The organism is Enterococcus larvae (assembly GCF_017830045.1).
Classification (GTDB): domain Bacteria; phylum Bacillota; class Bacilli; order Lactobacillales; family Enterococcaceae; genus Enterococcus_L; species Enterococcus_L larvae.
The window spans coordinates 57,672-110,124 of sequence record NZ_JAEDXU010000013.1; the positions used below are offsets into that span (position 1 = coordinate 57,672).

At 40.9% G+C, this 52,453-nt stretch carries 53 protein-coding genes, 1 pseudogene and 1 other annotated feature (1 of these 55 running past the window's edge); of the genes and pseudogenes, 42 read left to right on the top strand and 12 right to left on the bottom strand.

The window, feature by feature from the left end; translation table 11 throughout:
• The 17 genes from I6N96_RS17960 to dinB all read left to right on the top strand — a co-directional run.
• On the top strand, positions 1-2,627 hold the 3' portion of the coding sequence (locus tag I6N96_RS17960) for a pectate lyase-like adhesive domain-containing protein (protein ID WP_209558950.1). It extends 805 nt beyond the left edge of the window; 2,627 of the gene's 3,432 nt are visible here — the last part of the coding sequence; its start codon lies beyond the left edge, outside the window; its stop codon occupies positions 2,625-2,627.
• A 19-nt stretch (positions 2,628-2,646) separates the two neighbouring features.
• Complete coding sequence (locus I6N96_RS17965; RefSeq protein WP_209558468.1) at positions 2,647-3,015, top strand: LPXTG cell wall anchor domain-containing protein; 369 nt, start codon at positions 2,647-2,649, stop codon at positions 3,013-3,015.
• Positions 3,015-3,809, top strand: a complete 795-nt coding sequence (locus tag I6N96_RS17970) for a WxL domain-containing protein (protein WP_209558951.1) — start codon at positions 3,015-3,017, stop codon at positions 3,807-3,809. The genes I6N96_RS17965 and I6N96_RS17970 overlap by 1 nt, the downstream gene beginning before the upstream one ends.
• A gap of 35 nt (positions 3,810-3,844) precedes the next feature.
• Positions 3,845-4,651 carry a WxL domain-containing protein gene (locus I6N96_RS17975; RefSeq protein WP_209558952.1) on the top strand — a complete coding sequence of 269 codons (807 nt, stop codon included), beginning with the start codon at positions 3,845-3,847 and terminating at the stop codon, positions 4,649-4,651.
• Positions 4,652-4,750: 99 nt separating this feature from the next.
• Positions 4,751-5,839 carry a WxLIP family cell surface protein gene (locus tag I6N96_RS17980; RefSeq protein ID WP_209558953.1) on the top strand — a complete coding sequence of 363 codons (1,089 nt, stop codon included), beginning with the start codon at positions 4,751-4,753 and terminating at the stop codon, positions 5,837-5,839.
• Positions 5,840-5,876: 37 nt separating this feature from the next.
• Positions 5,877-6,542 carry a hypothetical protein gene (locus I6N96_RS17985; RefSeq protein ID WP_209558954.1) on the top strand — a complete coding sequence of 222 codons (666 nt, stop codon included), beginning with the start codon at positions 5,877-5,879 and terminating at the stop codon, positions 6,540-6,542.
• Positions 6,543-6,582: 40 nt separating this feature from the next.
• Positions 6,583-7,404, top strand: a complete 822-nt coding sequence (gene lepB, locus I6N96_RS17990) for a signal peptidase I (protein ID WP_245187042.1) — start codon at positions 6,583-6,585, stop codon at positions 7,402-7,404.
• Positions 7,405-7,942: 538 nt separating this feature from the next.
• The gene (gene recR, locus I6N96_RS17995) at positions 7,943-8,539 is read left to right on the top strand and encodes a recombination mediator RecR (RefSeq protein WP_209558955.1); all 597 of its coding nucleotides are present in this window, start codon (positions 7,943-7,945) and stop codon (positions 8,537-8,539) included.
• Between the two features lie 98 nt (positions 8,540-8,637).
• Entirely contained in the window at positions 8,638-9,282 is a 645-nt protein-coding gene (gene tmk, locus I6N96_RS18000; RefSeq protein WP_209558956.1) for a dTMP kinase, read from the top strand.
• A 14-nt stretch (positions 9,283-9,296) separates the two neighbouring features.
• Entirely contained in the window at positions 9,297-9,626 is a 330-nt protein-coding gene (locus tag I6N96_RS18005) for a cyclic-di-AMP receptor (RefSeq protein ID WP_086348936.1), read from the top strand.
• A 2-nt stretch (positions 9,627-9,628) separates the two neighbouring features.
• Positions 9,629-10,591, top strand: a complete 963-nt coding sequence (gene holB / locus I6N96_RS18010) for a DNA polymerase III subunit delta' (protein ID WP_209559007.1) — start codon at positions 9,629-9,631, stop codon at positions 10,589-10,591.
• A 2-nt stretch (positions 10,592-10,593) separates the two neighbouring features.
• On the top strand, positions 10,594-11,421 hold the full coding sequence (locus I6N96_RS18015) for a PSP1 domain-containing protein (RefSeq protein WP_209558957.1): 828 nt from the start codon (positions 10,594-10,596) through the stop codon (positions 11,419-11,421).
• Position 11,422: 1 nt separating this feature from the next.
• The gene (locus I6N96_RS18020) at positions 11,423-11,770 is read left to right on the top strand and encodes a DNA replication initiation control protein YabA (RefSeq protein WP_209558958.1); all 348 of its coding nucleotides are present in this window, start codon (positions 11,423-11,425) and stop codon (positions 11,768-11,770) included.
• Positions 11,771-11,929: 159 nt separating this feature from the next.
• A complete protein-coding gene (gene rsmI, locus I6N96_RS18025) occupies positions 11,930-12,790 on the top strand; it encodes a 16S rRNA (cytidine(1402)-2'-O)-methyltransferase (RefSeq protein ID WP_209558959.1) in 861 nt (286 codons plus the stop codon).
• A 367-nt stretch (positions 12,791-13,157) separates the two neighbouring features.
• Entirely contained in the window at positions 13,158-14,375 is a 1,218-nt protein-coding gene (locus I6N96_RS18030; RefSeq protein ID WP_209558960.1) for an ammonium transporter, read from the top strand.
• Between the two features lie 142 nt (positions 14,376-14,517).
• Entirely contained in the window at positions 14,518-14,859 is a 342-nt protein-coding gene (locus I6N96_RS18035; protein WP_209558961.1) for a P-II family nitrogen regulator, read from the top strand.
• 423 nt (positions 14,860-15,282) lie between these two features.
• The gene (gene dinB, locus I6N96_RS18040; protein ID WP_209558962.1) at positions 15,283-16,422 is read left to right on the top strand and encodes a DNA polymerase IV; all 1,140 of its coding nucleotides are present in this window, start codon (positions 15,283-15,285) and stop codon (positions 16,420-16,422) included.
• 320 nt (positions 16,423-16,742) lie between these two features.
• Here the strand turns inward: dinB and I6N96_RS18045 are convergent, their stop codons facing one another.
• From I6N96_RS18045 to nrdD, 5 genes are all read right to left on the bottom strand, one after another.
• The gene (locus I6N96_RS18045; protein ID WP_209558963.1) at positions 16,743-17,474 is read right to left on the bottom strand and encodes an ABC transporter permease; all 732 of its coding nucleotides are present in this window, start codon (positions 17,472-17,474) and stop codon (positions 16,743-16,745) included.
• Positions 17,425-18,399 (bottom strand): ABC transporter ATP-binding protein, encoded by a 975-nt coding sequence (locus tag I6N96_RS18050; protein WP_209558964.1) that lies wholly within the window; start codon positions 18,397-18,399, stop codon positions 17,425-17,427. Before I6N96_RS18050 ends, I6N96_RS18045 begins: the two co-directional genes overlap by 50 nt.
• A 90-nt stretch (positions 18,400-18,489) precedes the next feature.
• Positions 18,490-19,110, bottom strand: coding sequence for a PadR family transcriptional regulator (locus tag I6N96_RS18055; RefSeq protein ID WP_209558965.1), 621 nt, complete (start codon positions 19,108-19,110; stop codon positions 18,490-18,492).
• 97 nt (positions 19,111-19,207) lie between these two features.
• The gene (gene nrdG, locus I6N96_RS18060) at positions 19,208-19,810 is read right to left on the bottom strand and encodes an anaerobic ribonucleoside-triphosphate reductase activating protein (protein ID WP_209558966.1); all 603 of its coding nucleotides are present in this window, start codon (positions 19,808-19,810) and stop codon (positions 19,208-19,210) included.
• Positions 19,811-20,138: 328 nt separating this feature from the next.
• Entirely contained in the window at positions 20,139-22,331 is a 2,193-nt protein-coding gene (nrdD, locus tag I6N96_RS18065) for an anaerobic ribonucleoside-triphosphate reductase (protein ID WP_209558967.1), read from the bottom strand.
• Between the two features lie 459 nt (positions 22,332-22,790).
• Here nrdD and I6N96_RS18070 point away from each other — a divergent pair, with 459 nt between their 5' ends.
• The 7 genes from I6N96_RS18070 to I6N96_RS18100 all read left to right on the top strand — a co-directional run bounded on the left by I6N96_RS18070 (position 22,791) and on the right by I6N96_RS18100 (position 30,327).
• Complete coding sequence (locus I6N96_RS18070) at positions 22,791-23,558, top strand: ABC transporter ATP-binding protein (protein WP_209558968.1); 768 nt, start codon at positions 22,791-22,793, stop codon at positions 23,556-23,558.
• The gene (locus tag I6N96_RS18075; protein WP_245187044.1) at positions 23,548-25,593 is read left to right on the top strand and encodes an ABC transporter permease; all 2,046 of its coding nucleotides are present in this window, start codon (positions 23,548-23,550) and stop codon (positions 25,591-25,593) included. The genes I6N96_RS18070 and I6N96_RS18075 overlap by 11 nt, the downstream gene beginning before the upstream one ends.
• 226 nt (positions 25,594-25,819) lie before the next feature.
• A complete protein-coding gene (locus tag I6N96_RS18080) occupies positions 25,820-26,902 on the top strand; it encodes a M42 family metallopeptidase (protein WP_209558970.1) in 1,083 nt (360 codons plus the stop codon).
• 24 nt (positions 26,903-26,926) lie between these two features.
• Complete coding sequence (locus I6N96_RS18085; RefSeq protein WP_209558971.1) at positions 26,927-27,715, top strand: DUF975 family protein; 789 nt, start codon at positions 26,927-26,929, stop codon at positions 27,713-27,715.
• A gap of 93 nt (positions 27,716-27,808) precedes the next feature.
• On the top strand, positions 27,809-28,549 hold the full coding sequence (locus I6N96_RS18090) for an MBL fold metallo-hydrolase (RefSeq protein WP_209558972.1): 741 nt from the start codon (positions 27,809-27,811) through the stop codon (positions 28,547-28,549).
• Positions 28,550-28,588: 39 nt separating this feature from the next.
• A complete protein-coding gene (lplA, locus tag I6N96_RS18095) occupies positions 28,589-29,593 on the top strand; it encodes a lipoate--protein ligase (protein ID WP_209558973.1) in 1,005 nt (334 codons plus the stop codon).
• Between the two features lie 50 nt (positions 29,594-29,643).
• Positions 29,644-30,327, top strand: coding sequence for an O-methyltransferase (locus I6N96_RS18100; RefSeq protein WP_209558974.1), 684 nt, complete (start codon positions 29,644-29,646; stop codon positions 30,325-30,327).
• Positions 30,328-30,395: 68 nt separating this feature from the next.
• Here I6N96_RS18100 and I6N96_RS18105 read toward each other — a convergent pair whose 3' ends face one another.
• The 3 genes from I6N96_RS18105 to I6N96_RS18115 form a co-directional block, all read right to left on the bottom strand.
• Positions 30,396-31,481: a hypothetical protein gene (locus I6N96_RS18105; RefSeq protein WP_209558975.1), complete on the bottom strand. Its 1,086-nt coding sequence runs from the start codon at positions 31,479-31,481 to the stop codon at positions 30,396-30,398.
• 408 nt (positions 31,482-31,889) lie between these two features.
• The gene (locus I6N96_RS18110; protein WP_209558976.1) at positions 31,890-32,423 is read right to left on the bottom strand and encodes a 3'-5' exonuclease; all 534 of its coding nucleotides are present in this window, start codon (positions 32,421-32,423) and stop codon (positions 31,890-31,892) included.
• A 133-nt stretch (positions 32,424-32,556) separates the two neighbouring features.
• Positions 32,557-33,315 (bottom strand): exodeoxyribonuclease III, encoded by a 759-nt coding sequence (locus I6N96_RS18115; RefSeq protein ID WP_209558977.1) that lies wholly within the window; start codon positions 33,313-33,315, stop codon positions 32,557-32,559.
• 445 nt (positions 33,316-33,760) lie between these two features.
• Here I6N96_RS18115 and I6N96_RS18120 point away from each other — a divergent pair, with 445 nt between their 5' ends.
• Both I6N96_RS18120 and murB read left to right on the top strand, forming a co-directional pair.
• Positions 33,761-34,675, top strand: coding sequence for a Gfo/Idh/MocA family protein (locus I6N96_RS18120; protein WP_209558978.1), 915 nt, complete (start codon positions 33,761-33,763; stop codon positions 34,673-34,675).
• 69 nt (positions 34,676-34,744) lie between these two features.
• Positions 34,745-35,647, top strand: coding sequence for a UDP-N-acetylmuramate dehydrogenase (gene murB, locus I6N96_RS18125; protein ID WP_209558979.1), 903 nt, complete (start codon positions 34,745-34,747; stop codon positions 35,645-35,647).
• Between the two features lie 100 nt (positions 35,648-35,747).
• Here murB and cbpA read toward each other — a convergent pair whose 3' ends face one another.
• Positions 35,748-36,389 carry a cyclic di-AMP binding protein CbpA gene (gene cbpA / locus I6N96_RS18130; protein WP_209558980.1) on the bottom strand — a complete coding sequence of 214 codons (642 nt, stop codon included), beginning with the start codon at positions 36,387-36,389 and terminating at the stop codon, positions 35,748-35,750.
• Positions 36,390-36,578: 189 nt separating this feature from the next.
• Here cbpA and rpmG point away from each other — a divergent pair, with 189 nt between their 5' ends.
• The 10 genes and pseudogenes from rpmG (at position 36,579) to I6N96_RS18180 (ending at position 45,635) form a co-directional block, all read left to right on the top strand.
• A complete protein-coding gene (gene rpmG, locus I6N96_RS18135) occupies positions 36,579-36,731 on the top strand; it encodes a 50S ribosomal protein L33 (RefSeq protein ID WP_086348962.1) in 153 nt (50 codons plus the stop codon).
• Positions 36,732-36,748: 17 nt separating this feature from the next.
• A complete protein-coding gene (gene secE / locus I6N96_RS18140) occupies positions 36,749-36,919 on the top strand; it encodes a preprotein translocase subunit SecE (protein ID WP_209558981.1) in 171 nt (56 codons plus the stop codon).
• 135 nt (positions 36,920-37,054) lie between these two features.
• On the top strand, positions 37,055-37,597 hold the full coding sequence (nusG, locus tag I6N96_RS18145; RefSeq protein ID WP_209558982.1) for a transcription termination/antitermination protein NusG: 543 nt from the start codon (positions 37,055-37,057) through the stop codon (positions 37,595-37,597).
• 222 nt (positions 37,598-37,819) lie between these two features.
• Positions 37,820-37,987 carry a hypothetical protein gene (locus I6N96_RS18150; protein WP_209558983.1) on the top strand — a complete coding sequence of 56 codons (168 nt, stop codon included), beginning with the start codon at positions 37,820-37,822 and terminating at the stop codon, positions 37,985-37,987.
• 593 nt (positions 37,988-38,580) lie between these two features.
• Positions 38,581-39,417, top strand: a complete 837-nt coding sequence (locus I6N96_RS18155; protein ID WP_209558984.1) for an ABC transporter permease — start codon at positions 38,581-38,583, stop codon at positions 39,415-39,417.
• A complete protein-coding gene (locus tag I6N96_RS18160; RefSeq protein WP_209558985.1) occupies positions 39,410-40,189 on the top strand; it encodes an ABC transporter permease in 780 nt (259 codons plus the stop codon). Before I6N96_RS18155 ends, I6N96_RS18160 begins: the two co-directional genes overlap by 8 nt.
• Before the next feature lie 89 nt (positions 40,190-40,278).
• Positions 40,279-41,319, top strand: coding sequence for an ABC transporter ATP-binding protein (locus I6N96_RS18165; protein WP_209558986.1), 1,041 nt, complete (start codon positions 40,279-40,281; stop codon positions 41,317-41,319).
• Positions 41,320-41,345: 26 nt separating this feature from the next.
• Complete coding sequence (locus I6N96_RS18170) at positions 41,346-42,407, top strand: ABC transporter substrate-binding protein (protein ID WP_209558987.1); 1,062 nt, start codon at positions 41,346-41,348, stop codon at positions 42,405-42,407.
• Positions 42,408-42,603: 196 nt separating this feature from the next.
• Positions 42,604-44,368: pseudogene (locus I6N96_RS18175) on the top strand (adenine deaminase C-terminal domain-containing protein).
• Positions 44,325-45,635, top strand: coding sequence for an amidohydrolase (locus tag I6N96_RS18180; protein ID WP_209558989.1), 1,311 nt, complete (start codon positions 44,325-44,327; stop codon positions 45,633-45,635). Before I6N96_RS18175 ends, I6N96_RS18180 begins: the two are co-directional and overlap by 44 nt.
• A 132-nt stretch (positions 45,636-45,767) precedes the next feature.
• Here the strand turns inward: I6N96_RS18180 and sdaAA are convergent, their stop codons facing one another.
• Together sdaAA and sdaAB are read right to left on the bottom strand one after the other, a co-directional pair.
• The gene (gene sdaAA, locus I6N96_RS18185) at positions 45,768-46,640 is read right to left on the bottom strand and encodes an L-serine ammonia-lyase, iron-sulfur-dependent, subunit alpha (protein WP_209558990.1); all 873 of its coding nucleotides are present in this window, start codon (positions 46,638-46,640) and stop codon (positions 45,768-45,770) included.
• Between the two features lie 29 nt (positions 46,641-46,669).
• Positions 46,670-47,338 (bottom strand): L-serine ammonia-lyase, iron-sulfur-dependent subunit beta, encoded by a 669-nt coding sequence (gene sdaAB / locus I6N96_RS18190; RefSeq protein ID WP_209558991.1) that lies wholly within the window; start codon positions 47,336-47,338, stop codon positions 46,670-46,672.
• 323 nt (positions 47,339-47,661) lie between these two features.
• Here sdaAB and I6N96_RS18195 point away from each other — a divergent pair, with 323 nt between their 5' ends.
• The 6 genes from I6N96_RS18195 (at position 47,662) to rplL (ending at position 51,688) form a co-directional block, all read left to right on the top strand.
• Positions 47,662-48,078: an RrF2 family transcriptional regulator gene (locus I6N96_RS18195; RefSeq protein ID WP_209558992.1), complete on the top strand. Its 417-nt coding sequence runs from the start codon at positions 47,662-47,664 to the stop codon at positions 48,076-48,078.
• A gap of 79 nt (positions 48,079-48,157) precedes the next feature.
• Positions 48,158-48,970: an SDR family oxidoreductase gene (locus I6N96_RS18200; protein WP_209558993.1), complete on the top strand. Its 813-nt coding sequence runs from the start codon at positions 48,158-48,160 to the stop codon at positions 48,968-48,970.
• Between the two features lie 171 nt (positions 48,971-49,141).
• Positions 49,142-49,564 (top strand): 50S ribosomal protein L11, encoded by a 423-nt coding sequence (rplK, locus tag I6N96_RS18205; protein WP_202063143.1) that lies wholly within the window; start codon positions 49,142-49,144, stop codon positions 49,562-49,564.
• Between the two features lie 109 nt (positions 49,565-49,673).
• Positions 49,674-50,363, top strand: coding sequence for a 50S ribosomal protein L1 (rplA, locus tag I6N96_RS18210; RefSeq protein WP_209558994.1), 690 nt, complete (start codon positions 49,674-49,676; stop codon positions 50,361-50,363).
• Between the two features lie 214 nt (positions 50,364-50,577).
• Positions 50,578-50,708: a sequence feature (ribosomal protein L10 leader region), on the top strand.
• Positions 50,709-50,750: 42 nt separating this feature from the next.
• Positions 50,751-51,251: a 50S ribosomal protein L10 gene (rplJ, locus tag I6N96_RS18215; RefSeq protein WP_209558995.1), complete on the top strand. Its 501-nt coding sequence runs from the start codon at positions 50,751-50,753 to the stop codon at positions 51,249-51,251.
• A 68-nt stretch (positions 51,252-51,319) separates the two neighbouring features.
• Positions 51,320-51,688 carry a 50S ribosomal protein L7/L12 gene (gene rplL / locus I6N96_RS18220; protein ID WP_209558996.1) on the top strand — a complete coding sequence of 123 codons (369 nt, stop codon included), beginning with the start codon at positions 51,320-51,322 and terminating at the stop codon, positions 51,686-51,688.
• Between the two features lie 18 nt (positions 51,689-51,706).
• On the opposite strand, the gene I6N96_RS18225 is transcribed toward rplL, so the two are convergent.
• Positions 51,707-52,453, bottom strand: a 747-nt coding sequence (locus tag I6N96_RS18225; RefSeq protein ID WP_209558997.1) for a transposase, incomplete at its 5' end; no start/stop codon positions are given.

The following is a 52,453-nucleotide window of genomic DNA, read 5'->3' on the forward strand; positions in this document are numbered from 1 at the left end:
ATATCTATACACCTTACGATGCTAGCCAAACAAATAATAACCAACGTGTGGGCGGACGTTTGATAAATGCAGAATTATCAGAAATCAGCGTCTGGGGTTACAACACGGTTGTGACTGGTGCAGAAAACTTCTATACAGGCGGTATGACTTTTGAACCAAATTCGTTCTATAAAGGAACGAATGCAGAATATGATTATTCAGTAATTTGGTTTATGGATCTTCCTACTGCAGCTCAGGCTGTTGATGCGACTGGAACAAGAACATTTGATGTTGGTGAAGGAAGCTTTGTCTACCTGAACTACACTGCAAATGGAACTAACTATCCTGCTGTTTATGAAAACTGGGATTCAATGACTATCGGGAAAAATGCTACCTACAATGCAAATATGCCGGGAAGTGCCGTTTATTTCAATAAGGATTATGCGACATTTACCGCTGAAGAAGGCTCGACTGTCAACTTGCTTTCTCGTAGGGGGAGTCAACCGACAGTTCGTTTCCAGGCGGTCAATTCAACGAGTGGAGGTCAGAGTAATCCGACAAACACGAAGTTTGAAATGAAGCCGAAATCCAATTTGTTTGTTGTTGGATCTAACAGCGGTGGCGTGATTTCGTATGGAACCTTAGGGACTCGAGCTACAGGTGTACAATTTATTTTAGATAATCCTAATACATTTGATATTAGGAACACATTTAATAGTACAACAACGACCAATGCATTTCTTGCAGACGGTACAAACAATAGAGGATCACACAGTTTCATCATTAAGGATTCAGACATCTCAATTTGGAATAACAGCACGAACATAGACGGTTCTCCTACATATGATTATCAGAATGTAGAGAACTTTACTGTGACTAATGCTTCATCAAATGGTGGTGTGACAAGTACAGATGCAGATCTTGCGAGTCAATTTATCCGACCAAATTTCAAACGGATTTCTGGGATGAATAGTGATCCAGAGTTGATTTGGACACCCGTGACAGATGCTGATTATTCTCAGAGATCACAAATCTTACTGGGGTATACAGCTGTCGGGGGAAGCGATCCATTCGATCCGAATGGGGATGCTTATGTCAAACCAGTCTATGCAGATGCGGTACGTAAAGCGTATGTTGATTACACAGATACATTAGGTAATACGTATACTGGTGTGAGTGGAGCTGATAATTACGTTCACTGGTTAAAGGCTGATCATGCAACAGCTGGATTCCAAATTGCCGGTCAGGACATGAAGGGAACACCGTACAAGGCTTCTCTTGTTGGTGGGGTGTTGACACCTTATCGATCGGGAGTTGAAACGCCAACGACTGTTCTTGATGTGACTCCGCCGGAACCAGCAACGCTAACTGGCGGCAGATTGACGAATGCAACGAAACAGCTTAAGGCAGAAAATCTTGAGCCGAATGCAAAAGTCCTTCTTTCTATTGACGGTGCTGCTGCAATAGCTGCTGGTACTGTAGAGGCTGATGGAACATGGACGTATAACCTATCTGGCTATTTGGCTACAGGGCAAACTGTGACTATTTATCTTCAAGATAGTGCTGCAAGAATTGATGCTGAAATCGCTGCGCAATTGATGGTACCAACATTGCCAACAACACACACAGTAGATGGAAATATCAATCCATATCCAAACAGCGTTACGTATAGTGATGCAACATTCCAACCAGCTATACGATATACAGTGGAAGATGTAATACCAGTTCCTACTTTGAGAAAAGGCGTGACATCAAGTGCAGGCGATAGTGTTTCTGTTGGTGATACAGTGACTTACAGCTTGACAGCTACGAATACAAAAGCCGGTTCAGAAAACTGGGGAAATGTTGTATTGGAAGATACACTGCCAGATGGACTGGACTTTGACGAAGCGAATCATGGTATCACAATCACCTTGTACAATGCATCGGAAACACCGGGAACTGATCCTGGTACACCAATCACTGTTGATGCTGACAGCTTTGAATACAATGAAAGTACTCGTCTGTTGACAATCAATGTGGGAAATATTCCAGCATTGAATAAAGTCGTTGCGACTTTTGACATGAAGGCAGTCAGCGCTTCAGAAGATGACATCTTAAATAAAGCATTCGCTAAAGGGGATTCTCCTCAGGAAGCAACCTTTGTTGAGGGCGGAACTGTTGTTGGTCCATTCATTTCTCTGGAAGCAGAATCCAATGAAATTGGTCTGCCAGGTGGAGAATTATATGGTGGATTGACCTTTGTTTCAGCACCAACAACGATTGACTTTGGGGTTCAGGCAGTTAAAACGTCTGTTCAACGAATCAATCAACCAACCTCTATGACCGGTGATCTAGCCGTTCAGGACACACGGAGAACTCGCAGTCAGTGGAAGCTGATGGCGAAGATAACCAGTGACCTGAGTAACGGAACAGACACTGTCACAGATGCATTGATCTATGTGTACAACGGAAACGATGTGGTCTTAGATTCCAGTTCACAAGAAGTGGCTAAAAATACCAATTCTGATACTGAAGTATACAAAATCAATGACAGCTGGTCAGAGAGCGGTGACGGCTTGAAGCTGGAAACCAAAATCGGTGCCGTACAATCGATTGGTGACTATGTAGGCGTTATTACATGGGAACTAGTGGATGCACCACTTTAACAGAGAGGACGTATAACGAATGAAAAAGAAACACTTCTTACACTATCTTGTACTGCTCTCTGTTGGGGTATTTCTGACTGGTGTTCCAATGTCCTCTTGGGCAATGGAAGGCGGTCAGGTGGGGCAGCAAGGAGTGATCGAGTTCTATGTAGACAGTACAGAACCTTCTGAGAGCTCAACAACCGAACCTCCAGTCGCTTCTTCGACAGAAGAACCGCCAACAAGTACGACAACTTCCTCATCGGCTGTAGTTCAAAAGCCGGCAGGAAAGTATCCCAGTACTGGTGAAGTCGTTCAACGCTCGTTGATGTTGAGCGGAGCGGCAGTGATTGCTCTTGTCTTGTTGTTCTTCGTGATGAAAAAACGAAAAGAAAAGAGGGAGTCATAATGAAAAAAGCCTTTAGGCTGTTATGTACAGCCGGACTTCTGACTGCTTTTCTATCTGGGACACAGGCATTTGCAGAGGCAGACAAGCTGGATTCTAACGGAAACATTACGTTTGAACGAAGCTTGCAGCCGCCAATCATTGTTGATCCGGAGAATCCTGAAACGCCGGTCGATCCGGGAGAAACCCCATCAACCGATGGCTATCTCCGCTTGGACTTTGTGCCAAGGCTGGATTTCGGCAGAAACAGGGTATCTGATAAGGATCAGGCGTATGAAGTCAATGCGCAGCTGTTTCACAGCGACACCAATGCACGTGGGAATTATGTGCAGGTAACAGACAGTCGCGCCACAGGCGCAGGTTGGACGTTACAGGTTCGTCAGGAAACGAATTTTACTTCTGTAGAGAATTCTGAAGACATCTTGAAGGGTGCATTCTTATCTTTTGATAAAGCATGGGCAAATTCCATCATGGATCAAAAGTACGCACCCAGCTTTCAACAGGATGTGATCGAATTAGATAAGATCGGGATGACGTATGATGTGGCCACTGCGAAGCAGGGCACAGGCTACGGCACTTGGCTGATCGCCTTCGGTGCTTCAGAAGAAAATACTGCTGGTTTAGCGTCAACTCTGACACCGTTGGTGGATGAGAGCGGCAATGCCGTGATGGATGCGACCTTCAACAAGCAGGTATACAAGAACAGTGCCATCACCTTTTTCGTACCCGGTTCGGTGGAAAAGAAACCAGTACACTATCAAACGGTGCTAACTTGGATCATTGCCGAGTTACCATAAATAAAACACACACACAATACTAGGAGGAAACACACATGAAATTGAAAACATTATGTTCAGCAGCATTAGTAGCAACAGTATTATTCGGATCGGCATCAGCAGCATTCGCTGAAGACGGCGACGCAACAAAATTAACAAGTAACGGAACAATCACTTACGAAGAGGACAACACACCAAATCCTCCAGTCGATCCAGAAAATCCAGAAGAGCCAGTAGACCCAACTGAACCAGTTGTACCTAACCCAGATGGCGGACCATTGGCTGTTGATGCGGTAACAAACTTGAGCTTCATGACTCAAAAAGCAGTAACAACTGACCAAACATACTTTGCAAAACAAATCGAAGTATTCAAAGAAGGCGTTTCTGATGGTACTCGTGGTAACTACGTACAAGTAACTGACAAACGTTTGGCTTCACCAACTAACCCTCGTACTGGTTGGACACTGAAAGCTAAAATGTCACAACAATTCCAAGCATCAGCTACTGACCAATTAGGTGGAGCTACATTGACTTTCACAAATCCTTACATTGCTGGAGCTGGAGCTGACGCTCAAAAACCAGTATTAGGCGCATCTGCAAGTAACTTCACTTTAGATGAATCTGGAAATGAAGTTGAAGTAATGAGCGCAGCTGACGGAACAACAGGTTTCGGTACTTGGACAATTGAATTTGGTTCAAGCGCAGGCGTAAACGGAGCAGACGATACTACAGGTATTCCAAATGCAACAGACGCTAACCTTATCGAAAACGGATCTATTTCACTATTCGTACCAGGTAGCACTGTGAAAACTGCATCTACTTACACTGGTAAAGTATTGTGGACAATCGAGGCTGGTATCTAATTTATTAGATAAACAGTAACGAAATAAATAAGTAATAGACTGGGCACTAGTTCTGTCAATCGAATTAGTGCCCTGTTTTTTTGAGAGGAAGGACAGCTTATGAAGAAGCACATCAAACAGTGGCTGCTTTTACTGGCAGTATTAAGCATTAGTTTTATTTTCAGTATCCCTACATATGCAGAAGAAGGAGAAACGGCAACTTCTCAAGCAGCAGAAGAAGCCAGCGGCTTTACATATCAAGTACAGTTTCCAGAGAATCAACGAAGTGAGAGTGGTTATTTTGACCTGAGAATGGCGCCAGGGCAGCAGCAGACAGTCGAGATCCTATTGAAGAATCACGGAAAAGAAGAATTGACGGTGAATGTGGGCTTGAACGGTGCTCGGACCAACCCCAACGGGGTCATTGAATACGGCCCAACGAAGTTGGAAGCCGATGCCTCAATGAAATATGAATTTACCGATATCGTCAAAGGACCGGAATCGGTGACATTGGCTCCGGGAGAAGAGAAGAGCTTGCCCTTGGAAATCACGATGCCGGAAGCTTCTTTTGACGGCATGATTTTAGGCGGTATCCAACTTCAGCGCCAATCAAACGATGAAGAGAATGAAGCGGATCAAGGCATGATGATCATTAATGAATATGCCTATGTGGTAGCGATGGTCCTAAATGAAACAGATACAGAAATCGCACCGGATCTGTCCTTTATCAAGGCGTATGCCAGTCAACCGAACTACCGAAACTCGATTGTTATCGACTTGGGTAATATCGTTGCAGCACCAATCAAAGGAATGACCGTGGAAGCGCAAATCATGGGCGAAACCAGCGATACTGTGCTGTATGACGCGAAGAAGCTGAACATGAACATGGCGCCGAATACAGTATTGAATTTCCCTGTTAGTATGGGGAGTGATGCCATGAAGGCGGGGAAATACCGTGCGCACGTGGTAGCGACATTAGGCGACCAAAAATGGGAATGGACCGAATCCTTTGAAATCACCAAAGAACAAGCAGACAAGTTCAATAGAGAAGCCGTCGGCTTGGTGCAGGAACAAGGCCTCGACTGGCAGCTGATTGCCATGATCGTCGGTGGTGTGGTTGCCGCGGTGGTGGTGATCTTCCTGATCATTCACTTTGTGGGTAAAAATAAGAAAAAGAACAGTAAGAAAAATAGAAAAAAGAAAAAGTAACCGAAGCAGACTGGTTTGGTGAGAAAGGAGGAGCAAAATGACAACGTTGGATTTGATTGCAGTAATTGCGTTAGCATCAGCGATCCTTTTTCTCCTATTCACGGTTCTTTTGGTCGTGCTGCGTGTGCGGCTGGGCAGACAGCTGACAAAGCTGAAGCGTGTTCGAACAAAGAATAAGAAGAAGCGAAAACGACTGATGCGCCAGCGGCGAGGGGTAGAAAAAAAACGTCGGAAATACCTGATATGGGCCCTCTTGTTATTCGTTTTGGCGGGTGCAGGAGCGGGGACTTCAGCGTATACCATCTACTATCAGTCGACAAATCTGAACCAGAAGGATCAGGAGCTGATGGTGAAAGGCTATTACTATCTTGGTGATATTGAAGATCAGTTGGCCTTAGCGGAAAGCGGCGAAGGCGGTGAAGAGCTTGGGAACGATTTTGCGACACTGGCTTCCCGATTGGGCACCTTTGCGGTTGCCCGTGCTGATTACCGTCTAGGTAGTGACTACCAGCAGCTGTTGAACCGTTATTATTCATCCTTGAAGGATTTGGGAATCAACTTGGCTTCGAGAAATTCAGGATTTTATACAAATGCGGAAGAGCTGGCCGATTTTAAGGAAGATTTGGCGAAGGTACGAAGCAACCAGAAAGAGGTATTCAAGACTTTTTCTGTCAATGAAGCATCATTGAAGGAGCAGAAATAGGCCTTCATGATAACCGAGCGAAGGAGGGAGTGAGGACTGCATGACCCAAGCGCAAGCTGAGAAGAAACGACGAAAGAAACCGAACACGTCAGGGAAGCAGAAGGATCGAACTCCAAAGGAACCTATCAAGGATGGCCAATCAAAGCCGTTAAGTAAGACAAAGAAAAGAAAAAACAATGTCCCGCAGGATAGACAAAGACTGCTTAATAAGGGAAAGAAAAAAACGTCATCACAGGCTGGAAAAAGAAAAGGTGCTCCTTTGGAGCAGAAAAGAAAACGACCGAATCAAAAGAAGCGAAGAAAGAAACGATCGAAGAAGCAAATGATTCAACGTTTATTGATTGAAATAGCTGTAGCTATTGTCGCTACAGGTGCTCTGATTTGGCTGGTCTCCCTGTTTCTTTTTTCCGCGGTAAAAGTTGATGGGTATGGGATGTTGCCGACATTAGGCGCAAATGACACAGTTTTTGTATCCAAGCAGCGCACGATTCGACGGTTTGATCTGGTGGCGATCCAGACACCAAATGGAAAAGGTGTTTCTGTTCGCCGAGTCATCGGTCTGCCGGGTGAGAATATCAGCTACAAGCAGGATCGACTTTATGTGAACAATGAAGAAAAGGAAGAGCGGTTTATCGCGGATGCGATAGCACAGGCAGATGCTTCCAACAGCTATTATACGGATGATTTCAGTTTGTATAAGCTGACCAAGGAACATCAGATTCCATCAGGACAATACCTTGTTCTGGGGGATAACCGTCCGTATTCCAGTGACAGTCGTTATTATGGATTGATTGACAAAGAAGACATCATCGGTGTTGTGACCATGAGAATCTTTCCTCTCCATCAAATGACAAAATTCTAGCATACGACAGCTAGGTAATAACATAGAAAAGTACAGTGTGACTTCAAGTGAGGTCATACTGTGCTTATTTTGTTTCCAAAATTGATTATTCGAGTTTTAGATCGAAAGTATTCAAACGTAGAGCAGATAGTTTAAGGCATAGATTCTGATTTTGATGAACTTGGATAGAAGATATGAAATGCCTATTTGCTTTATGTTCACAGCCGGATTAAACTATTTTGAATGGTAAAAAAGTAATCACCGAAGATGAAAGCTCTATCAGTAAAAAATGAAGGATTGCTTTTTGTTTTTGATGGTAAGAGTATGTTAAAATGGATACTATAACTAAAAAGAAACTGAGAGATAACGGGTTCTGATCTAGTTCAAATCCAACATAGATTTTTTTGTATGAAAGAACTATTTTTGTATAAAAAGTTGTTGGAATTGAGTCTAGGTCTAATGTCTATAATTCGACAGCTTTAGAGATGTGAAGCGGGGGTTGTAGAATAGTAAATGCACTGACTGCAAATGTTTGTTACGAAAGGGAGTATAGAAAAATATGCAATATCCTGAACCAATCGCCAGACTGATCGAAAGCTATATGAAGCTGCCGGGAATTGGTCAAAAGACAGCGACACGTCTGGCTTTTTATACAATAGATATGAAGGAAGAAGATGTTAACACTTTTGCTAAATCATTGATCAGCGTGAAAAGAGACCTTCATTTCTGCAGCATCTGCGGCAACATCACAGAGGAAGACCCTTGTGATATTTGTAAGGATCAAACACGTGACCGTAGTACAATACTAGTTGTTGAGGAATCAAAAGATGTGATGGCTATGGAAAAGGTCAGAGAATATCATGGCTTATACCATGTGCTTCATGGTGTGCTTTCTCCAATGGAGGGGACTGGACCGGAGGATATCAATATTCCCTCTTTGATTCAACGTCTTCACGATGATGAGGTGCAGGAAGTCATTATTGCGACGAATGCAACGACTGAAGGCGAAGCGACAGCTATGTATCTTTCCCGCCTGATCAAGCCGGCAGGAATTAAAGTCACTCGTTTGGCTCATGGTTTGTCTGTCGGCAGCGATATTGAATATGCAGATGAAGTAACACTGCTGAAAGCTGTAGAAGGCCGTCGAGAGCTCTGATTGGTATATTAGACAGAGTTCGCTTTTTCAAGTAAAATAAACTTAATCGATTGGCTCTAAAAGAGGCTGATCAAAGAGAGCATGGAGGCAGAGAAGTTTTGCAGGGATTATTTATAACAATCGAAGGACCGGATGGAGCCGGTAAGACAAGTGTACTAGAGGAACTATATCCGAAGCTGGCACTTGCGGCAACACAGAACATAGTAAAAACTCGCGAGCCGGGAGGTATCCCGATTGCAGAGAAGATTCGTGAAATCATTTTAGATCCAAAAAATATGGAGATGGATGAACGGACAGAAGCACTGCTTTATGCTGCAGCAAGAAGACAGCATCTAGTTGAAAAGGTATTGCCGGCACTTGAGGAAGGCTGTATCGTATTATGCGATCGCTTCGTAGACAGCTCTTTAGCTTATCAAGGAGCGGGACGTAAAATCGGCGTGAAGCCAATAGCAGAAATCAATGAGTTTGCTATTGAAGGAACCGTTCCTGATTTTACGATTTATCTGGATGTTGATTCAGATACAGGGCTGCGTCGTATCCAAAATCACAGACAGAATCAATATGATCGTCTGGATTCAGAAGGACTGGAGTTTCACCAGCGTGTTCGTCATGAATACTTGAAGCTAGTTGAAGACAATCCGCAGAGAATTCAGAAAATCGATGCAAGAATGAGTTTAGAATCAGTTGTTGAGGCGACTTTTGAGGCAATTATCAAGCGTTATCCAAATTATTTCAGAAACTAGAAAGGTGATGTCTTATGAAAATTATTTTGGCAATCGTTCAAGACAAAGACAGCAATCGTTTAGCGAATGAGTTTATTGATGCAAATATCCGAGCAACAAAGCTTTCTTCAACGGGTGGATTTTTGAAAGCCGGAAATAGTACATTTATTATTGGGATAGATGATGATCGCGTAGAAGAAGCGCTTGAGTTGATCAAGAAAACCTGTGAATCACGTAAGCAATATGTATCTGCACCAGTGACACTGGATCTTACGATGGAAGGGCAGGTTCCATATCCCGTAGAAGTAGAGGTTGGCGGAGCAACTGTCTTTGTTCTGCCGGTGGAAGGATTCCATCAATATTGATTATGGAAGAATACCAACAGCTGGAACAGCAGCAGCCTTTATTGTATAAACAGCTTCAAAAAAGCTTTGAGCATGGTCGTATTGCCCATGCTTATCTTTTTGAGGGGGATACCGGCACTGGAAAACGAGCATTTGCTTTATGGCTGACAAAACGTATTTTTTGTTTGAATATAATAGAGGGAAATCCTTGTAATCAATGTGTCAACTGTACCCGCATCAATGAAAATGAGCATCCTGACGTCTTGTTTGTCCGACCGGATGGACAGACGATCAAAGTTGACCAGATTCGCCAGTTGAAAGCAGAGTACAGTAAAAGCGGAATGGAGACACAGCAGAAGGTTTTCATCATTGAACAAGCAGAAAAAATGAGTATCGGTGCAGCGAACAGCCTGCTGAAATTCTTGGAGGAACCGGAAGGGAAAGTCGTTGCCATACTTGAAACTGCATCGATTGGAAAGATCCTTCCGACGATTCAATCCCGCTGTCAGGTCCTTCATTTTCAACCGTTAGATAGGGAGAAAATGGTGTCTTTATTAAAAGATGAGGGGATCGGTGAGAAAACAGCAGTTCTTTTAGCAGCATTGACAAATAGTTTGACTAAAGCGGTTGAAATCTCCCGTGATGAATGGTTTAATGAGGCTAGGGAAATCATTAAGCAGTGGTTTGATTATCTTGAAAAGGATGACCTTCAAGCGTTCATTTATGTACAAAAAAGAATGCTGAAGGCATTCAAGGAAAAAGATCAGCAAAAGCTGGCATTTGATTTGCTGCTGGCTTATTATCGTCAGCTGCTTGTGCACCAAGTTTCTGAGGGACGATCAAAGACTGAACTTAGAAAAACAGCGCAGCGGGTAGAAGTGATTCTAACAGCCTATCAGAAATGGGAGGCGAATGTCAGCTGGCAGAGCGTATGTGAGCAGCTTGTCATACGAATGGTACACCCTAAATTAGCTATAGGAGGATAATAATGGTTGAAGTAGTAGGCGTTCGTTTCAGAGATGCCGGACATATATATTACTTTTCTCCAGGTAAGGCAGAGTATGTCTATGATGAAAAAGTCCTCGTAGAATCTCAACAGTCAAAGCAGATCGCGACTGTAGCTATACCGAAGAAATCTATTGACCCTGAGGATTTGCCTGAAGAGTTAAAACCGATTTTAAATAAAGCAACTTCCAAAGACTTGGAAAAAGAACAGAAGAACGTGGAAGATGCGGCAGCCGCTTTTTCAACTGCAAAAGATAAAATCAGTGAACATCAGCTGGAAATGAAATTGATTCGTGTCGAGTACACGTTTGACAGAAGTAAAATGATTTTCTATTTTACTGCAGATGGACGTATCGATTTTCGTGAATTAGTAAAAGATTTGGCTGCTATATTCAGAACTAGGATTGAACTGCGTCAGATCGGCGTTAGAGATGAGGCGAAAATCCTTGGCGGGATCGGTCCTTGTGGTCGGCAGTTATGCTGTTCTACCTTCTTGGGAGATTTTGTTCCGGTTTCTATCAAGATGGCAAAGGATCAAGGCCTATCATTAAACCCAATCAAGATATCTGGGTTATGCGGTCGTTTGATGTGCTGCCTGAAATACGAAAACGATGAATACGAAGCAGCGAAAAAAGAGCTTCCTGATTATGGTAAAGAAGTTTTAACACCTGATGGTAAGGGTAAGGTCATCGGCTTGAATCTTTTAAGTCGAATCGTAAGGGTTCGCTTATTCGGCAGAGAAACACCTGTTGAGTATGAATACGAAGAAATCAAGGAAGCGATGCAACAGGCTGCAGCAAAGGGGGATTGAGATGGATAAACGATCCCTATATGACGGTTTGAGTTCTCTGGAGGTTGAGCTAAAGGAGACATTGTTGCGTTTAGCTGAAATGAAGGAAGGACTTCATGAGCTTGTTGAAAAGAACACAACATTGGAAATCGAAAATCAGCGCTTAAGAGAACATCTGCAAGAGCTGAATCAGATTTCTCAAGCATCCTCTGATCCTTCCAAACAGGAATTGTCAAAATCGCGTATGAATCTCGAGAAACTCTATGAAGAGGGTTTTCATGTATGTAACATTTTATACGGTTCGCGCAGAGAGAATGATGAAGAATGTGCGTTTTGTCTGGATGTTATCTATGGAGAACGAAACAAGTAAACAGAAGTTGAAAATCAGGACAGAAGCGTTGTGTTCCGAGAAATGAATCAGAATAGCCAAAACTTATTTTATGAATTTTGTGGTTATTCCAATGATTTTCGGATGGCGAGCTTCTGTTCTTTTGTTTAGATTGAAGAAATAGAGAGTAGGAGAGTAGCGATGCAGAAGCAAAAAAGCTATACAGAGGGTGTTCAAGGGAAACTGTATTTGGTGCCGACACCTATTGGAAATCTGGAGGATATGTCTTTTCGCTGTATTCGTTGTTTGAAAGAAGCGGATTTGATTGCCAGTGAGGATACGCGAAATACGAAAAAGCTGCTAACACATTTTGAGATTGAAACACCTCAGGTCAGCTTTCATGAGCATAATTACAAGGAACGGATTCCTCAATTGATTGAGCGCTTGATAAATGGGGAAACTCTTGCTCAGGTTAGTGATGCTGGGATGCCTTCAATCAGCGATCCAGGGCATGAATTAGTGCTGGCTTGTATTGAGGAAGGAATCGATGTGATCGCACTTCCCGGAGCTTCAGCAGGGATAACTGCACTGATTGCTTCAGGAATACTGCCGCAGCCGTTTACCTTTTATGGCTTTTTACCAAGGAAAGCAAAAGAGCAGCAAGCTGTTTTTGAGGAAATAAAAGAGCTGCCGCCGACTCAGATTTTTTATGAATCTCCCCATAGAGTTGCAGCGACATTAAAAAATATGCTGCCTATTTATGGTGAAGAGAGACAGGTTGTGCTGTGTCGAGAACTGACAAAGCTCCATGAAGAATATTTACGTGGGACGATTGCAGAACTAGTGGACTATCTGAGTGAGCATACAATCAAAGGAGAATGCTGCCTGATTGTTTCTGGTGGTGAAGCTGAAGAGGAAGAGGTATCATTTCCGGAATCGATCATAGAACATGTGGATCAGCTGATTGCAACCGGCTTGACGTCTAAAGAGGCGATAAAGGAAGCTGCTAAGGTAAGAGGTGTGAAAAAGCAAGAAGTGTATAAAGTGTATCATACGGAGTAATTGCCTGAAACTTTTGAAATATTCAGATGATTACTACATAGAAATCGAGTCTGAGGAATGTTCCTCAGACTTTTTTCTTTTGTCAGAAAGGTATAGGCTTGTTGGTTCTTAAGCAAAACACTTTAAGCACAGTATCCTGTTGAACATGCTCTTTATATAAAAATGGTCAAACTTAATCAATGATTTTCAATGGAAAATGGACTTCAAACAATTTCATGTGAAGTTTTATGACTTGTTAGGTAACTAAATTCAGAAAATTTTGAAAAATCAGTGGTTTTCTCTAGCGATGATCAAAAAATGATGTTAGAATATCTGACATAATCAAAAAATGAAGGTTGATTATAATTTGTAATTGGAGGGATGAGCAATGGATATGGCAAGTGTAGCATTTATCATTATTTGTACAGCAATGGTTTTTTTAATGACTCCGGCACTGGCATTCTTTTACGGAGGACTGGAAAGAAGGAAGAATATTCTTAATACAATGATGATGGTCATTTGTGTGATGGGACTTGCTTCTGTTTTGTGGATCATAGCAGGCTATTCTTTGTCATTTAGTGGAGAAAGTTCTTTTGTCGGGAATTTTGACAAGCTATTCTTCAAAGATGTTTCAATGACTGAGGGAGAAGGGATTCCTGAAGGGCTGTTTGCAGCTTTTCAAATGATGTTCGCGTTGATCACAACGGCAATCATCACTGGCTCGGTGGTTGGAAGGATGCGTTTCTCAGCAATTTTTCTTTTTATCGGTATTTGGTCAATCGTTGTTTATTATCCGATGGCGCATATGGTTTGGGGCGGGGGCTTCTTGGATGCAATTGGGTCGGTAGATTTTGCAGGAGGAAATGTCGTACATATCAGTTCCGGTATTTCCGGACTAGTTCTGGCGATTGTGCTGGGAAAACGGAGAGAGTACAAGCAAACGGAGTACCGTCCCCATAATATTCCTTTTGTTGTTTTGGGTGCTGGTCTGCTTTGGTTTGGCTGGTTTGGATTTAATGCAGGGTCGGCTTTAGCACCAAACGGATTGGCTGTTCATGCGTTGCTGACAACGAATACAGCGGCAGCTAGTGCCATGCTGTCATGGATGCTGATCGAGAAACTGACCAATGGGAAGCCGACGGTTGTCGGTGCGTGTACCGGAGCTGTGGTTGGCTTGGTAGCTATCACACCAGGTGCCGGCTTTGTTTCTCTTTGGAGTTCTCTGGTGATTGGGGCATTGGTCAGCCCATTCTGCTACTACTTTATTTCTGTTATCAAACATCGCTTTGGCTTTGACGATGCACTGGATGCATTTGGCTGTCATGGGATTGGCGGGATTTTTGGAGGCATAATGACTGGGATTTTTGCTGATGCTTCCGTTGGCGGCAAAGCAGGACTCGTTTATGGAGAAACCCAGCTATTTATTGCCCAGCTGGAAAGTATTCTGTTTACGCTATTATTTGCCGGCTTAGCTAGTTTTATCATCATCAAAGCGATCCAGCTGTTTATGCCGATTCGAGTTACTCCTAAGGAAGAAGCTTTAGGCATGGATCGAATCGAACACGATGAGACAGCCTATCCGACATTTATGGGCTTGGATTCATGATTTTCTATTTTTGACTAAAGTCAACGAAGGCAGCACATTTCACTATCTTCCCTTAATGATACAAGCGTTTGGATAAAAAGAGTGATGTTTGATAATTGGGCAGTACTTACAGCGTACTGAATATGCCCGGAAAGAGGTAGCTATGAAGAAAGTAGAAGCAATCATTCAACAAGAAAAATTAGAAGAATTAAAATATGCAATTGACCATGAAGCAGAAACCAGCGGGATGACAGTAACACAGGTCCTAGGCTGTGGGCAGCAAAAAGGCTTGAAGGAATATGTGCGCGGCCAGGAGGTTATCACGACATTGTTGCCGAAGATAAAAGTCAGCTTTGTAGTAAATGATGATAAGGTAGAGGATATTCTCACGCTTATTCTGGATATTTGTCAGACAGAGGAAGTTGGAGATGGAAAGATATTTGTATACCCTATCGAAGAGGTTATCCGAATCCGGACAAGAGAAAGAGGAATCAAGGCAATTTGATCATAAGCTTAAGAAAAAGTGACGGCGGATCACTTGGCAATAGACCATCAAAAAGCTTATACAACAGGCAGCGAATCAACGAATCCTTGTCTATTGCTAAGTAAATTTCTGTCGGAAAAACAGGAACCGGCAGTTGGAATATTCCCCTCGCTTTTAGCTTAAGTTTATTGGAAACCATATATACGAATAGAATCTGATTAACAGAGTATGGGAATGAATTATGTTCCTATACTCTGTTTATTTAAGTATTGCTGCATAAATCTTATAAGAAAATCGTTAGTTGCTCCTACTTCTTTTACCACATAATTGGTACAAGAGTCACTTTTCATATGATGAATCTTTAATAGGATTCTTAGAGTAAGCACTGCTCTATTGAAGATGAACAAACGTTCGTTTATAATGAGGGAGGAGGGGGCTTATAAGATGAGTGAACTACGGTTTCCATTAAAAAACGATACATCGAGAAAAATTATACATATTGATATGGATGCTTTTTTTGCTTCTGTAGAAGAGCGGGATCATCCTGAGCTTGTCGGCCATCCTTTAGTTATCGCCCGTCATCCCAGTGATACAGGAGGGCGTGGGGTGGTTACCACGGCAAATTATGAAGCGAGAAAGTATGGTATCCATTCTGCAATGAGTGCACAAAAAGCCTTTGAGCTTTGTCCTCATGCTATATTCAAAGCAGGAGACCATCAAAAATACACAGAGATATCTCAGCAGATTCGTGAGATTTTCCGACGCTATACAGACATCATAGAGCCGGTATCCATCGATGAAGCATACCTAGATGTAACAGAAAATAAAATCGATAGTAAGTCTGCAATCAAAATTGCCAAGCTGATCCAGCGTGATATCTGGTTGGAACTTCAATTAACCTGTTCTGCCGGAGTCAGCTATAATAAGTTTTTAGCAAAGCTGGCGTCTGATTTTCAGAAGCCGAAAGGGATGACTGTTATTCTTCCAGATGAAGCTGAAGGTTTTTTAAAGGCGCTGCCTATTGAGAAGTTTCATGGTATTGGCAAGAAAACTGTCCCAAAAATGAATGAGTTGGGGATCTATACAGGGGAGGATCTGTATAATATGGATGAAATGACCTTGATTCGTCATTTTGGCAAGATGGGTTATTCGTTATTCAGAAAAGTCCGAGGGATTCATGATTCGCCAGTCAGTATAACAAGGGATCGGAAATCGGTAGGGAAAGAGCATACATATGGAACACCTTTGGCAACTGAAAATGAAGTGATCACACAGCTGCGTACATTGGCGGATAAGGTAGAGCAATCACTTCGACGGGTGCAGCGGCATGGAAAAACGATTGTATTAAAAGTGCGCTATACAGATTATTCAACTATTACGAAGAGAAAAACCTTACCTCATTATATCGTGGAGAAGGAGGAGCTTTTTTATCAGGCAAGCCTTATCTGGGAAGAGGTGGGTGGGTTGGAACATGGGATTAGGCTGTTGGGGATCACGTTGACAACATTGGACCCATTGACCTATGAAAATATCACATTGCCTCTATGGGAAAAGGAAAATCAGCGAGAGCAGAAGGATACATAGTTTTCAGCGCGTTCATATGGAGTGATTGGAAATAAGGAGAAATATCCGCTTATAGAAGCAATAATGGCAGCTTTCGATTTTGATAGAATCCATTCATCGGAATAAAGGAAGAAGGCTGCAGGGGGGAGAATGCTTTGGCTGGGAAATAGCGATGACAGATGGCTCTATCAGTTTTGGTCATTCGACTTCCTTAGCTTTTTAGGTAAGGTACAGCTAGGATAGCTGTTAAAAAATTCTAAATAAATCGGAACAGTGAAGAGGGAGACGCAGAAAAGCGTTGCACTCTTCACTGTTCTTTTCTTATTGTTTGTCTGAAGGAGCTATTTTTTATTCATGAAATAGATAACTGAAGCATAACCGATAATACACCAGCTAAGCAGCTTAATATACTCAATAGGAGACGCAGAAAAGCTGGTATGGGCAAATGAGCTTCGTATAATTTGAGCCATGGCGTCGATTGGCAGTAGACGATGAAGGAATTGAAGCCACTCCGGTAAACGTTCTATTGGAAAGTTAATAGGAGAAAACATCAGACTTCCGAATGCCAGAACCATGCAGACAAGCATCGTCTGTTCTGCACTTAGCAGATAGGAGAAGCCGTAACCAATGGCGATACAAGTAATTGATGAGATCAGGAATGCAGGGATAACTGTCCAGCTTAGAGCATAACCTGGGGCATACAGCCATTGCGCGCAAAGCGTAGATATTATAATGCCTGGAATCATTACGAGTACCCAAATGATGGTGTCTGCGCTGATGATTGAAAGTCTATTGACTGGCAGTGTTTTGAGAAAGGAGAGATGTCCTTCTGTTTTTGCAGTAGCATTTTGCATCGGCAAAGCAGTTAGTCCGCTCATGATAAAAATCATCGTTGGAGCTCCGGTAGCCAGATAGAGTAGCGTAGGTTTATCTATCTCGGCATATAAAAAAGTAAAACCAATAGTGATACCTAGTGAAATTATGATTTGTTGGAGCGCGTAAAAAGCAATTGTTCCTCCTAATCTAGCTGCTTGCAGACGTAACACATATTTCGTTTGTTGTAGGTAACCCATGTCCCTGTTCCTCCTTTGTTAAATGAATATAAACCTCTTCCAGTGTCACTTCACTGAGCTGGTAATTTTGGATCAGCTTCTGCTCTAGTAAGAGTCTTGCCCAAGCAATCGCATCTCCGATATTTTCTGCTGTTAAAGATAAAACCAGCTGATCCTCTTGCTGAATGGTTAACTCAGCCCAAATCGGTGATTCAATTGCAGCCTCGTTATTTTGCAGGACTAGAGTCAATTGTAAGTTGCTGGGAACCAGCTTCTTGATTTCCTGTGTTGTTCCAGAGCATAATAGCCTTCCCTGCTTGATAATGGCTACCTTATCAACGACTTGCTCCATTTCGAGCACATTATGGGTAACAACAATTACAGCGCAGCCTCGTTTAGTCAATGCTTGAATTTCCTTCCATAAGTATTTTCTCCTGATAGGGTCCACATCATTTGTCGGTTCATCTAAGATAATGTAATCAGGTGAATCAATGACCGCCATGCAGAAGGATGTAAGACGTTTCACTCCGCCAGACAGGAATTGGCCAGGAGTATCAGCATATTCTTCTATATCCAGAGAGTGGAACAAGCGCTGCACTTCTTCTTTGACTGCTTCTGGGGACCCATTTCTTAATTCGCCCATGAGTGTGACCACTTGTCTCGGAGTCATCCAACCTAATGACAGCTGTCCTTGTACTTGTACAGAGCATTGAAAGCGTCCCAGTTTAGGACTTTCTCGAATAGATGACCCATTTATTTGAATATCACCGTGATCGATGCTTGTCAGACCAATGATTTGATTGACGATCGTTGTTTTTCCTGATCCGTTTTGCCCCAATAAACCAAAGAGCTCTCCTTGTTTTATAGTCAGATTTATTTCCTTGTTAGCAATAACTTCCCTATGTTTATCTTGAAATGTTTTTGTTAGATTTTTTATTTCAATCATATAAATTCCTCTTTCTTGTGTATCTAATAGTAACGTATCTAAAATATTTAATCAAGCAGAAAAAAACTATAGTGAATTTCCACTATAGCTTTATTGCTTATTTTGTGATGTTGCTTTATTAAGCTGATCCTTGAACCAAGTGATTTCAAAATCAATTTTTTTCAGTCCCAACTCAAGTGTGCTGTATTGATAATCAGCGATATCCGTAATCAATTCTTCTAAGCTTCTGTTGAATGAGAAGGGAGTAAAGTCATCTTGTCGATTACTTTCTTTTAAGTAGGACTTGTATTCTTCCACTCCTTGTCTTTCAACATAATTCTTTGTGTGTATATGTTCTAAGGCAGCTTTCTCTTTTTCCAACTCTTGAATGTAGGACTTGATAAGAGGGATTCTTTTTTCTGCTGGAAGAAAGCCCATGAAAAAGAATTTAGACAGCTCCATATTTTTTTCTTTGTACTTCATTGGATGCTCGATTTTTTCCAAAAAGTATTCTTTTCCTTTGTCGGTAATGCTGTATATTTTTTTATTCACACTATTTTCTACAAGCTCTTGATAGGTAACCATATCTCCGGCTAACAGTTTTTTTATAGCAGCTTGAATACTACCTGTACTGCTGCTGCTCATTGAAGTAAAGTTTGTTTTTATTGCATTTCTTAGCTCGTATACGGTTGATTCCTTCAGTAATAAAATACCTAATATGATTGTGTCCATTTTTATCCCACCTTTGATAAGGCTGATAGTATCATACCTAATAGTACGAGTCAATTTTTACTGAAGGTATAGCGATCGAATGCAAAAAAATCCGAGCTCAGATAAGCTCGGATTTTTTGATTTGCTCATAAGAAATCTCGGCATCGTGGCATTTATCCCAAATGACAGCTTGGCCTTCTGCTAATGATTTTTTCACGTCGATGATTCGTTGATTGCTGCTTCCTCTGAATTGCAAATTGAGATTGCGTTTGCTCAACTCAAATCGTCCGTCTACCAGAATATCGATTTTATCAAGAAGTTCCAGCTTATCGGATGTTTCCAGCAGAAGCTCTTCGAAGGTATAACCGGTCCATGACCAGATATCCTTTGTATCACCGAATTCCTCTTTGATTCGATCAACGACCTTCAGACATACTTCAGTATTTAGAAAAGGCTCTCCTCCAAGTAAGGTCATGCCCTGTACATAGTCATGAGAAAGGTCTTTGATGATTGTATCTTCTAGTTCCTGTGTGAATGGCTTGCCATAGCGAAAGTTTTGGACGGCTTTATTGAAGCAGCCTTCACAGGCAAACAGACAGCCGCTGACATAGAGACTGTTGCGAACACCTTCACCGTCAACAAAGTTGAAGGGTTTGTAGTCTGCAATATAGTTTTGACTGTAATCTTGTGCACGCCATTCTTTTGGGTGTGGATTATTCATTGAACGATCATCCTTTCATTGACACTCTTAAAATCAGAGAGTCGAGCGGAAGTCTTTCTTTTAAAAGATGGAGGCTTCCCGTTTCTTTTTCAATATTGGCAAGTAAATTGGTCTATCTGAAGGTAAAATCAGATGTATCGAAGCAAGTGATCTCAACCTAAAAAGATCAGTTCTTTAGTGATCATGTAAACCGCCAATAGAAAAAGGGGGCATGACGAATCTATGTCCCTTCGATAATAAGCCGAAAATCATCAAAAATCTATAGAACAATTTTTGACATTTTCGGCTTATTCTTTGAAGCGTAAGAGACCTGTTATGATCTCTTTATTTATTCTTTCATGTGTTTAACACGTGAAGAGATTTCTTTATGACGTCCATGAACCATCGGACGAGCTTGAGGGTTACCTAAGTAGCCGCACGTTCTTTTTACAACGTCACAAGATTTAGGATCGTGATTGCCGCACTGCGGACATTCAAAGCCGCGTTCTGTTGGTTGGAAGTCTCCTTCAAAGTCACATTCGTAACAATGGTCGATTGGCGTGTTTGTTCCTAGATACCCAATGCGGTCATAAGCGTAATCCCAAACAGATTCAAGAGCTTTTGGATTTTGCTGCAGCACAGGGTATTCACAGTAATGAATGAAACCGCCGGATGTGTATTGCGCATAGTCCTTTTCGAAATCCAGTTTTTCAAATGGTGTTGGATTCTTACGTACATCATAATGGAAACTGTTTGTGTAATACTCTTTGTCTGTAATGTTTTCAACAGAGCCAAATTTTTCAGCATCAAGACGGCAGAAGCGGTCAGTCAGGCTTTCACTAGGTGTTGAGTAAACACTGAAATGGTAGCCATAGTTGTTGCCCCATTCGTCTGCGTGAGTTTTCAAGTATTTTAAGATATCCAAAGTCAGCTCTTTTGCTTCTGGATTGTTCTCCCATTCGCCGCCGAAAAAGGCTGCTGCAACTTCATAGAGACCGATATAGCCCATAGAAACTGTTGCCCGTTTATTTTTGAACAGTTCATTTACAGAGTCTTTTCTTGAAAGACGCTTACCGAATGCTCCATACATGTAAAGAATCGGTGCATTTGCCGGAGTGGCTTCTTTACAACGTTCGACACGATAAACTAACGCGTCCTTCATGATTTCCAGACGTTCTTCCAGTAGTGACCAGAATTTCTCGATATTGCCATGTGATTCCAATGCGATTCTAGGCAGGTTCAAGGTAACAACGCCAAGGTTCATACGTCCTACGTTGATTTCTTCGCCGTTTTCATCTTTCCAGCCTTGTAGGAAAGAACGACAGCCCATTGGCACTTTGAAGCTCCCTGTCAGCTCAATCAATTTATCGTAGCTTAGGACATCAGGATACATTCTCTTTGTTGCACATTCCAAAGCCAGTTGTTTCACATCATAGTTGGGATCTTCTGCATTCAGATTCACACCTCTTCTAAGTGTAAAAATCAGTTTTGGAAAAATTGCAGTTCGTCTCTCGCTGCCTAAACCATTAATCCGGATTTGCAGGATCGCTTTTTGGATTTCACGTTCAAACCAGCTGGTACCTAACCCAAAACCAAGGGAAGTGAAAGGTGTTTGTCCGTTTGAGGTGAAAAGAGTGTTGATTTCGTATTCCAGACTTTGCATCGCATCATAGATGTCTTTTCTGGTTTTTGCTTTTGCGTATTCTTCTTGGCGAGCTTCGCCGTCAATCCATTCTTTTGCATCTTCAAGATGTTTAAAGTAGTTTAATTCGGCAAAAGGAGCTAGAAGCTCATCGACACGGTCAGCAGAACAGCCGCCGTATTGACTTGAAGCAACGTTTGCGATGATCTGTGAAATCTGTGCAGTTGCTGTTTGAATAGATTTTGGTGATTCCACTTCAGCATTCCCGATTTTAAAACCATTGTTCAACATGCCTTTGAAGTCGATCAAACAACAGTTGGTCATTGGTGTATAAGGATGGTAATCCAAGTCATGGTAGTGAATATCTCCCTTTTGATGGGCGTTTGCCACATGGGCAGGAAGCATTTTCAGCCCGATCGATTTACCAACGATCCCGGCAGTCAGATCTCTTTGTGTATTGAAAACATCGCTGTCCTTGTTGGCATTCTCATTGACAACTGTTTGATCCTTGTTCAGCAGTTTCCCTATAGTAAAGTTGATGTCTGTTGCTTTGCTGCGCTCGAAGTCACGACGAGTACGGTAATTGATATATTCTTCTGCAAGTGCGTATTCGTTTCTTTCCAATAAGATGTGTTCCACCACATTTTGGATTTCGTAAATTTTTACATCAGAAACAAAACGCTCGGAAATTTCCTGATCGACCCGTTCAACGATTTCCTGAATTCGCTCATGTGCCAGAGGTTCCAGTCTTCCATGAATTTTTTGTTCAGCTTTGATCAAAGCGTCATAAATCTTCTGGTCATCAAAATCAACCAGTCGTCCATCTCGTTTGATGATCTTTATATCATACAGAGATGATGCAGTAGTACCTAATGAATCTTTTTGTCCTATTTCCATCATAAATTTCCAACTCCTCGATGACTTATTCCTCATCTATCATAAAACAATTTTATTCTTCTTTCAACTATATATAGTGTTATTTTTTTTAAAAAACAGTGAAAGGTATCTATATATTGTGTGTTGCGGTTTTGAAAAGTCTATGAAAACAAGCCTTATATAGGTTTGTAAGAATCGAGAACGCTGAATAAAATTTACTGAAACGGATTCAATGACAAAATTAATTTTTGTCGGAAATTTGCGGATCAAAATGACTATTGAAATTCCTATCTTTTTGTTTGTGTTACCTTGAACTTTTTTGGAGGCGTGGAGTGGTTTTATGTATAGTTGATGTGAAGTATGTGAAAAATCAATCAAATGAACTTCTTACAAAATTGGAAGATGGAAGAATACGAAAGAATGTTCAGTTATGGAAAATATTGGTAAAATGAAAGCAATAAACTGGATAGGCGGACGTATAGGATGAATAAAATTATTGATGTACAGCATATAAGTAAATCTTACGGGTACCTGCTTAACAAGGTAAGTGTATTGGATAACCTGTCATTTTCTGTAGAAAAAGGGGAATTTGTTGGAATCATGGGTCCTAGCGGTGCTGGGAAGTCAACACTGTTGAATGTGATGTCAACCATCGAACTGCCGACTGCCGGAAGTGTAAAGATCAATGGCAGAAGTATCTTGGAAATGAGAAGCAACCAGCTTAGTGATTTTCGCAGAAAGGAAATCGGCTTTATCTTTCAGGATTTCAATTTAGTGGATTCGTTGAACATAAAAGATAATATCCTGCTGCCTCTGGCCGTCGATCATGTTCCTGTTAAAGAAATGGAGCTGCGACTGACTCGTGTTGCTGGTCTATTGAATATTGATTCATTCCTTAGCGCATATCCGAACACTGTTTCGATTGGGCAAAAGCAGCGTGCGGCTGCAGCACGTGCATTGATTACGGAGCCGAAAATCATTTTTGCAGATGAACCAACCGGCTCTTTGGATTCCAAATCAGCTGCTGAGCTGTTGCAGTACATGACAGATATCAATCAGCAGGATGATGCGACAATTATCATGGTGACCCATGATCCGTATACTGCCAGCTATTGCAATCGAATTATTTTTATCAAGGATGGCGCTTATTTCTCTGAGGTTGTTCGTCAAGGCTCCAGAGAAGCTTTCTTCAACCAAGTAATCGATATGCAGGCGACGATCGGAGGTGGGAAACGCTTTGATGCTTTCTAAATTATCGTGGAAAAGTGTCCGCTTAAACTACTACCACTACATTGTTTACCTTATAGGAATGATTTTTGCAGTAACGATTTATTACAGCTTCAACGCTATTTCTTACGACGAGGTTCTATTGAAAAGCGTCGGCAGTGAAGTTGCGCTGAAGGCATTTCTCAGCTTTGGCGCATTGCTGATAGCATTGATGATCCTGAGCTTCATGTTCACGATCAACCGTTTCTTCTTTATGCGTCGGGCAAAGGAAATCGGTATTTATCAATTGATTGGTATGAAAAAAAGGCAGATAGCCGGTTTGTTTTTTTCAGAAATATATCTTCTGGGGCTGGCAGGGTTAGTGATCGGCATTTTCTTTGGAATTGTTTTTTCCAAGCTCTTTTCCATGATTTTGATCAAGGTCATGGTCCTGAATGTGGAAAGCAGTTTAAGTCTGTCGATTCCTTCTATTATCAATACCGTGCTGGTTTTTATCCTACTGCTGTTCATGGTATCAATTCATAGCAGTTATTTGATTTATTCTTATCAACTGTCCGGTTTTTTCAAGAAAGAAGAGCGACCAGTGATAGAAGCGAAGAAACTGACAGGAAAACAGGCAATATTAGGTGTTCTGGGCGTTGCATTGATTTTATTCAGCTACTTCCTTTCTCTCAGAGTCGTTTCTTTATTATTCAATCCGGTTTTGGGTACCATTGGATTTTTACTATTGCCCTTTGTCTTAGTGGGGCTGTGTGCAATCGGCACCTATCTGTTTTTCAAATATACAATCCATATTTTTATCCATTTCTTTACCCGAAGGAAGACGGGGCATTATCAAGGACTGTCGATGCTGGTTGCAGGAAACACTCGGTTGCATCTGTATAAGGGAAGCAATACCTTGACAACCATAACGATATTCATTGCATGCTCACTTGGTGTGATAGGAGGCTCTGCTTCGTTTTATACCTTAAGTTTGGATCATGTGAATGCAACAAATCCAACTGATTTTATGGTCAACAGCAGCTTATATGAGACAGTGAAAAAAAGCATAGGAACACAGGATGAAATTTCCGAATCTGTTCAGCTGAACTTTAAGCTTGTGGGCAGCCAGTACCATTATTCCATCAGTAAAGAGGGGACGACGGTCCTTGAACCAATCAATATTCTGTCATTATCCAATTATCAGGAGTATCAGAAAATCAATCCGTATTTAAAGACAATCAAGTTAAGTGATGACCATCAGGCAGTTCAGCTTGATGATCGCTCGATGTCGCTTGTTCGGTATGACCCTATATTTCAGTTAGCTGATGGAACAACGATCAAAGTTACTGCTAAGACTCCAGATTATTTAGGAGAACCGCTCCTTCGGTACAATCGTCCGACAATCGTAGTAAGTGATCATCTTTTTGATAAAATAGGCAGTGATGCCGCGTATAGCTTAACGGCTTTCAATCTCCGAAACAGTCAGGATGTTGATTTGGCTAATCGTCTTTCAGAAGAATTTGTAAAAGAATGGCAGTTTCCCATGTATTATGATTTGAAGCAAGAGGGGGATACTGTGTCAGGCTACGTGTCTCAACAATCTCAAAAAAGTGGAGCTGAGCAGACCCTAGAAGAAAAGGAAATCTGGACCTTGAATTACAGCAGCCGTTTGACTGAGCTGGTTTACAGCAGGAAATTATTGGGTGCATTGATTTATATCGTTTTATTTCTGGGGATTTTTGCATTGATCATTTCCGGAAGTGTTCTGATGGTTCGCCAATTTGCAGAAGCAGAGCGTGAGCGAGGAACTTACCGTTTGCTGGATCGCCTGGGCATTCCGCAAAAGCAAATTCGTCAGCTGATTTATCGGCAAAATATCATCATTTTCTTTTTTCCGATGCTGCTGGGAATCCTTCACGCATTCTTTGCTGTCCATCTATTCAATCAGCTTATTCCAAGTCCTGGTTATCGACTGGCGTACCTGTCCTGTGGGGTGCTGCTGCTGATTTACATTGTTTATTATGTACTGACATCGAAAATCTATTACTGGATAGTAGAAAAGGACGAACCGAGTTGATAGCTTTTCGATTGGTTCCACAGCTGGTACGCAATCCGTTTAAGAGTGACCTGACAACAGTGTTTGCTGAATTGTCAGAGACTCGCTGATGAATCGGCAGATTCCCATTTTACAGCTAAGCTGCATATAGGATAGAGGAGAAAATCTACTCTGTGCTTTTTCTATTTTTAATTGAGGAATGAGTGTTATAATATTTTAGATAAGATTTTTGAGAGGAGCTATTGTATTGGATAAACGGGAAGAAGAATTACTGGTAGAGCTGGTTTCTGCAAATGGGGTGCCGGGAAATGAAGATGAAGTGAGAGCTGTTTTCAAAAAGCACGCAGAGCCTTTTGCGGATAAAATCATGTATGATGGACTGGGAAGTATCATTGCTAAGCGTGTTGGGGATAAAGAAGGTCCGAAGGTCTATTTCTCAGGACACTTGGACGAAGTCGGTTTCATGGTCACTCAAATCACTGAAAAAGGCTTTATAAAATTTCAGACACTTGGCGGCTGGTGGGGACAAGTTATGCTTGCGCAGCAGGTGCAGATCACAGCAGCAAATGGCAAAGTATTTCATGGTGTCATCGGCTCAAAACCACCTCATGTGTTGACAGCGGAGGTTCGCAACAAGCCTTATGACATGGCTGATATGTTCATTGATGTGGGTGCTTCCAGTGATGAAATGGTCAAATCATGGGGAATCAGACCCGGTGATATGATCACGCCTTATATCGAATATCGCAGAATGAATGATACAAAATTCATGTTGGCGAAAGCCTGGGATAACCGAATCGGAACAGCAGTTTCCCTCAAGGTATTGGAAAATCTGGCAGCATCGGGACATCCGAATGTTCTGTTTGCAGGTAGTGATGCTCAGGAAGAAGTTGGCCTTAGAGGGGCACGGACAAGTGCGAATTTAGTTGATGCAGATATCTCATTTGCATTAGACACTGGAACGGCTGGAGATACACCGGGAATGACGCCGGAGGAAGCTGATTCTGTATTGGGAGAAGGACCGCAAATCTTGATTTATGATGCATCGATGATTCCTCATAAAAAGCTGAAAGAGTTTGTGATCAAGGTAGCGGAAGAAAATGATATCCCCTTCCAATACACAGTGATTGCAGGGGGCGGAACCGATGCCGGGCAAATGCATTTGGCGAGAAATGGTGTGCCGTCTTTAGCTATCACGGTTCCCGTTCGTTACTTGCACTCTCATACTTCGATCATTCATGAAGATGATTACCTGAATACAGTGAAGCTGGTAACAGAAGTTGTGAAACGTCTGGATCAGGAAACTGTACGTAAAATCAGAGAATATTAAAGAAATCAAAGGAGCTTTAAATTTATGAAAAATCAAATGACAAATGCCATGCATAGAGAGCGGGCTAGAAATGCGCTTTCCGGTAAATGGGGGAAAATGGCGCTGATCGTTTTAGTCAGTGTACTGATAGAAACTGTAGTTAGTACGTTTATCGGTAATGCGACGGGCGTAGCTAGTGATAGTACAGGCGGGAGATTCATTAATTTTATACTGAATAACCTGATCTTCTTTGCTTTGACTTATGGGCTGTATAATGCGGCTCTGCAAGTAATCAGAGGTCGTTCAATCGAAGTAGGGATGGTTCTATCTATATTTAAAGGCGAGTATTATCTGCCAATGCTGTTGATCAATTTAGTGCAGTATGTTGTTCAGCTGGTTGTTGGCTTGCTGGTACTGCTGCCAGTATTGATTACATTCGGAACAACGGTTTATCTGGGCATGATGTTCGATACTGTCTCTGTCACCCAGTACCAAAATGAGATGGCATCCAACCTTTTCCTTGCCGCAGTGATGTTCATTTTCTCTTTGCTGATGCTATTGATCTCTCTATTCGTCAGCGGTGTTTTCCAGTTTGCAGTTTGGACAAAAATCGATCATCCTGAGTTTGGTGTTGGTACAGCCTTGAAGGAAGCACTTGCTTTGATGAAAGGAAATTTCAAGCAATATTTATTCCTTGAATTATCTTTTGTCGGCTGGTATATTGTCGGTGCAATGGCCTTGCTGATTGGTTTATTATGGGTCATTCCATATAACCATGTGGCACTGGCAAGTCTCTATGACTCAATACGTGAAGAAAAAGAATTGATCATTTAATTAGCTGACTAGAATGTGCTTGAAGTTTTTGGCTCTATAGCTGTTCTCAAGTATATCCTAAGTATGTATAAATCATGAATAGGAGGGAAATGTATGAAAATCACTGTTTTAGGCTGTCTGGGTGCTTACCCATATAAGGATCAGGGAACAAGCTCCTATTTGTTAGAGTCTGAAGGATTTCGACTATTATTAGATGCTGGAAGTACAACATTAGTCAATCTGGAAAACCATCTTGATCCTCTTGAACTGGATGCGGTCATTTTGTCTCATTATCATCATGACCATATTGCCGATTTGGGTGTGCTGCAGTATTATCGTCAGCTGTATCCGGCGCAAGTGCCTGTACCGATTTTGCCAATATACGGACACACTGAGGATGCTGTGCATTTTTCAGCATTGGATCTTGACGGTGTTTCTAAGGGGATTCCTTACTTTGAAGCAGAGGAATTGAAGCTGGGACCGTTTTTAATAACCTTTATGAAGACAATTCATCCTGTTCCTTGCTATGCCATGCGTTTTGTTGAAGAAAAAACCGGGAAGGTTTTTGTCTTTACCGGAGACTCCGGCTACTTAGAGGACTTTATTGAGTTTGCTGAGGGAGCGGATATTTTCTTAGCTGATACGTATCTTTTTGAAGGAAACGAAAAGCATCGAGCACACTTTACGTCAAAGGAGTCCGGAGAACTGGCGAAGGCAGCAAGAGTCAAAAAATTAGTGTTGACTCATCTGCCGCAGCACGGGTCACTGGATGAGCTGAAGGCGCAGGCTGAGAAGGCGGCTGATTATCAAATGCCGGTAATCTTAGCTGAAAAAGATTTGGTCATCGATTTATAATTGAACTGAACAGATAAAATAGAAAAGGAGTAGAATCACGTGATATTTGTACCCAATGAAAATAACGATCCGCAGATAAATCTGGCAATCGAAACATATTTGCTGAAGGAAATGCCGTTAGAAGAGCCGATTTTACTTTTTTATATCAATGAACCATCTATTATTATTGGACGGAATCAAAATACGATCGAAGAAATCAACAAAGAATACGTGGAGGAGCAGGGAATCCATGTTGTACGCCGATTAAGCGGCGGCGGTGCGGTGTACCATGACCATGGAAACTTGAATTTCAGCTTCATCATGCCGGACGATGGCAACTCTTTTCGGGATTTTGAAAAGGTGACAAAACCAATCATTCAAGCTTTGCACAAGCTGGGGGTTTCTGGTGCTGAGCTTAAAGGCCGCAACGATCTGGTGATTGATGGAATGAAATTTTCCGGCAATGCGATGTACGCGACAGAGGGTAGAATGTTTGCTCACGGTACACTGATGTTCGATAGCGATATCAATGAAGTCGTCAATGCTTTGAAGGTAAGAAAAGATAAAATTGAGTCTAAAGGCATCAAGTCAATTCGTTCCCGTGTAACGAACATCAAACCGTTTCTTCCAAAAGAGAAGCAAGGGATGACTACAGAAGAGTTCCGTCAGGAGATTCTTTTGAAAATCTTTGGTGTTGATTCTATTGATGAAATCAAAACCTATGAGCTGACAGAGAAAGACTGGGCGCATATCAATCAGATTTCTGATGATTACTATCGCAATTGGGACTGGAACTATGGAAAATCGCCCTCCTTCAATCTTGAACGCAGACATCGTTTTCCAATTGGCTCGATTGAGGTACGTATGGATGTAGAGGACGGCTTGATCAAGGATATTAAAGTCTACGGTGATTTCTTTGGTTTAGGTGAAATCAATGATGTAGAGAAAAAACTAATGGGAATCAAATACGAGAAACAGGCAATCAGTGAAGCAGTTGCTGAGATCGATGTGAAAAAATATTTTGGAAACATCGAAAAAAGAGAATTCATTGATTTGCTTTATTGATTCAGCACAAACTGTAGTAGGAAATAAACAAAGAAGAGGGAATTAAAGAAATGCGTAATGAAATGATGCATCGCCCAGTTGTAAAGGAAGAGCTTGTGGCGTTTATGCGAGAAAGACAAAAGAAACTGTCAGGTGATTTAGGTCTGATTGAGGAAGACGCACATCGTGATGGTATACCAATCATTCCTCACGAGACAGTAGTATTTTTACAGTTTTTCCTTGGGCAGCTGAAACCGAAGAAAATTTTGGAAATCGGTGCAGCGATTGGCTTTTCATCAAGTCTGATGGCGCAATATGTTGGCGAAGATGGATATGTAACAACAATCGATCGGTTTGATGTGATGATCAGAAAAGCAAAGAAAACCTATGAGCGCCTTGGTTTGACTGATAAGGTCACCTTGCTGGAAGGGCAGGCAGCGGATATCTTGCCTGAACTGGATGATCAGTACGATTTCATTTTTATGGATAGTGCAAAATCAAAATATATCGAATTTTTACCAGAATGCCTACGCCTTTTAAAGGTAGGCGGTGTATTGATGGTGGATGATGTTTTTCAAGGAGGAACGATCCTTGAAGCAACGGAGGATATCCCAAGAAGCAAACGGGCGATTCATCGTAAATTGAACGAATTCCTGGATACAGTTATGACTCATCCAGATTTGACGTCGACACTCCTGCCGTTAGGTGACGGTGTAATAATGATCACCAAAGAAAAGGAAATAATTGAATTATAAAAAAACACTCCTTGCCAATGTCGGCAAGGAGTGCTTTTGATTTAAGAAAAGCTTTTGACAATAATTGTTTACTGCAGAAGAGTAAGATTTAGCTCGCCATCAATATAGTAGGTAACACCCTCTTGAATAATGATGCCGTGATAGCGTTCGTCACCGCCGTTATTGTTTTCCCACAGGTCTTCATCGTCATGGATATCATTATATTTTTTACCGGTAAATTCCAAATCATAGGTTCCAGCCGGTAAGTCCTCGCCGCCAATATATTCCCCAGCATAGAGAGAATAAGTGCCGTCTACGTTTTGTGGCGGTTGACTTTTCTTCAGCGTTATTTCACCTGAAATAGAATAACTTGTTCCTTTAACAATAGTGATTCCGTGAATTTTTTCTCCACCGCCATTATTATTTTCCCATAGATCTTCATCGTCGTGGATATCATTATAGCCGCTTCCTGTAAATTCTAAATCATATCTTCCAGCTGGTAGGTATGAATCCCCGCCGACATAGTCGCCATCATAAAGGTGCAATGTATCCTTTGAGGCGCTACTTGATTTAGAAGAAGAGCTTGATGTCTTTGTATCTGATTTTGAGGAAGAAGAACTTGAACTCTCTGTATCAGAATCGCTTGAATCTTCGCCATCGATGTGAATACTTACAACGTCTCCACGCTCAATACTTTTTTGAGCAAGATAAGACCCATCTTCATCTTTAACATTTACTAATGTATCACTTGTTGTCATGATCAATAAATTCTCGCCGGTAGCAATAATTGAATCATTGATTCTTACAATGAGTTCAAGATCACCTTTCCCCAGCTTTTCAATATCGACCTCTTCTTTCTCCGTGATATTCTGTTGAGCATAGTATGCTCCTTCGCTATTTTTAACATTGACCAGTGTATCCCCAACAGTCTCTATTTTCAAATCATAGCCTGAGGCAATCACTGTTTTTTTCTTTGTATCCTTATCGATACGATAAACTACTTTGTAATCAGCCTCACGTGTAGGCTCACTTTCCTCTTCAGAGGATGTACTCTCTGTACTAGTGCTTTCAGCAGTACTTTTTGCAGTTTTCCCGCTGTCCTCCCCATTACCGCACCCAGCTGCTGCTAAAGTAAAAATCAGCAGCAACGACAACACTGACAACCCTTTTTTCATTAAACTCACCTCTTATTTTTGATAAGTAATTATACCAAGAAAAAAAGCTGAGTTCAATGTTGGATTTTCTGAGGACTACTGTCAGGATACCTATCAAATCAACGGTTATAGAAAGAATTAAATGATCGGAAAAATGAAATAAGGTACCATATGTCTATATAAATAGTCTTGTTTAGGTAGGGAATGTTGATCTGTTTTGAGAAAAATATAGGGAAAAATCTGTTTTTTCCTTTGCTTTTGAAGAAGAAATTGATAATTTTTTCAAGACACAAAAGGGCTTAAATATCTCTGGTTCCAGTTAAAGAATGTGCTGATTCTGATTAAGGTGAGGTAGGAGTGTAAGCACAAAAATATACCTACAAAAACTTTATCTGATGCGATAGTTTTTGCAGGTATTCGTTTTGCTCACTATTTCAATGTTACTAGTTTTTTCAATGGCTCTACACCAAAAAGCTTCTCCTGATGAAGTAGGATCTCCGCACAGGCGCGACTATCTTCCAACGCATCATGATGATTGTTCAATTGGATATTCAGATTTTCGCAAACAGTATTCAGCTTGTGATTTGGAAATTCAGGGAACAGCTTGCGGCTGGTTTTCACAGTGCATAGAGACAGATAGCTTGGCTGTTCAATATTATAGTAGTCGAGACAACCAGAAAGGACACCGCAGTCAAAGCCGGCATTATGGGCAACGACTAGGCTGTTTGAATGGAAGTAGGGGCTGATTTGTTCCCAGACATCAGGGAATTTTGGAGCGTCCGCTACATTTTCCGGTCGAATCCCATGTATTTGAATGTTTTTCCAAAAGAAATCAGTTTCAGGTTTGATCAACGAATAATACTCACCAACGATGCGGCTGTTTTCAACCTTTACCACAGCAACAGAACATGCACTGTGCTTCGCATAGCTGGCAGTTTCAAAGTCAATAGCATAAAAGTTCATCTTTAAAGACTCCTTCACATAAGTCATGATAACTCACTTTTTAAAAGTGTTATCTGTAAACTATTATAACTGATTTGGCACGGAAATCATCAAAATAACGAAGAATGATATAAAAATTTAACATTGAAAAGGACTAAAAATCTTCAATGATCACTTCTACAGGGCAATGGTCACTTCCAACAATGTCTGTATGGATGTCTGCAGAAATCAATCGTTCCTTAAGGTCATCCGATATAAGGAAATAATCAATGCGCCACCCGGCATTGTTTTTACGGGCGTTGAAGCGATAACTCCACCAAGAATAGACACCTTCTTTTTCAGGATAGAAGTAGCGATAAGTATCTGTAAAGCCGCTATCTAGAAGTGTTGAAAATTTTTCTCTTTCCTCCGGAGTAAAACCGGCGTTTTTTTGATTGGTCTTCCAATTTTTTAAATCGATATTCTGATGAGCAACATTCAAATCACCGCAGATAATCACAGGCTTTTTGGCTTTTAATTCCTCAAGGTAGAGACGAAAAGCATTTTCCCATGTCATACGATAGTCTAGTCGTTTCAGCTCATTTTGAGAATTAGGTGTGTAGCAGGTAATCAAAAAATAGTTGGGATACTCTAATGTGATGACACGTCCTTCTTGGTCGTGTTCTTCTGCATTGATCCCGTAAAACGCATTGATGGCTTCTTCCTTGGCAAAAATAGCTGTTCCAGAATAGCCTTTCTTCTCTGCATAGTTCCAATATTGATGATAGCCGGGAAACTCAATATCAATTTGTCCTTCTTGAAGCTTTGTTTCCTGCAGGCAAAAGAAGTCAGCATCCAGCTCTTGAAAAACCTCTGTAAAATTTTTCTTAACAACAGCTCTCAGGCCGTTGACGTTCCATGAAATACATTTCATTAATATTCACCTCTTCATCTCTTCATTGTACCCAAATGAAGTGTGTAGTCAATGATCCTGCTGTTTTTTATTGCCTGCTCGTCAGCTAATCAGAAACGGTTTTAAAGAGAGAAACCTCTATTTGTGGTCAGTTGCCTGATAGTCTTCCTTTGAATAGAATCTATACCAGTCTATTGTTAAGTTAATGTACGAGGAAAACGGTCATATTAAGAGCAGGGCTTACAAAGAAAGTTACGCAAAAAAATATAAAACTTTTTTCAGTTTGCTAAAATTTTGGTAGAAAGCTTGTTGATCAGATTGGACTGTCTATGAGTTGTTGACATTGAAAAGGGGCGACATTTGAAAAAACTGTATACTGAAAATGAATAACAGCTCTGCACAAATCAAAGTATTTAAACTGGAAATATAGTAAAATAGGGATATTAAATGAACTAGGGAGGTTCTTATGAAAATCGGTGTGATCGGACTTGGCAATATAGCTCAAAAGGCATATCTGCCAGTTTATAGTGAATTGCGGAATGAAGGCGACTTTGTTCTCGCAACTAGAAATAAAGAAATCAGAGCGCTTTTACAAGATAAATATGGATTTAAAGATGTGGTAGAAACAATCGAGGAATTGATTGCATTTGGGATCGAGGCTTGCTTTGTCCATGTTGCGACAGAAGCGCATGTTGAGATCGTAGATAAGCTGTTGAAAGCGGGTATCCATGTTTGTGTGGATAAACCGTTAAGTGAAAATCTTTCAGAGGTCAAAGAGCTTCAGGCATACGCAAGAGAAAATAAGCTGGTATTGATGATTGCCTTCAATCGTCGTTTTGCTCCATTTGTTGAAGAATTGAAGCGTGTGGAAAATAAGAATCTGCTGCTTATTCAAAAAAATAGAATCAATTCTCCGGGAAATACTGGTTTTATGATCTATGACCTGTTTCTTCATGTTGTTGATACTGCCGTCTACTTATTGGATGATCCGATCCAGCAGGTACAAACAAAGGTGATTGAAAAGAATGGTGAGCTTCAGCGTGCATTTCTTCATCTGGAAACAGAAAAAACGACAGCGATTTGTTCAATGGATCTTCTTTCCGGGGCGAATACCGAAAGTTATCAGGTGAGTGCACTTCAAGGGACATACACTTTGGAAAACCTGACAGAGCTGACGATCCAGACCGACAAAGAGACTAAAAAAGAAGGCTTCAATGACTGGGCAACAACCTTAGATAAAAGAGGATTTGCCCCATTGGTCAGACAATTTATTGCTGGTGTGAAATCAGAAAGCTATGAACACCTGAAGCAAGAAGATGTCTTTTTAAGTCATGAGCTGTGCAGCAAAATACTTCATGACCATCAAAAGCATATTCTATAGACGGACTAGAAAGTTCTCTTGGGACATGCTAGAATAAAATGATGTTTAAGAGAAAGGAAACGGCTTTCAATGAATAATGAAAAAATACAGCGTGAGCTGCCAAATGTAACTATTTTATTTAATGAACCTTTGATGAATTTTACCTTTACAAAAACCGGTGGACCGGCGGATATGCTGAGCTTTCCAAAAAATCCAGAAGAAGTTCGACAAATCGTTCTTTTCTGCCAAAACGAGAATATCCCTTGGCTGGTTTTAGGAAATGCCAGTAACTTGATTGTTCGAGATGGTGGTATTCGCGGTATGGTTGTGATGCTTGCTGATATGAATCAGGTGACTGTTACAGCTGAACATGTAACAGCTGCAGCAGGTGCCAAATTGATCGATACAACCTATGAAGCGTTAGCCAATGATTTGGCTGGTTTTGAATTTGCCTGTGGGATTCCAGGAAGCATTGGCGGAGCAGTATATATGAATGCCGGTGCGTATGATGGTGAAATCAAGGACGTATTTGAGTCTGCTGATATTTTACTACCAAGTGGAGATATCAGAACGATGACAGCTGAGGAAATGGATTTTTCTTATCGTCATAGTGCAATCCAGCAAATGAAGGGAATCATTTTGGCAGCGACCTTTGCTCTAAAGCAAGGGAAGCATGAGCTGATCAAAGCAAGAATGGATGAGCTGACCGAGCTGAGAACGTCTAAACAGCCATTGGAATATCCGTCTTGCGGCAGTGTCTTCAAAAGACCGCCGGGACATTTTACTGGTAAGCTTATTCAGGATGCAGGCCTGCAAGGGTTGAAGTGGGGCGGTGCTCAGATTTCAGAAAAACATGCTGGCTTTATCGTCAATATCGATCAGGCTACAGCAACTGATTATGTGGAATTGATTGCCCATATTCAAGCAGTCATTAAGGAGAAATTTGATGTTGCACTGGAAACGGAAGTCCGTATTATCGGAGAAGAAAAATAAGAATCCTATGACCATTGAACACGTTTCATAATGGAAGACTTTGAAAGCAACTGGACTAGAAAAAACAGCTCTTCAGAAAATTATGCTGAAGAGCTGTTTTTTATTTATTATTTTTTAAATTTTCAATTTCCGCTACTTTGAAATTCTTTCTTTCAAGCTGTTCAACAATCAATGAGCAGCTTTCTTCTGTTGTTTCAGAAGGCAGCGTGATCAATGTACGGCGGATAAATTCACCTTCACCGATATCCAGTGTGATACAGCTGGCAATGCTGCTGTGTTTAGCGATAATCTTGGTAATACTTGCCAAATCTCCCTGTTTACCTGTAGAAGCTACTGTAAGAACGTAGCTGCCTCTTTCAATATTCCAGGACTGTGCAAGAATATTCAACAAGGTACTATGTGTTAATATTCCGTAAAAATGATTGTTTTCATCTAGTACAGCGATATATGGCAACTCTTTGATTGTGAAAAATACCTTGAAGAAGGAAGTGTTCACAAAAATGAACTTTGTTGCATTTTTCAGCAAATAAGTTACTGGCAGACTCATATCTCCGCCATTTGCTTTATGTCTGTAGATATGCATTTTGTAAATATTGCCTCGGAAAATTTTACCTGATTCATCTAGAATCGGCACACAGCGGTAGCCTGATTCCTCCAATATATTCAATGCTTCTTCTAAAGTACAGGATTCATTGACTGTAGTTAAATTTTTCTTTTTTAGAACGACAGATTTCAGTAACATGCCTGACCCTCCTTATAATAAGTGCTTCTGATAGCTCAATAATAACATAACTTGAAAAAAAACAATAGCCTGTTGGCGAGAGGCGTAGGAAAAGTATTTTCCAACTTTTGAAAATCAGCCGGATATTGACTTTTTGATCAATCAGTGATAATGTTAATAGGTGATTTTATGAACAGAGGAGGAAGAAGTATGGCGGTCAAAAAATCAGCTCTTGCCTGTTCAGTGTGTGGTTCTCGTAATTATTCCAAAGCAATAACTGAAGGAAAACACGGAAGCCGATTAGAGGTTAAAAAATTCTGTAAATACTGTAAACAGCATACATTGCATAAAGAAACAAAGTAATTATTGGAGGAGTAGAGATGAAATTTTTAAAAAGTGTCAGAGACGAAATGAAAAAAGTAACTTGGCCTACTAAAAAACAGTTGCGCAAAGATACATTGGTCGTTATCGAAACAACAGTATTGTTTGCAATCTTGTTCTTCGTTATGGATACAGCGATCCAAACAGCTTTCGGCTGGATTCTTCGTTGATTGTAACTGGAATTTTACTCGAATGAGTGCTATAATAACTGTGTTAGAAAAACTTCGGGCAAGCTGAGGTTTTTTTATTTTCCTGGAAAAACAAAATCAATTGATTTGAATAACGATATAAGGAGCTTAAAGAGAATGGAAACATTTGAAAGAAACTGGTACGTACTGCATACGTACTCCGGCTATGAGAACAAGGTAAAAGCGAATATTGAATCACGTGCACTTAGCATGGGCATGGGCGATTACATTTTTCGTGTAGTAGTTCCGGAAGAAACAGCGACAGAAGAAAAGAACGGAAAGAAAAAAGAAGTTGTGCATAAAACGTTCCCTGGTTATGTCTTAGTGGAGATGGTCATGACAGATGATTCATGGTATGTCGTTCGTAATACACCGGGAGTAACAGGCTTTGTTGGCTCTCATGGTGCCGGTAGTAAACCAGCTCCGTTACTGCAAGAAGAAATCAACCATATCCTGCGTTCAATTGGAATGAGTGCACGTCAAACTGAACTAGAGGTAGAAATTGGTGAAGTCGTTCGTATTATTGAAGGAGCCTTCTCCGGATTAGAGGGAGAAGTAACTGAAATCGACGAAGAGAAACAAAAGCTGAAAGTAAATATCGACATGTTTGGTCGTGAAACAAGTACTGAACTTGACTTTGAACAAGTCGATAAAATTTAATAAAAGAAGAGGCTCAGACAATCTATATGTTGTCATGAGCAGCTTCAAAAAGCAGAAGGATCATCGGGTAGATGCTCCTTCTGCTTTTTTTTGCTTTAGCTATTACTTAGACTTACCCTCAGTTGGTAAGTTAAGTTCTTTGAGTTCCCGCAACATGCTACACATAGCATTGTATTGACTGGTGTTCATGCTCATCCGTAATTCCTTAGCAGTCAAGAGGTTGTGACGATCAATGATGTTGATTTGGTGATCGTTGAACGATTCTTTCCATATCCGACTCTTCTTGAACCAATAGTTCTAAGCTTGTACTGCTCCTTACTGAAGGACTGGGTTTTAAAGGCAGATTTCAAAATGTATTCATCAGAGGTGATCATCAGTGTAGTTTGGTAGTCAAGAAATAGAAAAGCTAGTAAAAAAACGAAGTAGTAGAGTGGCCATAATGATTTCGTTACGCTCTTGTAGAGGAAATATTATCCAATAAAGAACTGCCAAAAAAGCAATAAAGAGGATCGTGCGTAAGTTTTTAGGGTTTAATTTGAATTCGTTCATGTTGTTCTCCGAGTGAGTTATTTTATTAAGCTTATAGTATAGCAGGGGCGGATAAATTAAAAAAAACTTGATTGATGAAGAATAAATAATTAGAGAGCTGTTATTTTTTTATCACGTTGTTAAATAATGTTCGTGTTTTGGGGATTTCAAATGAAGAAGAAAATAAAAAGGTTGAACTAGTCGAGAGTCATAAGTATCCAGATGATAGGTAAACCAACTTATATGAACGGTCATTTATATTTTGAAAGTTATTAAAAGTTTAAAAATGCAGGAATCTAATTAGAAAATCGAAAAAAGAGAAGACGAACAAAAAAATATGTATAGACATTTTGTGCAATGAAAACCAATTTTTAGTGAAATATTAGAAAAAAATCATTGTAAACGTTCGTGTTTTTGATTATAATGTTACAGAAAAACGAATGAGGAGAGGTAAAATGAAACGGAATGTTCCGTATTTGATTGTAACACCAGGGATTATTTTATTGTTATTTTTTATGCTGGTACCTTTGGTAAACAGTATATGGCCGACTATTTTTACAGATAGTGGAGCCAGTATCAAGCCATATGTAGATTTTTTGACAGATGACTATAATTTGAAAATTTTTATTCGTACGATCAAAGTATCGGTGATCGTGACACTTATCTCTGCTGCTTTGGGAATTCCGGCAGCGTATTTTATTGCAGGTGTTAGTAAAAAATGGAAAAGTCTATTGATGGCAATGACGATGTTTCCTTTACTGACGAACTCTGTTATTCGAAGCTTTGCGTGGATCAATATTCTTGGGAAATCAGGTGTGATCAACAGCTTGTTGCTGAATATTGGTATCATCGATCAGCCGCTAACATTGCTTTATACGGAATTTTCGATTATTGTCGGTTCTGTTTACTTGTTTCTTCCAACAATGATCATGACACTTGTGGGTGTGATGGAAACGATCGAGAAGGAAACTCTGGAGGCCGCTGAAACCTTGGGAGCTAGTCCCTTCACAGCTTTCTATAAAATCGTTCTCCCGTTGTGTACACCGGGTGTGATCGTCGGTAGTATTTTGGTTTTTACCGGGACAATGACCGCTTATACAACGCCGCAATTACTGGGTGGAAATAAAAATATGCTGATGGCCACCTTCCTTTATCAAAAGGCTTCTACTTTAGGAGATTGGACTTCTGCCAGTGTGATCGCTTTGATCATGATCGTTACTACATTGGTCGTGAATAAAGGATTGAATATGGCTGCAGCTCGTTTAGATCGGAGGGAAATGAATAATGCGTAAGCAAAAGGGTATGACATTGATTGCTGTTTTAGTGTTTGCTTTCCTATTTCTGCCTCTAGTCGTTATCGTAGTTACGTCCTTTGGGAAAGCCGCAACTATCCAATTCCCAATTGAAGAGGTTTCATTGGATTGGTATAAAAAAGCACTTACTTCAGAAACATTCATGAATAGCTTTAAACTGAGTGGAGCAATAGGCATCGGTGCGACATTATTAGCCTTACTGATTGGTGTGCCGGCATCCTATGCATTATCTCGTTATGATATGAAGGGAAAAAATATACTGAAAAGTTTTTTCCTGTCACCAACAATGATTCCGGGAATTGTAGTTGGGTATTCTCTATTTCAATTCGTAGTGATCCAGCTGCGTTTACCAGTGATTCAGGGCTTGTTGATTGGGCATTTTCTGATCAGTTTGCCATATATCATTCGTGTAGTCGGCTCCAGTATGGAGCAATTGGATTTTTCAATTGAAGAAGTTGCTTGGACATTAGGCTGTACACGAGTTCGCGCCTTTCTAAAAATCGTCCTGCCAAATGTCTCTTCTGGAATTTTTGCAGCATTTATGTTGGCGTTTGTTAATTCATTCAATAATGTGCCGGTTTCCATGTTTCTATCCGGACCGGGAGTAACTATGCTGCCAACCTCGTTGCTAAGTTATATTGAATATACGTATGATCCAACTGTATCGGCTATCTCAGTAATGATCATGTTGCTGACGATCTTGTTGATGTTCATCGTTGAAAAGACATTAGGATTGGCATCCATATCCTAAGAAATTGGGTATAGAAGAAATGGACTTTTTAGAATCGGAAAGCAAGCTGAGCAGCTTTGTTTCCATCAACAAAGAAAAGAGGGTAATGTGTGAGCTTTGTAAATTTAAATAATATTCGTGTCAGCTATGACGGTAAACAAAATATATTAGAGCAATTAAATATTTCTATGGAAAAGGGTGAGCTGGTTTCTTTATTGGGACCAAGCGGCTGTGGGAAAACCACGACGCTTCGTGTGATTGCCGGATTGATTTCTCCAAATGACGGGTCTTTTGTTTTGGATGGGCAGGAGATCGTCAAGGTTCCTGTGCATAAACGTAATTTTGGTATGGTGTTCCAAAGCTATGCATTATTTCCACATTTGACCATTTCAGAGAATGTCGCTTTTGGTCTGAAGCTTCGCAAGGAGTCAAAGGAAACTATCAATAAGAAAGTTGCTGATATGCTGGAAATCTGTGGATTGGGACAGTTCGGCGATCGTTATCCGAAACAGCTTTCAGGCGGACAACGGCAACGGGTAGCTTTGGCGAGAGCACTGGTTATTGAACCAAAGTTATTGCTGCTTGATGAGCCTTTGAGTAATTTGGATGCGAAGCTGCGGGTGCAGATGCGTATCGAAATCAAACGAATCCAGCAGCAGTTGGGGATCACAACGGTGTTTGTTACCCATGATCAAGAAGAGTGCTTCTCGATTTCTGATAAAGTTGCAGTGATGAACAATGGCGTGATTGAGCAATATGATACACCTGAGATGATTTATCGTAATCCAAAAACCAAGTTTGTGGCTCATTTCATTGGGTTTGAAAACTTTTTTGAAGTTAATCAAGCTTCTGGAAATCATTACGAGGCAAAGGGTATTCATTTTGAGACAGAGTATGAACAAGCGCCGGCGGCTTCACTAGTAGCGACGATTCGTCCAGAAGACATTGAGATTGCTTCAGGGGCAACTGAAAATATTGTTAACGGTCAGGTAGAGGTTCGAACATTTCTTGGTAAGAGTTACCAATATGAAGTAGTTACACCGCTTGGAAAATTCTTAGTTAATGGTAGTGATAAGCAAATTTATGAAGCAGGCGACACAATCGCTTTATATTTTCCAAAAGGAAAAATCGTTCTTTTGGAAGATAAATAAATAAAAAGGGAAAAGAGGAAATAATTGTGAAAAAACGTTTTGCAGCAGGAACATTGGTATTGGCAAGCATGTTTGCATTGGCAGCATGTGGTGGAGGAAGTTCAGACAACTCTTCAGACAAAAAAGAATCAAAGGATTTAGTTGTATCAACATTTGGCTTGAGTGAAGATATCGTGAAAAGTGATGTTATGGCACCGTTTGAAAAGGAATTTGATGCGAAAATCACGATGGATATCGGAAACAGCGGAGACCGTTTTACCAAGCTTGTCAGTAATCCTACTGGTATTGATGTGATTGAACTGGCTCAGGCAAATTCAGCTGATGGAGCTTCACAGGATATGTTTGAAAAACTAGATGAATCAAAAATCCCGAATATCGCAGATTTAACAGATGGCGCAAAAGAAGTTTTTGACAGCGGTGCAGGTGTTCCGATTGCTGTAAATAGTGTAGGAATCGTTTATGACAAAGAAAAAGTCGGCAAAGAAATCACTGACTGGTCTGATCTGTGGGATTCTTCATTAAAGGGAAAAATCTCTATCCCGGAAATCACAACAACTGCCGGACCTCTGATGATGTACATTGCAAGTGACTATGCAGGTGAAGATATCACAAAAGATAACGGCGAAGCTGCTTTCAAAGCCTTGGAAGAGCTGAAACCAAATATTGTAAAAACATATGCTAAATCCTCTGATTTGGCAAACATGTTCCAAGCAGGAGAAATCGAAGCTGCTATAGTAATGGACTTTGCTTATGATGTGATCAAGGGAGATTCTGATTCAATCGAATATGTTGTTCCGGAGAGTGGTACGTATGCAAATTACAACACGATCAACATTCCAAAAGAAGCAGCAAATAAAGAGTTGGCTTATGAGTTCGTCAACTACAGAATCAGTGCTGACTCTCAAAAAACAAAAGCTCTTTCTCTGAATGAGGCACCGACAGTAAGCACTGTTGAGCTGACGGAAGAAGAAGCTGGAAACATGACGTATGGTGCTATTGCAGATCGTGCAGAAACAGTTGACTTTGATTTTGTAAATGGTCAATTAACTGACTGGATCGATCAGTGGAACCGCCTGATCAATCAATAAGAAATGAAATACTATGGCTGGGATGACATCAAAGGATTCCCAGCCATTTGATTTTGATGAAAGAAACGACATAAAACAGGTATAATGAGTGAGATGAATACCGTTGCATTTTCATTGCACGAATGCTTGAGTGGAATAAGTTATTCAACAACATCTACAAAATTACATAACAAAAGAAGTAAGGGGATCATGGCTTATGAAAATCGATTTATTGATAAAAAATGTGAATGTCTATAATACAGTAAAACAACTATTTGAGAAAAAGAATGTAACAGTGAGTGATGGAAAATTCTATTACATCAGCTCAAAGGATCTGACCTATTTGAATGCAGTACAAGAAATAGATGGGCAAGGGCGCTGCATGGTTCCGGGACTGTTGGATATTCATATGCATATCGAAAGCTCGATGACTACACCAACGATTTTTTCCAAGGCTGTTTTACCACATGGTGTGACCACAGTTGTTGCAGATGCTCACGAAATGGCGAATGTTTTTGGTATTGACGGATTAACAGAGTTCATGGCAGCAAAAACGGAAATTGATATTTTTCATGCAATCCCATCTTCCGTTCCCTCAACAACACCGGAGCTGGAAACAACAGGTGGAATCATTGGATTGGAAGAGGTCGCTGAGCTATTGGAAAATCCACGAATCATTTGCTTGGGAGAAGCGATGAACTTTAAGGGGATTGCCAGCGAACCAGACTCATTGATTCGACAAATCATCGATCTTTGTAAAGAGAAGCGTCCAACTATGCCATTGGAAGGGCATTGTCCAAAGATTTATGAAGAGGAGCTGGCAGCGTTTTTGTATAGTGGGATTTCTTCGGATCATACACATCAATTTCCTGAATCTCTAGCAGAAAAAATTGAAAACGGTATGTTCATTCAATTCCAGAATAAATCGATCACTCCGGAAAATATGGCGGTCATCGTAGAGAACAACTACTATGACTATGCCTGTCTGATCACGGATGATGTGATGGCAGACGTTTTACTGGAAGGGCACTTGAATGAGAACTTGAAAAAGGCCGTTGCAGCAGGGGTACCAATAGAGCAGGCTATCTATATGACGACCTATACTCCGGCAAGAAGGATGAGTCTGAATGATCGGGGAATGATCGCGCCAGGGAGAGTCGCTGACTTTTTACTACTGGATGATTTAGCTTCATTTTCTATTGAAGAGGTTTATAAATCAGGAAAATTGGTGCATAAAAAAGGGGATGCGGTTGCTTACCCTGAGAAGGTGGAGCAGTTTCCGGCTAGCTACAGTCAATCTGTACAGTGTAAGTTGCTGGCAGCAGAGGATCTAAAAATTCCGGTACAAACAGAGTTGAAGAAGGTGCGTTGTAATGTTATCCAGAAACAAGAGATAGGCACTTTTACTGAGCGAATATCGAAGGAGATAGCAGTTAAAGATGGTTTTCTGGATTGGGAAAACTCGGATTGCGCATTACTGCTCGTGATGGAACGCTATGGAAAAAATGGCAATATTGCATATGCGTTGATGGAACAGCCGATCACCAAGCAAGGAAGTATCGGTACAACTTGGGCTCATGATCACCATAATGTGATGGTGATGGGAAACAATAGTGAAGATATACTGACAGCACAACACGAACTGCTAAGTATGCAAGGCGGTTATGTTGTCACTGAGCATGGGTCTATCAAGGCAACTTGTCCGTTGCCAATCGGCGGGATTTTGTCTCAGGCACCAATCGAAGAGCTAGGCACTGATTTGAAACAAGTGCGAAGAGCAATGCAGGATTTGGGCTATAAGAATATGAATGAGATCATGTCGTTTTCAACGCTGTCGTTACCTGTATCACCTGCTATTAAGATGACTGATAAAGGAATGATGGATACGAAGACACAAGAATTCTATCCGCTTGTCTTTCCAGAGGATGGAGTGATTGCATGAAAACCTTGATCAAAGCTGTTCACGTATTGACGATCGATGACCAGATGACAGAATATAAAAATGGGTATGTTCTGATTGACGGGGAAGAGATCGTTGAGGTAGGAGAATGGCTGGAACAGGAGATTGCAGCAGATGAAATAGTTGATGGACAGGGAGGGCTGCTGCTGCCGGGATTCATCAACACCCATACGCATGTCGGAATGATTCCATTTCGATCACTTGGAGACGATGTTCCGGATCGCTTGAGGCGCTTCCTGTTTCCTCTGGAAGCATACATGACAAGAGAACTGGCAGCAGCAAGCAGTGCGTATGCAATTAGTGAGATGCTGCTGAGTGGTGTGACTGGATTTTGTGATATGTATTATTTTGAGGATCAAGTGGCAGAGGTATGTGATCGCTTCGGCGTTCGAGCAATTGTTGGCGAGACAATCATAGACATGCCGACTTGTGATAGTGAAGAGCCTTCTGGAGGGTTAAGCTATTGTGAAGACTTCATCCCTAAATGGAAGAACCATCCATTGATTACTCCGGCCATTGCCCCTCATGCGCCGAATACGAATTCCTATGGGGTACTAAAGAAAATCGTGGAAATGAGTCATGACTATCAAGTGCCGATCACGATGCATGTGGCAGAGATGGATTATGAATTGATTGAACTAGCTGAAGAGCATCAACAGACACCCTTTGAACTGTTAGAAAGTTTAGGATATATGGAGCGGCCATTTATTATGGCGCATTGTATTCATATGACAGATTCTGATATCGCTCTGACTGCTGCTCATGCAAAGAATGCTCGAATTGCCCATTGTATCGGTGCAAATACGAAATCAGCTAAAGGAGTAGCGCCAGTCAAGTCTATGCTGAAGGCTAGATTGACCGTGGGGCTGGGGACAGACGGACCAAGCAGCGGCAATACGCTGGATCTGTTTACACAAATGAAGCTATTCGCCAATTTTCACAAAACTTATGAAAAGGATCGTGCACTGTTTCCGGCGAAAGATATTGTTCGACTGGCAACAAAAGGGGGGGCCGAAACACTTGGCTTTGATGAGGTTGGTTCGATAGAAGCTGGAAAGAAAGCAGATATGATTCTTGTTGAAACCCAGTCTGTCAATATGTTTCCGATTTTTGATCCATATTCTGCATTGGTGTATTCAGCGAATTCATCAAATGTTGAACATGTCTGGGTCAACGGCAAGCAACTGGTCAAAGAGCATCAGCTCATCGCTCATGATCTAAGAGAAATCAGAGAAGAGCTCTACAATCAGATGGGACAGTTTGTTGCAGAAGCGAAGAAGAGAATGTAGAAATTGAGCAGCTGCGATGAGGGATAGAGGAAAACCATCTTTATAAATCACGTGTTGAAGCAGTTCAACGCTGATTTGAAAAGATGGTTTTTTATGTGTGAAGTGATTCTATTTATAGTAAGTAATACAAAACTAATCCTTCTTCGATAAAAGTTCCTTTGTCAGTCTTTTAGCTGTCGGAGTGACAGCCAGCCCACCTTCGGCAGTTTCTTTGAAAATACCGGGCATTTGACGTCCTACCTGATACATGGCTGCGACAACTTCATCGGGAGGAATGACACTCTTGATTCCGGCAAGGGCCATATCAGCAGATATGAAAGCTTGGGAAGAACCCAAGGCATTTCGTTTCACACATGGCACCTCGACTAGTCCGGCAACAGGATCGCAAATCAGTCCCATCATATTTTTCAAAGTAATGGCGACAGCTTGAGCTGCTTGCTCTGGTGAACCTCCGGCAGCGCAAACCAATGCGGCACTTGCCATGGCGCTGGCAGAGCCGATTTCAGCCTGACAGCCGCCTTCTGCACCGCTGATGGATGAATTGTTGGCGATGACCAAGCCAAAGGCTCCGGCAGTGAAAAGAAATTCCAACTGCTGCTCATGAGTCAGTTCTAAACGATCGACAGCAGCTAAAAGAACCCCAGGAACAACTCCGGCACTACCTGCTGTTGGTGTTGCGCAAATCAGTCCCATTTTTGCATTGACTTCATTGACCGCAACTGCATTTTTTACAGCTGTCAAAATAGTTTCACCGCTTAAAAAATTGCCGCTTTCAATATAGCTGTTGAGACGCGCAGCATCCCCACCAGTGATTTTAGTAACAGAGGTAACTCCGGCAGTTCCTTCAGCGATGGATTGCTTCATCACGACTAGATTTTTTTCCATGGTTTCGATGATCCGTTCACGACTGCAATGATGAGTGTCCATTTCTACAGCAATCATCAATTCAGCAACTGATGGAAAATCGGATGCTTGTAACACTAATTCTTCAATAGAAAGAAACATCGTTTTTTGCTCCTTTGATAGATTTCAACTTAATCAAAATAATTTACGTTATGAATATGGGGGATTTTTCCCAATGTATCAACAATTGTTCCAGCTTCTTGTTGATCGACCTCGATGATCATGATGGCTTTTTCGCCTTTTGATTCTCGAGTGACTGTCATTGTTCCAATGTTTATTGCCATTTCAGAAAGACAGTTAGTCACTTTTGCAATCATTCCAGGTACATCCTGATGAACGATGATAAATGTAGGGACACCCATATTCAAGGAAATCTTGAAGCCGTCCAGCTCAGAAATCTGAATGTTCCCACCACCGATGGAAATACCGGTAACTGAGAGTTTGCGTTTTCCTTTAGAGACTAATAGCTGAACAGAGTTGGGGTGATCCGCTTTTTCATTTCTGGGAACGAAAAGAACCTCCATTCCTTTTTCATGAGCAATCTTCAATGAATCGGCCAGCGCCGGATCGTCAGGCTCCATACCAAGAAGTCCACCCACTAGCGCAATATCAGTGCCATGCCCTCGGTAAGTTTTCGCAAAGGATTCATAAAGATAAATGTCTACAGTGTCAGGTTGTTCGCCGAAAATATTTCGAACGATCTTACCGATACGCGCAGCACCGGCAGTATGTGAGCTGCTGGGGCCAATCATCACGGGACCGATGATGTCAAATACACTTTTATATCGTTGTTGTTCCATAATAAAGCTCCTTTTTAATAGAAGTCAGCTTCAGACAGCTGTTTGCTTATAGCTGGATATTCATAGTTGGGCCTGTTCATTAGCTGAGCAAATAGTTTATGTAATGGTTCATTGTAATTGAACGAACTGGAAGTAGTGTAACATATGAGGCTTGGAAAAGTGAAGATTTCTACTAAAAAAACAGTGAGAATTAATAGAATACGATTTCGAAAATATGTCATAAGGGTTAATGAGTAGTAAATAAAGAAATGCATTCAAAAATAAAAGTTGACAAACTATATATTCTTGATATATAGTTTTTGTAAAGAAAGTAGGTGGCAGCTATGTCCTATTCAGGTGCTACTTTTCAAGGGATATCGATCCTAGTGTTCATCCATTTTAAATCGGAAGAAGAGAAGTATGATTTTCTTTCAGCCAAAGTAATTTCGGAGATGCTCAATATCCCAACTCCTACAGTTGTGAAAATTTTGGGTAAGCTGAAAAAGGCCGACTTGATTGTGACAAAAGAGGGTGCTCGAGGCGGGAATCATTTAGCCAGGCCCATTGCTGAAATCACACTGTATGATGTTTTTCATGCAGTTGAGCAGGGAACAGAGCTGTTTCGAACCTATCGCACCTTCAATATGGATTTCGATAATTTGGATAACATGGTGGAAAAAGGTATCAGTAGTTTGAAAAAAGCAGAAAAAGCAATGGAAGAAGAACTGGCAAACGTCAGAATATCTGACTTGATCCAATAAAGGACGGAATGTCCGTTTTTCTTTCGTTTTAACTATATATAAAGTGTATAAAGAATATTTAGTTAGGAGAGAATAAAATATGGAAAAAACAGTTTTTATAACAGGGGCTTCTTCAGGGATAGGTAGAGAAGCTGTAAAGTACTTTATTGAAAAAGAGTGGCAGGTCATTGCTGCCATGCGAAGGCCTGAACTGGAAACAGAGCTGAAGAATCACAAAAAATTATTATTGGTCAGCTGTGATGTTACGAATCATGAAAGTATTGAAGACGCTCTTCAAAGAGGGATTGAACAGTTCAAGCAGATCGATGTACTGGTCAATAATGCAGGATATTATCTTTTTGGCCCGTTGGAAGAAGCGAGTGATGAACAAGTGAGACAGCAAATCGATACCAATCTGATAGGGGTAATCAGTATGACAAAAGCCCTTATTCCATATTTCAGAGGGCAGCAGTCGGGTCGGATCATCAATATTTCTTCCATTGCCGGTAGAACTTCTCTCCCTTTACAGTCCGTCTATCATGCGACAAAATGGGGAATTGAAGGCCTGACAGAGTCGCTTCGCTATGAGTTGAGGCCATTCAATATCAAGCTGAAGCTGATCGAACCTGGCGTGATCCATACAGATTTTTATGAGCGTTCGATGCAGACAACAGCCTTGAGTGATGAGTATGAATTGTACGGAAAGACAGTGAGAGACAATGTTGCAGCAAATGGTGCAAACGGCTCTTCTCCGAGAGGAGTGGCAGAAGTGATTTTCAAGGCTGCCACTGATAATAGTAGTAAGCTAAGATATACAGTAGGAAAGAGTAGACAGCTGATTCAGCTTAGGCAACTGCTTCCTCTCGCCAGTTATCAATTTTTAGTTGGAAAAGTCATGACGCAAAAGAATTGAGAAAACTAGATTAAACTTATGAAAAAGCATTGAAAAACTAAGGAAAAGACTGTATACTATTCAAGTGTGCATTTTTGCACACGTCTATTCTTGGTGTTTTCAGGAAGGACAGTGGGAGGAGAAATATGCATCTCCAATTAACCACATCACGGACTCAAGGAGGTATGTCTCGTGGCAAAAAAAGTAGAAAAATTAGTTAAATTGCAAATTCCTGCAGGTAAAGCAACACCAGCACCGCCAGTAGGTCCTGCACTAGGTCAAGCGGGTATCAACATTATGGGATTCACTAAAGAATTCAACGCTCGTACAGCTGATCAAGCAGGTTTGATCATTCCAGTGGTAATCTCTGTATACGAAGACCGTTCATTCACTTTCGTAACTAAGACACCACCAGCTGCAGTACTATTGAAAAAAGCAGCTAAAATTGACAAAGGTTCAGGCGAACCAAACAAAAATAAAGTAGCTAAAGTAACCAGCGACCAAGTAAAAGAAATCGCTGAACTTAAAATGGCAGACCTAAACGCAGCTAATGTTGAATCAGCTATGCGCATGGTTGAAGGAACTGCACGAAGCATGGGGATCACTGTAGAATAATAGATTATCTGCAACCCTGAAGAAGTAGCTTCTCAGTCTGTTTCATATTGAAAGATATGAATTACGTGGGAGGTTCTACCGTTATAACCACAATCAAGGAGGAAACAAAATGGCTAAAAAGAGCAAAAAAATGCAAGATGCATTAAAAAAAGTTGATACTACTAAAGCTTACACAGTAGCAGAAGCGGTAGCTTTGGCTAAAGATACAAATACTGCGAAATTCGATGCAACAGTTGAAGTTGCTTACCGTCTAAACGTAGACCCTAAAAAAGCAGACCAACAAATCCGTGGAGCAGTTGTGCTTCCAAACGGAACTGGTAAAACTCAAACAGTTTTGGTATTTGCTAAAGGTGAAAAAGCGAAAGAAGCGGAAGCTGCTGGCGCTGACTATGTTGGAGATGCTGACATGGTTAACAAAATCCAACAAGGCTGGTTCGATTTCGACGTAGTTGTTGCAACTCCGGACATGATGGCTGAAGTTGGTAAATTAGGTCGTGTATTAGGTCCTAAAGGATTAATGCCTAACCCTAAAACTGGTACTGTAACTATGGACGTAACAAAAGCAATCAACGAAGTAAAAGCTGGTAAAGTAACTTACCGTGTTGATAAAGCTGGTAACATCCATGTTCCTATCGGTAAAGTATCATTCGATACAGACAAGCTGATTGAAAACTTCAACACAATCAACGATGTACTGTTGAAAGCTAAACCATCAGCAGCAAAAGGTCAATACATCAAAAACATTTCAGTAACAACAACATTTGGCCCTGGAATCCACGTTGACCAATTTTCTTTCTAAGAAATAAAAGTTGAGTGAACTGGTTAAATCATGAGCAAATTAGGGAAGTGGCTCAAAGATGTTTTTTATCTTTGTAGACAATTCATCTATTTGCCGATTGATTTAGTTCAGGAAACTAGATGAAAATAAAAGCTGAGCAGACTAGTTCAATTCATGAGCAAGTTTGCTAAAAAAACTATTGACTCAACTACCTTATCTATGATAAGGTAGTTGAGGTTAATAATTAACTGTACCGAAGACAGTAGGTGACGCAAGTCTTAATTTCCTACCGAGGACAACGATTGATAAAAATTTGTCAATGAGTCCCTCTATGTCAACGGTGGCATGGAGTTTTTTGTTGTTTATCAACTAAAAACTTCTCCATCATTATTCAGGAGGTGAAAATAAATGAGTGAAGCAGCAATCGCTAAAAAAGCAGGTTTAGTTGATGACGTAACTGAAAAATTCAAAGCAGCAGCTTCTGTAGTCATCGTTGACTACCGTGGTTTAACTGTTGAAGAAGTAACAAGCTTACGTAAACAACTACGCGATGCAAACGTTGAAATGAAAGTTATCAAAAATTCTATCCTTTCACGTGCCGCAAAAGCAGCAGGCTTAGAAGGTCTTGATGAAGTATTCACAGGTCCTACAGCTGTAGCATTCAGTAACGAAGATGTAGTTGCACCGGCTAAGATTATGGATGAATTTGCAAAAGATGCAAAAGCATTGGAAATCAAAGGTGGGGTTATCGAAGGTAAAGTATCTTCTTTGGAAGAAATTACTGCACTTGCGAAACTACCAAGCCGCGAAGGTTTACTATCTATGTTGCTGTCTGTTCTACAAGCACCAGTCCGCAACGTTGCCTACGCTGTCAAAGCAGTGGCAGAAAAACAAGAAGAAGTTGCTTAATCGCAGCCTAACTTTAGTATCATAAAAAAAATTATAGTTTATTAAACTTTAAATGGAGGAAAACAAAAATGGCATTGAATATTGAAAACATTATTGCTGAACTAGAAACAGCAACTATCTTAGAATTAAGCGAATTAGTTAAAGCTATTGAAGAAAAATTTGACGTATCTGCAGCAGCTCCTGTTGCAGCAGCAGCAGGTCCTGCAGCTGGTGGCGGCGAAGAACAAACTGAATTCACTGTAGAATTGACTGCAGCTGGAGATCAAAAAGTTAAAGTTATCAAAGCAGTTCGTGAAGCAACTGGTCTTGGCTTGAAAGAAGCTAAAGCTGTAGTTGACGGAGCTCCTGCACCAGTTAAAGAAGGCATCTCTAAAGATGAAGCTGAAACATTGAAAGCTGCTTTAGAAGAAGTTGGCGCTTCTGTAACAGTAAAATAATTCTCTTTTGTAGAGATTTTAGAGAGTGGGACAATAGTCCGCTCTCAAAAAGAAAACAAGTCTGATTTTGATGATCAATATCAAAATCGGGCTTGTTTTTTCTTCTTTCCGTCTCTTTCTCTCCATGTGCTTCCCTAATTTTCTCAAGTTTAACGCCATCAGCGCCAAACCAACATCAATCTTCGCTCCTTGTTTTCCACGCAAATGGAAACGATGGAACCCCAAATGAGCCTTTAGATGCCCAAATACTGGTTCGACCTCGATTTTTCGTTTTCGATAAATCGAACCTGTTTTTTCATCTAAAAGCTTCTGCTTACACACTGCTTTGAAGTACTGCCAATTATTGTTCACTTGAATCTGACGTGTTCGGTCGCTTTTGGCTTTCGTACAGTGACTACGAACAGGACAACCTCGACAATCCTCACATTCATAGACTTTGAAGTCTCGGACAAATCCTCCTTTGTCCGTTCTTCGACTGTATCGCTTGAAGGGAACTGCCCGATGGGCAGGACAAATATAGGTATCCTCTTCTTCAAGATAGCGCCAGTTTTCAACGATAAATGGATTGTCTCTGTAGTTCTTTTTGCTTTCTTTATGGTACCCACCATAGGTAATCAATGGTGTTTTATGCAAGATATCACTGATATACATATAATTTTCTTCACTGCCATAACCGGCATCTGCCACAATATATTCGGGTAGCTCCTTGTGTTGGTCTAAGAAGCTGTCTAAGAACGGATTTAAGGTTTTTGTATCGGTTGGATT

Excerpts from the sequence above, each read along its gene's own strand:
- I6N96_RS17975 (WP_209558952.1), top strand. The coding sequence starts at position 3,845 with ATGAAATTGAAAACATTATGTTCAGCAGCATTAGTAGCAACAGTATTA.
- recR (WP_209558955.1), top strand. The coding sequence starts at position 7,943 with ATGCAATATCCTGAACCAATCGCCAGACTGATCGAAAGCTATATGAAG.
- I6N96_RS18200 (WP_209558993.1), top strand. The coding sequence starts at position 48,158 with ATGGAAAAAACAGTTTTTATAACAGGGGCTTCTTCAGGGATAGGTAGA.
- murB (WP_209558979.1), top strand. The coding sequence starts at position 34,745 with ATGAATAATGAAAAAATACAGCGTGAGCTGCCAAATGTAACTATTTTA.
- I6N96_RS18075 (WP_245187044.1), top strand. The coding sequence starts at position 23,548 with ATGCTTTCTAAATTATCGTGGAAAAGTGTCCGCTTAAACTACTACCAC.
- I6N96_RS18085 (WP_209558971.1), top strand. The coding sequence starts at position 26,927 with ATGAAAAATCAAATGACAAATGCCATGCATAGAGAGCGGGCTAGAAAT.
- I6N96_RS18160 (WP_209558985.1), top strand. The coding sequence starts at position 39,410 with ATGCGTAAGCAAAAGGGTATGACATTGATTGCTGTTTTAGTGTTTGCT.
- nrdD (WP_209558967.1), bottom strand. The coding sequence starts at position 22,331 with ATGATGGAAATAGGACAAAAAGATTCATTAGGTACTACTGCATCATCT.
- sdaAA (WP_209558990.1), bottom strand. The coding sequence starts at position 46,640 with ATGTTTCTTTCTATTGAAGAATTAGTGTTACAAGCATCCGATTTTCCA.
- I6N96_RS18090 (WP_209558972.1), top strand. The coding sequence starts at position 27,809 with ATGAAAATCACTGTTTTAGGCTGTCTGGGTGCTTACCCATATAAGGAT.
- I6N96_RS18050 (WP_209558964.1), bottom strand. The coding sequence starts at position 18,399 with ATGATTGAAATAAAAAATCTAACAAAAACATTTCAAGATAAACATAGG.
- I6N96_RS18155 (WP_209558984.1), top strand. The coding sequence starts at position 38,581 with ATGAAACGGAATGTTCCGTATTTGATTGTAACACCAGGGATTATTTTA.
- I6N96_RS18055 (WP_209558965.1), bottom strand. The coding sequence starts at position 19,110 with ATGGACACAATCATATTAGGTATTTTATTACTGAAGGAATCAACCGTA.
- I6N96_RS18070 (WP_209558968.1), top strand. The coding sequence starts at position 22,791 with ATGAATAAAATTATTGATGTACAGCATATAAGTAAATCTTACGGGTAC.
- sdaAB (WP_209558991.1), bottom strand. The coding sequence starts at position 47,338 with ATGGAACAACAACGATATAAAAGTGTATTTGACATCATCGGTCCCGTG.
- I6N96_RS18105 (WP_209558975.1), bottom strand. The coding sequence starts at position 31,481 with ATGAAAAAAGGGTTGTCAGTGTTGTCGTTGCTGCTGATTTTTACTTTA.
- rplL (WP_209558996.1), top strand. The coding sequence starts at position 51,320 with ATGGCATTGAATATTGAAAACATTATTGCTGAACTAGAAACAGCAACT.
- I6N96_RS18035 (WP_209558961.1), top strand. The coding sequence starts at position 14,518 with ATGAAGAAAGTAGAAGCAATCATTCAACAAGAAAAATTAGAAGAATTA.
- I6N96_RS18005 (WP_086348936.1), top strand. The coding sequence starts at position 9,297 with ATGAAAATTATTTTGGCAATCGTTCAAGACAAAGACAGCAATCGTTTA.
- I6N96_RS18180 (WP_209558989.1), top strand. The coding sequence starts at position 44,325 with ATGAAAACCTTGATCAAAGCTGTTCACGTATTGACGATCGATGACCAG.
- rplA (WP_209558994.1), top strand. The coding sequence starts at position 49,674 with ATGGCTAAAAAGAGCAAAAAAATGCAAGATGCATTAAAAAAAGTTGAT.
- I6N96_RS18110 (WP_209558976.1), bottom strand. The coding sequence starts at position 32,423 with ATGAACTTTTATGCTATTGACTTTGAAACTGCCAGCTATGCGAAGCAC.
- cbpA (WP_209558980.1), bottom strand. The coding sequence starts at position 36,389 with ATGTTACTGAAATCTGTCGTTCTAAAAAAGAAAAATTTAACTACAGTC.
- I6N96_RS17985 (WP_209558954.1), top strand. The coding sequence starts at position 5,877 with ATGACAACGTTGGATTTGATTGCAGTAATTGCGTTAGCATCAGCGATC.
- I6N96_RS17980 (WP_209558953.1), top strand. The coding sequence starts at position 4,751 with ATGAAGAAGCACATCAAACAGTGGCTGCTTTTACTGGCAGTATTAAGC.
- nrdG (WP_209558966.1), bottom strand. The coding sequence starts at position 19,810 with ATGAATAATCCACACCCAAAAGAATGGCGTGCACAAGATTACAGTCAA.
- rplJ (WP_209558995.1), top strand. The coding sequence starts at position 50,751 with ATGAGTGAAGCAGCAATCGCTAAAAAAGCAGGTTTAGTTGATGACGTA.
- dinB (WP_209558962.1), top strand. The coding sequence starts at position 15,283 with ATGAGTGAACTACGGTTTCCATTAAAAAACGATACATCGAGAAAAATT.
- I6N96_RS18015 (WP_209558957.1), top strand. The coding sequence starts at position 10,594 with ATGGTTGAAGTAGTAGGCGTTCGTTTCAGAGATGCCGGACATATATAT.
- I6N96_RS18115 (WP_209558977.1), bottom strand. The coding sequence starts at position 33,315 with ATGAAATGTATTTCATGGAACGTCAACGGCCTGAGAGCTGTTGTTAAG.
- rpmG (WP_086348962.1), top strand. The coding sequence starts at position 36,579 with ATGGCGGTCAAAAAATCAGCTCTTGCCTGTTCAGTGTGTGGTTCTCGT.
- I6N96_RS18045 (WP_209558963.1), bottom strand. The coding sequence starts at position 17,474 with ATGGGTTACCTACAACAAACGAAATATGTGTTACGTCTGCAAGCAGCT.
- holB (WP_209559007.1), top strand. The coding sequence starts at position 9,629 with ATGGAAGAATACCAACAGCTGGAACAGCAGCAGCCTTTATTGTATAAA.
- I6N96_RS18100 (WP_209558974.1), top strand. The coding sequence starts at position 29,644 with ATGCGTAATGAAATGATGCATCGCCCAGTTGTAAAGGAAGAGCTTGTG.
- I6N96_RS17965 (WP_209558468.1), top strand. The coding sequence starts at position 2,647 with ATGAAAAAGAAACACTTCTTACACTATCTTGTACTGCTCTCTGTTGGG.
- lepB (WP_245187042.1), top strand. The coding sequence starts at position 6,583 with ATGACCCAAGCGCAAGCTGAGAAGAAACGACGAAAGAAACCGAACACG.
- nusG (WP_209558982.1), top strand. The coding sequence starts at position 37,055 with ATGGAAACATTTGAAAGAAACTGGTACGTACTGCATACGTACTCCGGC.
- secE (WP_209558981.1), top strand. The coding sequence starts at position 36,749 with ATGAAATTTTTAAAAAGTGTCAGAGACGAAATGAAAAAAGTAACTTGG.
- I6N96_RS18120 (WP_209558978.1), top strand. The coding sequence starts at position 33,761 with ATGAAAATCGGTGTGATCGGACTTGGCAATATAGCTCAAAAGGCATAT.
- I6N96_RS18030 (WP_209558960.1), top strand. The coding sequence starts at position 13,158 with ATGGATATGGCAAGTGTAGCATTTATCATTATTTGTACAGCAATGGTT.
- I6N96_RS18020 (WP_209558958.1), top strand. The coding sequence starts at position 11,423 with ATGGATAAACGATCCCTATATGACGGTTTGAGTTCTCTGGAGGTTGAG.
- I6N96_RS18195 (WP_209558992.1), top strand. The coding sequence starts at position 47,662 with ATGTCCTATTCAGGTGCTACTTTTCAAGGGATATCGATCCTAGTGTTC.
- I6N96_RS17970 (WP_209558951.1), top strand. The coding sequence starts at position 3,015 with ATGAAAAAAGCCTTTAGGCTGTTATGTACAGCCGGACTTCTGACTGCT.
- rsmI (WP_209558959.1), top strand. The coding sequence starts at position 11,930 with ATGCAGAAGCAAAAAAGCTATACAGAGGGTGTTCAAGGGAAACTGTAT.